47 protein-coding genes and 2 pseudogenes (1 of these 49 running past the window's edge) are annotated in these 57,671 nt (G+C 64.9%); 28 read left to right on the top strand and 21 right to left on the bottom strand.

Features of this window, described 5'->3' with window-relative positions; translation table 11 throughout:
• From QTH97_RS31185 to QTH97_RS31145, 10 genes and pseudogenes are all read right to left on the bottom strand, one after another.
• Positions 1 to 34, bottom strand: partial view of a hypothetical protein gene (locus tag QTH97_RS31185; RefSeq protein ID WP_286572466.1) — the start only. It extends 299 nt beyond the left edge of the window; the window shows 34 of its 333 coding nt (coding positions 1-34); the start codon lies at positions 32 to 34; the stop codon falls past the left edge of the window.
• A 291-nt stretch (positions 35 to 325) separates the two neighbouring features.
• A pseudogene (locus QTH97_RS37175) lies at positions 326 to 456 on the bottom strand (AMP-binding enzyme); the annotation flags it as partial.
• Positions 457 to 1,216: 760 nt separating this feature from the next.
• Positions 1,217 to 1,879, bottom strand: coding sequence for an RICIN domain-containing protein (locus tag QTH97_RS31180; protein WP_286572465.1), 663 nt, complete (start codon positions 1,877 to 1,879; stop codon positions 1,217 to 1,219).
• A gap of 414 nt (positions 1,880 to 2,293) precedes the next feature.
• On the bottom strand, positions 2,294 to 4,096 hold the full coding sequence (locus QTH97_RS31175; RefSeq protein ID WP_286572464.1) for a sulfatase family protein: 1,803 nt from the start codon (positions 4,094 to 4,096) through the stop codon (positions 2,294 to 2,296).
• Between the two features lie 440 nt (positions 4,097 to 4,536).
• Positions 4,537 to 5,241, bottom strand: coding sequence for a nuclease-related domain-containing protein (locus tag QTH97_RS31170; protein ID WP_286572463.1), 705 nt, complete (start codon positions 5,239 to 5,241; stop codon positions 4,537 to 4,539).
• A 29-nt stretch (positions 5,242 to 5,270) separates the two neighbouring features.
• Complete coding sequence (locus tag QTH97_RS31165) at positions 5,271 to 5,933, bottom strand: DUF6988 family protein (RefSeq protein ID WP_286572462.1); 663 nt, start codon at positions 5,931 to 5,933, stop codon at positions 5,271 to 5,273.
• Positions 5,934 to 6,240: 307 nt separating this feature from the next.
• Positions 6,241 to 6,843, bottom strand: a complete 603-nt coding sequence (locus QTH97_RS31160) for a hypothetical protein (RefSeq protein WP_286572461.1) — start codon at positions 6,841 to 6,843, stop codon at positions 6,241 to 6,243.
• A gap of 806 nt (positions 6,844 to 7,649) precedes the next feature.
• A complete protein-coding gene (locus tag QTH97_RS31155) occupies positions 7,650 to 8,225 on the bottom strand; it encodes a hypothetical protein (RefSeq protein WP_286572460.1) in 576 nt (191 codons plus the stop codon).
• On the bottom strand, positions 8,222 to 8,710 hold the full coding sequence (locus QTH97_RS31150; protein ID WP_353655685.1) for a hypothetical protein: 489 nt from the start codon (positions 8,708 to 8,710) through the stop codon (positions 8,222 to 8,224). The genes QTH97_RS31155 and QTH97_RS31150 overlap by 4 nt, the downstream gene beginning before the upstream one ends.
• A gap of 676 nt (positions 8,711 to 9,386) precedes the next feature.
• Positions 9,387 to 10,088 carry an SOS response-associated peptidase gene (locus QTH97_RS31145; RefSeq protein ID WP_286572459.1) on the bottom strand — a complete coding sequence of 234 codons (702 nt, stop codon included), beginning with the start codon at positions 10,086 to 10,088 and terminating at the stop codon, positions 9,387 to 9,389.
• 500 nt (positions 10,089 to 10,588) lie between these two features.
• On the opposite strand from QTH97_RS31145, the pseudogene QTH97_RS31140 reads away from it, so the two are divergent.
• The 5 genes and pseudogenes from QTH97_RS31140 to QTH97_RS31120 form a co-directional block, all read left to right on the top strand.
• Positions 10,589 to 12,256, top strand: a pseudogene (locus QTH97_RS31140) (DNA internalization-related competence protein ComEC/Rec2); the annotation flags it as partial.
• A gap of 36 nt (positions 12,257 to 12,292) precedes the next feature.
• Positions 12,293 to 13,792 (top strand): circularly permuted type 2 ATP-grasp protein, encoded by a 1,500-nt coding sequence (locus tag QTH97_RS31135; RefSeq protein WP_286572458.1) that lies wholly within the window; start codon positions 12,293 to 12,295, stop codon positions 13,790 to 13,792.
• Positions 13,793 to 13,809: 17 nt separating this feature from the next.
• The gene (locus QTH97_RS31130; RefSeq protein WP_286572457.1) at positions 13,810 to 14,766 is read left to right on the top strand and encodes an alpha-E domain-containing protein; all 957 of its coding nucleotides are present in this window, start codon (positions 13,810 to 13,812) and stop codon (positions 14,764 to 14,766) included.
• 72 nt (positions 14,767 to 14,838) lie between these two features.
• Complete coding sequence (locus QTH97_RS31125; RefSeq protein ID WP_286572456.1) at positions 14,839 to 16,125, top strand: glycosyltransferase family 4 protein; 1,287 nt, start codon at positions 14,839 to 14,841, stop codon at positions 16,123 to 16,125.
• 201 nt (positions 16,126 to 16,326) lie between these two features.
• Positions 16,327 to 19,722 (top strand): Ig-like domain-containing protein, encoded by a 3,396-nt coding sequence (locus QTH97_RS31120; RefSeq protein ID WP_286572455.1) that lies wholly within the window; start codon positions 16,327 to 16,329, stop codon positions 19,720 to 19,722.
• 111 nt (positions 19,723 to 19,833) lie between these two features.
• On the opposite strand, the gene glpK is transcribed toward QTH97_RS31120, so the two are convergent.
• Together glpK and QTH97_RS31110 are read right to left on the bottom strand one after the other, a co-directional pair.
• The gene (gene glpK / locus QTH97_RS31115; RefSeq protein ID WP_286572454.1) at positions 19,834 to 21,327 is read right to left on the bottom strand and encodes a glycerol kinase GlpK; all 1,494 of its coding nucleotides are present in this window, start codon (positions 21,325 to 21,327) and stop codon (positions 19,834 to 19,836) included.
• Positions 21,328 to 21,340: 13 nt separating this feature from the next.
• A complete protein-coding gene (locus tag QTH97_RS31110) occupies positions 21,341 to 22,111 on the bottom strand; it encodes a DeoR/GlpR family DNA-binding transcription regulator (protein WP_286572453.1) in 771 nt (256 codons plus the stop codon).
• A gap of 97 nt (positions 22,112 to 22,208) precedes the next feature.
• On the opposite strand from QTH97_RS31110, the gene glpD reads away from it, so the two are divergent.
• From glpD to QTH97_RS31075, 7 genes are all read left to right on the top strand, one after another.
• Positions 22,209 to 23,873, top strand: coding sequence for a glycerol-3-phosphate dehydrogenase (gene glpD, locus QTH97_RS31105; protein ID WP_444813499.1), 1,665 nt, complete (start codon positions 22,209 to 22,211; stop codon positions 23,871 to 23,873).
• On the top strand, positions 23,864 to 24,937 hold the full coding sequence (locus QTH97_RS31100) for an ABC transporter ATP-binding protein (protein ID WP_286572451.1): 1,074 nt from the start codon (positions 23,864 to 23,866) through the stop codon (positions 24,935 to 24,937). Before glpD ends, QTH97_RS31100 begins: the two co-directional genes overlap by 10 nt.
• A gap of 1 nt (position 24,938) precedes the next feature.
• Entirely contained in the window at positions 24,939 to 26,009 is a 1,071-nt protein-coding gene (locus QTH97_RS31095; RefSeq protein WP_286572450.1) for an ABC transporter ATP-binding protein, read from the top strand.
• A 55-nt stretch (positions 26,010 to 26,064) separates the two neighbouring features.
• Positions 26,065 to 26,958 (top strand): carbohydrate ABC transporter permease, encoded by an 894-nt coding sequence (locus QTH97_RS31090; RefSeq protein WP_286572449.1) that lies wholly within the window; start codon positions 26,065 to 26,067, stop codon positions 26,956 to 26,958.
• On the top strand, positions 26,955 to 27,767 hold the full coding sequence (locus tag QTH97_RS31085) for a carbohydrate ABC transporter permease (RefSeq protein WP_286572448.1): 813 nt from the start codon (positions 26,955 to 26,957) through the stop codon (positions 27,765 to 27,767). The genes QTH97_RS31090 and QTH97_RS31085 overlap by 4 nt, the downstream gene beginning before the upstream one ends.
• 129 nt (positions 27,768 to 27,896) lie before the next feature.
• Complete coding sequence (locus tag QTH97_RS31080; RefSeq protein ID WP_286572446.1) at positions 27,897 to 28,205, top strand: DUF2160 domain-containing protein; 309 nt, start codon at positions 27,897 to 27,899, stop codon at positions 28,203 to 28,205.
• 82 nt (positions 28,206 to 28,287) lie between these two features.
• Positions 28,288 to 30,018, top strand: coding sequence for an ABC transporter substrate-binding protein (locus tag QTH97_RS31075; protein ID WP_286572445.1), 1,731 nt, complete (start codon positions 28,288 to 28,290; stop codon positions 30,016 to 30,018).
• Positions 30,019 to 30,143: 125 nt separating this feature from the next.
• Here QTH97_RS31075 and gltS read toward each other — a convergent pair whose 3' ends face one another.
• The 5 genes from gltS to QTH97_RS31050 all read right to left on the bottom strand — a co-directional run bounded on the left by gltS (position 30,144) and on the right by QTH97_RS31050 (position 36,729).
• Positions 30,144 to 31,358: a sodium/glutamate symporter gene (gene gltS, locus QTH97_RS31070; protein WP_286572444.1), complete on the bottom strand. Its 1,215-nt coding sequence runs from the start codon at positions 31,356 to 31,358 to the stop codon at positions 30,144 to 30,146.
• Between the two features lie 325 nt (positions 31,359 to 31,683).
• On the bottom strand, positions 31,684 to 32,763 hold the full coding sequence (gene mltB, locus QTH97_RS31065) for a lytic murein transglycosylase B (RefSeq protein WP_444813498.1): 1,080 nt from the start codon (positions 32,761 to 32,763) through the stop codon (positions 31,684 to 31,686).
• A 53-nt stretch (positions 32,764 to 32,816) separates the two neighbouring features.
• Entirely contained in the window at positions 32,817 to 34,811 is a 1,995-nt protein-coding gene (locus QTH97_RS31060) for a transglutaminase TgpA family protein (RefSeq protein WP_286572443.1), read from the bottom strand.
• Positions 34,805 to 35,812, bottom strand: coding sequence for a DUF58 domain-containing protein (locus QTH97_RS31055; protein WP_286572442.1), 1,008 nt, complete (start codon positions 35,810 to 35,812; stop codon positions 34,805 to 34,807). The genes QTH97_RS31060 and QTH97_RS31055 overlap by 7 nt, the downstream gene beginning before the upstream one ends.
• Complete coding sequence (locus QTH97_RS31050) at positions 35,809 to 36,729, bottom strand: AAA family ATPase (RefSeq protein ID WP_286572441.1); 921 nt, start codon at positions 36,727 to 36,729, stop codon at positions 35,809 to 35,811. The genes QTH97_RS31055 and QTH97_RS31050 overlap by 4 nt, the downstream gene beginning before the upstream one ends.
• A gap of 75 nt (positions 36,730 to 36,804) precedes the next feature.
• On the opposite strand from QTH97_RS31050, the gene QTH97_RS31045 reads away from it, so the two are divergent.
• The 7 genes from QTH97_RS31045 (at position 36,805) to QTH97_RS31015 (ending at position 44,974) form a co-directional block, all read left to right on the top strand.
• Positions 36,805 to 37,758 carry a histone deacetylase family protein gene (locus QTH97_RS31045; RefSeq protein WP_286572440.1) on the top strand — a complete coding sequence of 318 codons (954 nt, stop codon included), beginning with the start codon at positions 36,805 to 36,807 and terminating at the stop codon, positions 37,756 to 37,758.
• Positions 37,759 to 37,767: 9 nt separating this feature from the next.
• A complete protein-coding gene (locus tag QTH97_RS31040; protein WP_286572439.1) occupies positions 37,768 to 39,048 on the top strand; it encodes a mechanosensitive ion channel family protein in 1,281 nt (426 codons plus the stop codon).
• Positions 39,049 to 39,186: 138 nt separating this feature from the next.
• Positions 39,187 to 39,936, top strand: coding sequence for an electron transfer flavoprotein subunit beta/FixA family protein (locus QTH97_RS31035; protein WP_286572438.1), 750 nt, complete (start codon positions 39,187 to 39,189; stop codon positions 39,934 to 39,936).
• A gap of 11 nt (positions 39,937 to 39,947) precedes the next feature.
• The gene (locus tag QTH97_RS31030; protein WP_286572437.1) at positions 39,948 to 40,883 is read left to right on the top strand and encodes an electron transfer flavoprotein subunit alpha/FixB family protein; all 936 of its coding nucleotides are present in this window, start codon (positions 39,948 to 39,950) and stop codon (positions 40,881 to 40,883) included.
• Positions 40,884 to 40,982: 99 nt separating this feature from the next.
• Positions 40,983 to 42,773 (top strand): acyl-CoA dehydrogenase, encoded by a 1,791-nt coding sequence (locus QTH97_RS31025; RefSeq protein WP_286572436.1) that lies wholly within the window; start codon positions 40,983 to 40,985, stop codon positions 42,771 to 42,773.
• 88 nt (positions 42,774 to 42,861) lie between these two features.
• A complete protein-coding gene (locus tag QTH97_RS31020) occupies positions 42,862 to 43,824 on the top strand; it encodes an NAD(P)H-dependent flavin oxidoreductase (protein WP_286572435.1) in 963 nt (320 codons plus the stop codon).
• 10 nt (positions 43,825 to 43,834) lie between these two features.
• Positions 43,835 to 44,974: an acyltransferase family protein gene (locus QTH97_RS31015; protein WP_286572434.1), complete on the top strand. Its 1,140-nt coding sequence runs from the start codon at positions 43,835 to 43,837 to the stop codon at positions 44,972 to 44,974.
• On the opposite strand, the gene QTH97_RS31010 is transcribed toward QTH97_RS31015, so the two are convergent.
• Positions 44,971 to 46,101: a glycosyltransferase family 4 protein gene (locus QTH97_RS31010; RefSeq protein WP_286572433.1), complete on the bottom strand. Its 1,131-nt coding sequence runs from the start codon at positions 46,099 to 46,101 to the stop codon at positions 44,971 to 44,973. The two genes, QTH97_RS31015 and QTH97_RS31010, sit on opposite strands and share 4 nt — an antisense overlap.
• Before the next feature lie 109 nt (positions 46,102 to 46,210).
• Here QTH97_RS31010 and cydD point away from each other — a divergent pair, with 109 nt between their 5' ends.
• From cydD to cydX, 5 genes are read left to right on the top strand one after another with little or no spacing between them, the layout of a single operon-like run.
• Positions 46,211 to 47,938 (top strand): thiol reductant ABC exporter subunit CydD, encoded by a 1,728-nt coding sequence (gene cydD / locus QTH97_RS31005; protein WP_444813497.1) that lies wholly within the window; start codon positions 46,211 to 46,213, stop codon positions 47,936 to 47,938.
• Complete coding sequence (locus tag QTH97_RS31000; RefSeq protein ID WP_286572431.1) at positions 47,935 to 49,626, top strand: amino acid ABC transporter ATP-binding/permease protein; 1,692 nt, start codon at positions 47,935 to 47,937, stop codon at positions 49,624 to 49,626. Before cydD ends, QTH97_RS31000 begins: the two co-directional genes overlap by 4 nt.
• 36 nt (positions 49,627 to 49,662) lie before the next feature.
• Positions 49,663 to 51,273, top strand: coding sequence for a cytochrome ubiquinol oxidase subunit I (locus QTH97_RS30995; protein ID WP_286572430.1), 1,611 nt, complete (start codon positions 49,663 to 49,665; stop codon positions 51,271 to 51,273).
• 16 nt (positions 51,274 to 51,289) lie between these two features.
• Complete coding sequence (gene cydB, locus QTH97_RS30990) at positions 51,290 to 52,444, top strand: cytochrome d ubiquinol oxidase subunit II (protein ID WP_286572429.1); 1,155 nt, start codon at positions 51,290 to 51,292, stop codon at positions 52,442 to 52,444.
• Positions 52,445 to 52,478: 34 nt separating this feature from the next.
• Entirely contained in the window at positions 52,479 to 52,601 is a 123-nt protein-coding gene (gene cydX / locus QTH97_RS30985) for a cytochrome bd-I oxidase subunit CydX (protein WP_286572428.1), read from the top strand.
• Positions 52,602 to 52,603: 2 nt separating this feature from the next.
• Here the strand turns inward: cydX and QTH97_RS30980 are convergent, their stop codons facing one another.
• Together QTH97_RS30980 and QTH97_RS30975 are read right to left on the bottom strand one after the other, a co-directional pair.
• A complete protein-coding gene (locus QTH97_RS30980; protein ID WP_286572427.1) occupies positions 52,604 to 53,176 on the bottom strand; it encodes a GbsR/MarR family transcriptional regulator in 573 nt (190 codons plus the stop codon).
• An 86-nt stretch (positions 53,177 to 53,262) separates the two neighbouring features.
• Positions 53,263 to 53,685: a cupin domain-containing protein gene (locus QTH97_RS30975; RefSeq protein WP_286572426.1), complete on the bottom strand. Its 423-nt coding sequence runs from the start codon at positions 53,683 to 53,685 to the stop codon at positions 53,263 to 53,265.
• A gap of 109 nt (positions 53,686 to 53,794) precedes the next feature.
• Between QTH97_RS30975 and QTH97_RS30970 the strand changes: the two genes are divergently transcribed.
• The 4 genes from QTH97_RS30970 to QTH97_RS30955 are packed head-to-tail and all read left to right on the top strand — an operon-like array spanning position 53,795 to position 56,944.
• Positions 53,795 to 54,244 carry an ArsR/SmtB family transcription factor gene (locus tag QTH97_RS30970; RefSeq protein WP_286572425.1) on the top strand — a complete coding sequence of 150 codons (450 nt, stop codon included), beginning with the start codon at positions 53,795 to 53,797 and terminating at the stop codon, positions 54,242 to 54,244.
• Positions 54,133 to 54,600, top strand: a complete 468-nt coding sequence (locus QTH97_RS30965; RefSeq protein WP_286572424.1) for an SRPBCC family protein — start codon at positions 54,133 to 54,135, stop codon at positions 54,598 to 54,600. Before QTH97_RS30970 ends, QTH97_RS30965 begins: the two co-directional genes overlap by 112 nt.
• Positions 54,601 to 54,653: 53 nt before the next feature.
• Positions 54,654 to 55,757 (top strand): chorismate synthase, encoded by a 1,104-nt coding sequence (aroC, locus tag QTH97_RS30960; protein ID WP_286572423.1) that lies wholly within the window; start codon positions 54,654 to 54,656, stop codon positions 55,755 to 55,757.
• On the top strand, positions 55,757 to 56,944 hold the full coding sequence (locus QTH97_RS30955; RefSeq protein ID WP_444813496.1) for an MFS transporter: 1,188 nt from the start codon (positions 55,757 to 55,759) through the stop codon (positions 56,942 to 56,944). Before aroC ends, QTH97_RS30955 begins: the two co-directional genes overlap by 1 nt.
• Positions 56,945 to 56,995: 51 nt before the next feature.
• On the opposite strand, the gene QTH97_RS30950 is transcribed toward QTH97_RS30955, so the two are convergent.
• Positions 56,996 to 57,671: PfkB family carbohydrate kinase (locus QTH97_RS30950; protein WP_286572422.1), on the bottom strand; the 676-nt coding region annotated here is incomplete at its 5' end.

Raw genomic sequence — 57,671 nt, 5'->3', positions numbered from 1 at the left:
CGATGGTCGTGGGGAGAGTGAAAGCGATGCGCATCGGAGCTCCTCCTGGCGTTGTTACAGCGGCATTGACGTGCTTCATAACATCATGGCAGTGCGCACGAACCTGCCGATTCTGCCCGCGCAGCCCGCTCGTCGGCGACGATGGGATCAACCGTATTCGCATCAGGCCCACGTGCCAATACGTGAAGCCACCCGTACCACTATGTATTCACTGCTAAGGAATTCCCGCGCTCCCTGGCATGGCCGTCGCCCTCACCCGGATCGGAGGTCGCCGCCGTGCGCCAGGGAGGCCTGAACCTCCGGCCCGGCAGCAGCGCGCCGTGCGTCAGGCCACCTCGCGCAGCTCCCGGCGCAGGATCTTGCCGACGGTGGACTTGGGCAACCATCGACGAAGCGCAGGATCTTGGGCACCTTGTAGCCGGTGAACTGCTTGCGGCAATGCGATGCTAGTTCCGCCGAGATCCGAAGCCAACTGCATCAGATCTGCGACACTGTACTGACCGGAAAGTCAGTCCCCTTCGTGTGACGCGTCACCACGGTGCATGCCCACAGATGCGGCCATTCAGCGTGGTCTATCTCATGCTGGTTTCGACTTTGCACTGAGCAAACAAATTCATTGCGAGCAATCAACAACTATTCGAAGGAAAGTGTCGAGTTCTAGGTTGTAGGTATCGATTTCTATTCGAACATCCCACGCGCGCTGGGGCCTTCGGGTCGAGGACATTGCCCTGCCCCAGAGCGCGCGCGGCTGGCCCCTGGACGACATCGCCATGCGCGAGTGCGTGACGATCGCCGCCTTCCCTAAAGATGGTCATCACGCGGATGCCGTCTTGCGCGTGTCCGTCGACTTGGTCGGCCTGGACCTGGACGAAGCACGTCGGGATCGAATTGCACGCCTGGCGGTGCTGCTCGCCCGCGAGACCGCCGGCGAGGACCTGATCCTTCACCCCCCGCCCGGGGTACGGAACTGCAGACCGCGTGCTGGACGCCGCGGGCGAGGCCATGCGCGCGGTGGACGCATACGTCGCGGCCCTGAACTCTGGAGCGGGTAGGCCACCCGAAGGCGCCATGCTATACCCGTCGAACAGATCCTCCGCCGCTCAGAAGAGCTCGACGACTCGATCGTCCGAATGCTCGACCCCGACACCTAGCCCGTGTTCGCTAGGCCGACTTCGACGGCCTGAGCGAGGGGACGCGAAGCAGGACTGACGCGACTTCACCTCGCGATGAAGGGAGCGTCCCATTCCTGCACGTCCACCAGTTCCCATTCCTGATGGGCTGGCGTAGTCGCGCTGAACCTCACAACGCAGTCCCGGGCGTGTAGCCCGGCGCCTTGCTCCGGCCCGGATGGAAGGAGGCCGTGGGCCGCATCCAGGCAGCGTCGCCCTCCCTCGTAGAAGTTCTCCAGCACCATGCGCCGTTGCATCAGGCACCAGCCCCGTGCCGGGCAGTCCGCTGCCGTCGTGGCAAGCGTCCGCAATCGCCACAGCTGGGAAGCGTCTCCGCTGCACGTCTCCTGGACGATCACCGCACCGGACTGGAAGCCGTGGGTCTTCAGGCATTTGCCTGAATGTCTGGCACTGAGCATGAACCACTGATCCTGCAAGGGCTCCGGATTGCCGGGCCGAGGCAGCCGATGGAGGCTGAACTGCTGGCTCGGTCCGCCGTAGTTGGGCCAGAGGACCACCGGCGCACCGTCATCGACGCGACGTCCGAGCACCTCGGCCATCATGCGGGTGCTCGCATTGACGATGTAGAAGTAGGGAACGTCGGCCAGGGCGGTCTGAGGCACCACAGCGAATGCGGCCGAGGCGACAAGGGCCAGGGTGGCGACGAGCCGGGCCCGGGACCCGTGGCGCGCGTTGCAATCAGCATGCATGACGACCTCCGTTCGACGCGCCCGCCACGACGCCCCAACCACTGCGACGCCGAAGACCCGCATCCGCAGCAAGACTGAACCTCCCGGATCGATGCGTCAAGATGCCGCGCCGCGGTGGCCTCGACCACCGGCATCACCGGCACCCGCGCCGCGGCCCGCACACTCTGTAATCCCCTTTGGAACCGGTCATGGATTCAGAGATCATCGCGGCGCCTGAATGACCGGCCTCGGCGTCACAGTGTGAGTTCGCCGAGCGGCAAGGAACGGCAACAAGCGCTGCGCACCTGCCGTACGACTGGCGCCGACGACCGGCAGGGTAGGGCCCGTCGCCGTCCTTCGAGTTCTCACTCCGAATGTCAGCAATGCACGCGGGAGCGGTCGTGGGCCGGATCGAATCATCGTGGCGCGAGAGGCTCAAGCGCCCGACATTGTTTCTGCCGTAACCTCCCAACCGGCGTCGATGCCGCCGGGAAGCATCTGCCCGCGATCTTCGCCGACTTCGGCGTCTATCAGTCGATTGAGCTTTTCGCTCATGGCAAGGACAAGCTCCCGGTTTCGCCCGCCTTGCAGTGCGAGATTGTTCATCTCGTTCGGATCGGCCCGCACATCGTACAGCTCGACATCGTTCAAGCGATAAAGCTCCTCCACCGTCGTGGGTCGGTTGTGCTGCTTCGGCGAAAAATAGCGCGCGAACGCGTACTGGCCATCGAACACCGACCGCACCGCGCCGCGCTTCATCATGTCCGGACGGATGCCCGCGCTCTGTAGCTCGCTCGATTTACCGCCCTTTTGCATATAGTCGACGGCCTTGTTCAGGAAGTCGCCGTCGATGTAGGCAAACATGTTGTAGTTGAAGAGCGCCCCGTCACGGACGGCCGCGAAATCGGCGCGCTCGGGAGCCGCGAGGAGTCCGGAAACATCCTTGCCAGGAAGTCCTTTGGCGATGATGGCCCGTTTGTCCGGGGCTACTCCTGTGAGTCCTATCAATGTCGGCGCAATGTCGACGTGTGAGGTGACGGCCTTGCACTGCTTGCCGCCCGCGTAGGCCGGATGGGAAACCATGAAGGGCACGTTGTTCTGCTCGCGATACGCGACAGCACCCTTGGCGTGCAGTTGGTGCGCGCCGTCCATGTCGCCATGATCGGCGGTCAGGATCACGATCGTCTTGTCGGCCAGCCCCGAGGCGTCTAGCTCGGCAAGAAGCGTCGCAATGTTTCGATCCACATCGCGCATGCAATTCAAGTAGTAGTTGTGCCGCCGGCGCCAGCGGGCCTCCTCATTCGGGATGGTGCCGACCAACGCGTCATGAGCGTGCAGAAAATCCCGGTGTGCGGGTGGACGCCCCGGCGCATCGAGCGCCTGCCCGTGACTCGCCGGAGGCCGGTACTCCCACTGCTTCGCGTAAAGCGGGTCGACCGGATCGCGCTCGACACGCTTGATGCCACGTTTCGCTTGAACCACCGTGCCCGGTGCATCCGTGTTGTAGTACATCACATCGTGCGGGTTGACGAGGTTCACTGCGAGGAACCAGGGTTTCTGTTCCGCCGCCAGTTCGCGTCCCTTGCCGCGGAGCCAGTTCACGCCCATCGCAGAGATGATGCCGTCGTGAAGGTAGCCCCCCCTTGTATGCGCGATGATGTCGCCGACGCCGAAGTAATCGGAGAAGCCGTAGGCTTCCATCTCCTGCGTGAAGATCTTCGTCAAGTTGCCGTGCTCGTTGACCGTCTCGAACTCCCTTGTCAGGTGCCACTTGCCCTTGTACGCCGTGTAGTAGCCGGCGTTCCGAAGCAGGTCACCCAGCGTGGGAATCTCAGTGGACATGCTCTCGATCCAGGGGAAGTTCGTGTTGTCGAACATCTTCGTCTGCTGGATGTGCTGCCCGGTATAAATCACCGAGCGGGAGGGCGTACACACGCAGGAGCCGATCCGGTGGTTGACGAACGTAGTGCCTTGCTTCTTCAACCGCTCATGGGCCGGCAGTCGATAGCCGGCCGGAAGCTCGCCCGGGCGGAAATGGCGCTCCTGATCGACCAGAATGAACAAGATGTTGTAGGGGCCGCTTGCTGCGCCCGCTGAGGTGCTTCGAGCGGTAGTGGCGGGTTGGCCGCGTGCCTCCTCATGTGCGCCAAGGCCCAGCGCCATCACTCCCAGTCCAGCAGCACCACCCAGGAACTCCCGCCGCGATGCGGCAGGGTCGATCGGCTTGTTGTGATCCATGCCCGCTCCTCGTTGAAGCCAACGGGACGCTGGTGCTCCGGATGATTGCAATGGTGCACTCATGAGAGGGCCCCGTGACCGAATGAGGAAGCTTATTCCTTATCACGGCGCAACGCCATTGCACCGAAGGGTGCAGCCTCCAAGGGAGACCGAAGCCTGGAAGGCGAAGAAAGAAGAGAGTTGGGTGGACGGTGACCCCTCAAAGGCAGCATTCAAGCAGACCCGTCGTAGCCGGCGCGCCAGCGAGCGGCCTCTCCTGGCCCGACAGTTCCAGTTTGCGGTCGAAGCTCGGAGGTCGCGAGAGGGCACCGACCTGACTTCATCAGTTGGACCGTCTACGTCGGCAGCGCAGCGTAAGCGGTCCTCCAATGCGAACCACGTCGACGTCCGCAATCTTCCGACCTCCTGACATGCCTGCTGATCCCGTGCAGACGTACTGCTCAAAGCCAAGGATCTCTTCCGGGCTTGCCGGACCGCATCCTGCCGACGGAGCGGATTGGCGGTGGGCCGTGCTTTCTATGCAGGTTCTCGACATGCTCAATGTCAGTCTCCTTGCTAATGGCGAGTCGAGCTGTCTCCAGCCGCCCAACGCAGAACTGCACGCGGTTAACGGAGATTGCCTCAGTGGCGTGCCCCCTGATGTGCTCGACAAACTTCGGCAAGGTGAATACGCCAGGCGGAACTTCGGTCTTGAACTCCGCGTCTCCAGTGAATACCACGACCGACTTGACGAGATCAGCTGGTAGGAAGTCGAGCAACTCCTGAACGGCGCGAACGTGCCGGAAGTTCTGAAAGATGGGGTTTTGGAACTGCGATTTCTTCTGGAACATAACTTGAGTCCAGGTCGCTTGCTTGGCATTGGCGAAGATCCAGCCGTTCAAGTGCTTCGTTTCTATGACGAAAACACCAAACCTTGAGACGAGGATGTGGTCGACCTGAGTCGTGCCTTCTTGCATCTGTAAGGTGATGTGATTCATCAAGTGATAGTCCGGCGCAGCAAAGTGCGCCCGGGCCTCATGGACAAGGCGTGCCTCACCTTGGTTTTGGAATGAAGGTGACGCTGATTGGCTGCGGCCCATCGCGAATCCGATGACCAGGCCGACGAGCCCGACGAACCCAAGGAGAACAATGGTGGAGGTATTCATGCTCCAGCTCCCAGTGGAGAGGTGGGTTATTACACCGCCATCTCTTTCCTGGTGGGTGGCATGCAGCCAGCATGCTTCTCCCGCAAGAGGCGCATGCGCGGTAGCAGGAGCCCGTCCCCGGCAGCCACGACAGCGGTGTTCGCCGTGTAGAGGTGCAGCAGGTTGCGATTCCACAGTGCGCCCATCAGTGTGTAGATGGGGTACACCGGCATCAACGCATGCACCACCGCTTGAGCCCCGCTGTGCACGAATGAGTGCATCGCCGGGATGGTGGTGTTGAGCAGTGCGTACTCCTCTCCCACATGCTTCACCGTGGAGGTGATGTGCTTGATCATCTTGCTGATCGATACCGGATTGGCAGGCTCTACATGCTCCGGCCCCTCGACAGGCGTCGTGAACTTTTCGAGCCACTCGTCATACGCACATTCGGCCGTCCAGGTGGCGCGTACCACTGCCTCGAAGTGGAGGCGGCAGAGGGACAAAGCAGTGCCAGACAAGCCAATTTCCAACAGGACGCGTTGACTAAATCCATGCTCGAAAGCCGCAGAGCACAGCGCCGAAGCTATGAGTCCGCGCTTGGTTCGCGCCTCGCACTTCGCCAACAGCTTCCCGACGTCTTCGTCGAAGGCCTCACTGGCCTCCAAAAGATCCGCCAGTCGGTCGGCGTCGTCGTACTCTGCTTGCTCATGCATCCTCATCACCGCCACCGATGGCAGCCTCTCGTGTGTTGTCGTTGAGAGGATGCCACACTGGAATCGGCGGCACTGGCCTGCGTGCCTTCACTGCAGCGTTTGCCGTCGTTCGCCATGACGAGCCTGAATGACTGCAGTCCGACGGTCTCCGACTATGCCCAAGGTCCTGCCCTCTTGCCGGCGAACGAAGTCGAGTAAGGGCCCGGGGGCAATCGCAGGCACGCCACAGCCGCGCTATGGGGAGCGCGCTGGGGCGGTTCAGTCGCTAGCGTGGGGGTGCCGAGGGTGATCGGGTCATTGAGCCAGCTCAACTGGCGAACTCCCGCGACTCCACTTCATCCTTCGCGGCTTCCAGCACACGTGCAGGGTCGGATAGGAGAAGCTCGCGCGGACGCTTTCCGCCAAGAAAGCCGTTCGTGCTCTCGAACCAGGTCGCCAGCCACTCGCCGCTGCGCTTGTCCAGCACCCGCAGGAGGTCCTTCATTGCAGGCAGCGGATGAAAGTCGATGCCCAGTGCGTAGCGCGGGTACAGGTCTCGGTTACCTTGTCGAAGTGCAAAGACACGGCCCTGGGCCTTCCAGCGGCTGACGCTTCCTATTGGATTGCCGGGGCCCAGCTTCGCAAACTCCGCCACTTGCTGCGCCGTGTACCAGTCCGTGCCTTCCTGGATGGCGCTACGGGCGCGTCCTTCCATCCGAGCTTGCGCTGAGTCGGCTGGCGTGATCTCTGCTCGTCCGGCAAACAGCTCTACGAGCGTCTCGAGTGCAGCTAGGCGGCGCTCGTATCGAACGGCCAGTACTGCGGTGAGCAAGTCAGGCAGCACCTCCTGAACTTCTTGAATGTCCTTCTCCGTCAGCTCATGGGATATTTGGCGAGGGTCCAGATCAACGTGAAAGCTCAGGTTCTTCATGGCGGCGCCCTTGCGAAGAGTGCGAGTTGTGCGAGTTGTGCGAGTCAGCATAGTCAACTCGCACAACTCACACAAGCCCGGACATTTTTGCTGGACCCGGGAAGGCACCCGGGGCGCGAGCAGCGAAGACAAGGCGGCCCTTGGCCATCCGAGCTGACACCGCTTTCATGTCGCGGCCGATGCCGCCCTAGGCACGCGGTCAGGTGACGTTCGCTGGCTCGGCAAGGAGCGCACGTGGCCGGGTTGAGCCGCGGGATTGCAGCAATAGCGGTCTTCAAGGTAGGCAGACACGGTCGACTGCAAGCCGGCGGTCTTCGGTCATTCATCGCGCCCTACTCGGTGTCCGGACAGGTCCGGACAGGTCCGGACGGGTCCGGACGGTTGGGAGCCTGTCCGAGCCTATCCGGCATTCCTGCATTCCTTCGGGGGCGGCGGACCCAATGTGGCGGCGCCTCGTCGATGAGGCCATCGACCGCATAGGCTTGCCGCTTCGGGCCCCCCAGCAGTGCCCCCGCGGTCCAAGAGATACGACGTCAGGAGGCCGTAACCGTCGACGACGCCGACACCTGGCACCACAACACCACAACGACCAACATCGCCATTGGATGGCGGATGGCGGATGGCGGATGGCGGATGGAGGATGGCGGAGGCCGTGGGCCTGCGGTGCCAGGGAAGCCGAGCGCCTCAAGGCTCAGCGCAGGGCTCGAGCAGACAGGATGAACGCCACGCTGAAGGCTCGGAGGGTCGCAAAGGTCCCAGCGAGCCCACCGGTCGCAGAGCCATAGAGGGGGATGTCGGAATATGGTCTATCGGTTTCCAGGCGGGCGACCCGCTTCGTATCGAACGTGTGTACCGCGCGGCGGGTTTGGTGGCGTGGCCTGCACGGCTCGCCACATGTCATTGGCTGACATCTGAGTGTCGGTCTCACGGGCGTAGTGGATATGCGGACCTCCGGCCGTCCAGTGGTTTCCGCGCTCGGACGTATCTCGCTGGTCGAAATAGAACAGGTGCCAACGAGACCAGTCAGGGGCGTACAGCAGATGCGCGGCGAATAGACGCCGGTCAATCATCATCTGTGACACCTTGCGGAACCCCTTGGCAGCTTCGGGCTTCAGTGGACCGACGCCATTCGACCCCATCGACTTCAAGTCGGCTTCACTGGGGCGCAGCGACTCCGGTTGGACTTCCTGAAAGTGACTGGTGTAGATGTACGGTGCCATCGTTCCGACCTGGGCAGCGAGCAGGAAGCTAGCGAAGCCACCCGAAGTGATCACCAGGTCCCGAGTGATCTTCTGGGCCTCGCGCTTGGACCCCGCGTTCAGCAATTCGAGCAGACCCACGACTGTGGCGCTGTCTGCGGGAAAGGGAGTCGCCGGGTTCATTGGCCCGCCCGTGCAAGCATCTTGCCAAGCAAACCCGGCACCGGTGGTCGGGGGTTTTGCGCTGCTGGGAAGTCTCGGAAAAGCTCATGCATCTCTGCTGTCGAGTCGACAAGCAGCTGGGCGCAGAGGTTCAGGCACATCGCTGTGTACGACTCTTCGACAAAGCAATGGACACCCGCGCCGCGCTTGTCTGCGGCCATGCGGTGGTAGCTCATAGGGAGACCGTGTGCCTGGGTCGACCAGATCAAGTAGAACATCCTGAACACCGGCACGGGAATCCCGCAGCGAGACCCGATGTCCTCCAGTGAATGGAGATGGGCTTTTGACCCATTCAGATACCGATTGCGGTCGCCCGGGGGAAGGGCGGTGAAGAACGGACGCCGCTGAAGTCGCTCTTGAACCTCGACAAGTTGCTTCCCGAATTCGGCGATCTCGTCCACTTGTCCCGTGCCGTCGTGATCCCCTATGGCCTTGAAGAGCTTCATCCGACTTGTGCAATCGTGAATGCTGAGGATGTCTACGCGGGTACACCATTCATCCTCGGAACAAGCCTCAGTCAGATAGAAAAACGTCAAGCGAACTTCGAGGATCGCTCGAGCACATGCCGCGACCGTCGCAAAGTCCCAGTGCCCCTCTCGGCGCTCTGCCGCTGTCGCTGGAACGATCCGTAGGAGTGTGAACGCGCGAGTGGTCAGGGAGGTAAAAAGCATTGCCCCCTGAGTGCGCCGCCCAGGTCGCGTACGGATACCCGAGTAGGCTCGTGACGCTGCAATAGCCGCGTCGAGAGCCGTTCGCATCTGCGAAAGGTTGAGCGAGTAGTCGAGATCAGAGGGGCCATCAACGTTGGGCATGGCGCAGTGTAGGGCGCCTCGACGAAGACATCGCCGTCAGCCGCGGAGCATAGATGGCAACGTTCTGTTGATTTATAAAGAGTACAGGCCGGCGAGAGTCTCGTCACCCCCTCCGTCCGAAGCAAACGCGGAGGCCGCCCCGACAGCGGCCGCTAGCAGGTCTGCAATCAGCGCATTGCTGCCGAACGGTCCAGCGCTCGTGAAGGACTGCAACCAGTCTTGAACGGTGGCGGCAGGAATCAATTCGCAGCGATTGCCCGCCGGCAAGAACTAGGCGCTTGTTCGATTGCAAGCCGCCGCTAGCCGGTCTCTAGAACAGTCTTGGCTCGGATGGCGGCTGTATCACCTTCCCGCTGTACGTGCGAGGAGCGCGGGGCGGAAGCGGAGCCTCATAGGACTCGAGCGGTCCCATCCACTGGTTGAAGAATTTCGGTGCTTGGGCGAGAGGGCAAGTTAGCCAAGCGTCGTAGTCGGCCGGGTCGAGAATCACCACCATCCTCTTCTCGTCCTCGGCCTTGTGGAAGCGCTGCATGACCGGGTGGCCGGCCGCGCTGACCGTCAGCATTGCGAAGCTGTAGAGCTCATGTCCGGTCTCCGGGTCTCGCCACTTCGTGTAGATCCCAGCGATGCCCATCGGCACGTCCCCTGGTTGATAGATCCTCCAGCACACGGCCTTGCCCGTTTCATAGCTGGGCTCGAAGATGCTCTCGGCCGGGATGATGCAGCGCTGGCTGCGGCGCCAAGCGTCCTTGAAGCTCGGAAGCGTGGCTACAGTCTCTGTCCTCGCGTTGTAGGTGCGCCGACCATAGGCAAGCTCCTTAGCGAAATACGGAAGGAGGCCGAAGGCGCCGTCGTGGACTCTACGATTGCCGGATCCGTCCTCGGCGAGCCGAATGAACGGTGCCAGGCCGGTTGGGAAGACGGTGGCGGTCGGGTCATCACGATCTCGGACCACACCGAAAAAGCTCAGCAGTCGATCAGCACGAGAGACGGCTTCGTAGTTGGAGCACATGGCCGGAATGATGCCCTAGGCCTCGGCGGACGACCGAGTCTCGCAGTACCAAACTTGGTAGCACCAGCGCTTCTCTACCTTCTCGAAGCCGGCGAAGCTGATGGTGTCGTTTGCGCAGGCCGCAAGTTCGGGGCGCCATAGGATTCCCAGCGGTGGCGCCCTGTGGCCGGGGCCGTTCGCTTCGTACAGGCCAAGCTGCAGGCGCGCCTCCACGGTCTGCAGCCATAGCATTCCCCGCGCCCACGGCTGCGCGAAGAACTCTTCCTTGCCCAGGGCAACCCCGCCTCGATACCGACGGCGCATCCTGACTCTCATTTCTCATGCCTGATTTATGCTGTATGCGCATACAGTATCACGCCCATGCGTCGCACCCCGCGCTCTTCCCCCAGCGCGTCGCGATCGTGGGCAGCCACGGGTTGAGCTCCCTCGCTATTGGGCGAAGAACTTTCCGAGAATTTCGAGTAGCGAAGAACTTATTTCGCTAGCGAAGAACTCAGTTTCGGAAAATCATCGATCGCGTCGACTGGGACGTCTTCCGCGCGACAGGCGTCGCCCACTTGATGGCCATCTCGGGCCTTCACATCACCATGTTTGCGTGGCTCGCCGCCCTGGCGGTCGAAATCCTGTGGCGGCGCAGCGGCGGCTTGATGCTCCGATGGCCGGCGCAGCATGCGGGGCTGGTCGGCGGTGTGCTGCTCGCGACGCTGTACGCCGCATTCAGCGGGTGGGGCTTGCCCTCCCAGCGAACGGTCTGGATGCTGGCGGCTGTCGCCCTGCTGCGCCTGACAGGGCGGCGCTGGCCCTGGCCGTATGTCTGGCTCTGTGCCTGTGCCGTCGTGGTGGCGTTCGACCCTTGGGCATTGATGCAGCCGGGTTTCTGGCTGAGCTTCGTCGCGGTGGGCGTCCTCTTCGCCGCGGATGCCAACGAGCCTCATGGCCATCGTTTCGGCGTCGCCAGCCGGCTGGTTCGCCTGTGTCGCGAGCAATGGGTCGTCACGCTGGCGCTGACACCGCTCACGCTGCTGCTGTTCCAGCAGATTTCCGTGGTCGGCTTGCTGGCCAACGTGGTCGCGATCCCCTGGGTCACGGTTGTCGTGACGCCGTTGGCGATGCTTGGCGCCTTTTCGCCTCCGTTGTGGGATGTCGCGGCATGGGCGGTGCAAGTCTTGTCGCTGCTTTTGCAATGGCTCGCCCGTCTGCCGTTCGCTGCCTTGTCGATGCCCGCGCCCCCGCTGTGGATGGCAGTCGCTGGTGTGGCGGGCGGCATCCTGGCCGCCATGCGCCTGCCCTGGTCGATGCGCATGCTCGGCTTGCCGCTGGTGTTGCCAGCTTTGCTCTGGCAGGCGCCGCGCCCGCCCATGGGCGAATTCGAGCTCCTGGCGGCCGATATCGGGCAGGGCAATGCCGTGCTGGTGCGAACGGCCACGCACAGCCTGCTCTACGACGCCGGGCCGCGCTACAGCCTGGAGACCGATGCGGGCCAGCGCGTGATCGTGCCCCTTTTGCGGGCCTTCGGCGAACGGCTCGACACCGTCGTGCTCAGCCATCGCGACAGCGATCACACCGGCGGGGCGCCCGCGGTGTTGGCCATGCACCCGCAGGCCGGGCTGCTGAGTTCCATCGAGGCGGAGCATCCGCTGCAGGCGTTGCGTCCCGCCCGGCGCTGCGAGGCAGGCCAGCGCTGGACATGGGACGGCGTGGTCTTCGAGGTGCTTCAACCGGCGGCGTCCGACTACCGGAGCTTCGCCAAGCCCAATGCGATCTCCTGCGTGCTTCGCGTCGCCAATGGCAAGGCATCGGCCATCCTGGCCGGCGACATCGAGCGTTTGCAGGAGGCCGCGCTGGTTGCGCGCGCGCCCGATCTGCGCGCCGACCTGCTCCTCGTGCCTCACCACGGGAGCAAGACCTCGTCGAGCGATCTGCTTCTCGACGCCGTCCGCCCGCGCGTTGCGCTCGTCCAGGCCGGCTATCGCAACCGCTTCGGCCATCCGGCGCCGGAGGTGGTCGGGCGCTATGTCGAGCGCGGCATAGCGCTGTTCGACACCCCGCGTTGCGGCGCAGCATCGTGGTCGAGCAGGGCTCCGGGCACGGTCGAGTGCCTGCGGCAACAAGCACGCCGCTACTGGCACCATCAAATGCCGCAGCTTTCCGGCGGAGTTTGGCCTTGAACTTGCTAAGCTATGCGCAAGGAGATTGGTCGTCCCATGCACAAATTCGATGAGATGTATGAGCAGCTGCCCTACAACGGCGCAGCGGTCCGAAGCCACTACAAACGCTACGACCAATGGCTTGCGAAGCAACCTGGCGAGGTGATGCGATCGCGGCGCGAGGAGGCGGAAATGATCTTCCGCCGGGTCGGCATCACCTTTGCCGTCTATGGCGCGAAGGACGAGGACGGCTCGGGCACCGAGCGGCTGATTCCCTTCGACCTGCTGCCTCGGATCATCCCGGCGCACGAATGGGCCTCGATGGAGAAGGGCCTGGTGCAGCGCGTGACGGCGCTCAACCGCTTCATCCATGACGTCTACCACGGCCAGGAAATCATCAAGGCCGGCGTCATTCCGGCCGAGCAGATCCTGAACAACGCCCAATACCGGCCCGAGATGGTCGGCGTGAAGGTGCCCAACGACGTCTACTCGCACATCGCCGGCATCGACATCGTGCGGGCACCGGATGCCAGCGGCAACGGCGAGTACTACGTGCTGGAAGACAACCTGCGCGTGCCCAGCGGCGTGAGCTACATGCTGGAGAACCGCAAGATGATGATGCGGCTCTTTCCCGAGCTTTTCAGCCAGAACCGCATTGCCCCCGTCGCGCACTATCCCGACCTGCTGCTCGAAACCCTGCGCGCATCCGCGCCGCCGGCCACCGCCGAGCCCACCGTCGTGGTGCTCACCCCGGGCATGTACAACAGCGCCTACTTCGAGCACGCCTTCCTCGCGCAGCAGATGGGGGTGGAACTGGTCGAAGGGCAGGATCTCTTCGTCAAGGACGACTTCGTCTACATGCGCACCACGCGCGGTCCCAAGCGCGTGGATGTCATCTACCGCCGCGTCGACGACGACTTCCTCGACCCCGAGGTCTTCCGACCGACTTCCACGCTCGGCACCGCCGGCCTGATGCGCGCCTACCGCGAGGGCAACGTCGTCATCTGCAACGCCGTCGGCACTGGCGTCGCGGATGACAAGTCGATCTACCCCTACGTGCCGAAGATGATCGAGTTCTACCTCGGCGAAAAGCCCATCCTCAAGAACGTGCCCACCTACATGTGCCGCAACAAGGACGAGCTCGACTACACGCTCGCCAACATGAAGGACCTGGTCGTCAAGGAAGTGCACGGTGCCGGTGGCTACGGCATGCTCATCGGCCCGGCCGCCACCCAGGCCGAGATCGAGGACTTCAAGAAGGCCGTGCTTGCCAAGCCCGACGGCTACATCGCGCAGCCGACGCTCAGCCTTTCCACCTCGCCGACCTTCGTGGATGCCGGCATTGCGCCGCGCCACATCGACTTGCGCCCCTTCGTGCTGTCGGCCAAGGAAGTCCAGATGGTGCCCGGTGGACTCACCCGAGTCGCGCTCAAGGAGGGGTCGCTGGTCGTCAACTCGTCGCAGGGCGGCGGTACCAAGGACACCTGGATCCTCGAGGCGGACCGCAGCGCCAAGCCGCGGGACCCAGCGCAATCGCAAAGCCAGTCGTCGTCCTGATCAGGGGAGCCACAGATATGTTGTCACGCACCGCCGATCACCTCTACTGGATGTCTCGCTACACCGAGCGCGCGGAGAACACCGCGCGCATGCTCGACGTCAACTACCAGACCTCGCTGCTGCCGCAGTCCGCCGAAGTCGCCAAGTACGGCTGGCAGGGTCTGCTCTCCATCAGCGAACTGCTGACGATCTACAACGAGAAGCATGACCAGTTCAAGCCCGCCGAGGTGATGGAGTTCATGGTCAAGGACGAGTCGAATCCCTCGTCGATCATGTCCTGCCTGCGCGCCGCGCGCGAGAACGCTCGCGCGGTGCGAGGTGCGCTCACCACCGAAGCCTGGGAGACGCAGAACACCACCTGGCTCGAGGTCAACCGCATGCTGCGTGCCGGCGACTTCGAGCGCGACCCGGCCCAGTTCTTCGAATGGGTCAAGTTCCGCTCGCACCTCTCGCGCGGCGTGACGCTGGGCACCATGCTGCAGGACGAGGCCTTCTATTTCTCGCGCCTCGGCACCTTCCTCGAACGTGCGGACAACACGGCCCGGCTGGTCGACGTCAAGTTCCATGCGCTCAACAGCGAGTTCTTCGGCACTGCCACCGAGGAAGACCAGGAGTACGACTTCTATCACTGGAGCGCGATCCTGCGGAGCGTCTCTGCCTTCGAGGTTTACCGCAAGGTCTACCGCGACGTGATCAAGCCGGAGCGCGTGGCCGAGCTTCTGATCCTGCGCGCCGACATGCCGCGCTCGCTGCACGCGAGCCTGAACGAGGTCGTCAACAACCTCGACAAGGTGAAGAACGAGCAAAGCGCCGAGACCCAGCGCCGTGCCGGCAAGCTGTTGGCCGACCTGCAATACGCGCGTGTCGACGAGATCCTTGCGACCGGTCTGCACGCGTACCTGACGCAGTTCCTGGATCGGGTGAACGAACTGGGTTGGCGGATCAGCCAGGATTTCCTGGTGCCGGGTCACTGAGGGCATAGAGCACCGAGAGCCTGATGTATCGTCTCCCCCCTGGTGAGTCATACAGGTTCAAGGAGGCGGCCCATGAAGAAGGCTGTAGAGAAAGCGGGCGCGCAAGCGCCCGTTGTGTTGTCGAGCACTGGTCAGCCGGTCTATGCGAGCGGCAAGCGTGTTCTGGTCATGCACCAGAACTTCCCGGGACAGTTCGGTCATTTCGTGCGCGCCTGGGCGGCGCGACCCGGGTGGGATGTCCGGGGCCTTGGGCGCGACAGCGCTCCGGGCTTGCCTGGCTTCGACCAGTTGATGCGCTACCGCGTCGCGCGCGAGCCGCATGCCCATCAACACCCGTACCTCCGGCAGATGGAGGCCGCCACGTTGCACGGACAGGCCACCGCCCGCGCCATGCTCGAGATTCGCCGCAAAGGCTTCATCCCCGACGTGATCCTCGCGCACCCGGGTTGGGGAGAGGCCCTGTATGCGAAGGATGTCTTTCCTGACACCCGGCTCGTCCATCTCTGCGAGTGGTACTACAACGCGGACGGCGCCGACCTGGGCTTCGATCCGGAGCATCCCATCAGCTTTGACGATCGCGCACGCATCCGCACATGGAATGCGCAGCACACGCTGAATCTCGTCAACTGCGATGCGGCCGTGAGCCCGACCGAGTGGCAACGCAGCCGGCACCCCGAGATCCTGCAGCCGAAGATCGTGATGCAGCATGAGGGCATCGACACCGAAGGGCTGGGCCCGGATCCCGCGGCGACGGTCGTGACACCGGGTGGAACAGTGCTCAAGGTCGGCGATCCAGTCATCACCTACGTGGCGCGCAATCTGGAGCCGTATCGGGGCTTCCACATCTTCATGCGGGCACTGGAGAAGATCCAGAAAGCGCACCCGGGTTGCCATGCCGTCGTCGTGGGCGGCGACGAGGTCAGCTATGGATCGGCCCCCAGGGACGCCGCGAACTGGCGCGAGAAGATGTTGCGCGAAGTGGCGCTCGATCCGGCGAGGACGCACTTTCTGGGACGAGTCCCGAGGACACAGTATTTGCGCGTGCTTCAAGTGTCTGCAGCGCACGTCTACCTGACCTATCCGTTCGTGCTGAGCTGGTCGATGCTGGAGGCCATGGCCACGGCGGCACTCATCATTGGATCGAGCACTGCACCGGTACGTGAAGTACTTCACGACGGAGTGAATGGGCGCCTTGTCGAGTTCTTCGACGTGGACGCCATCGCGAGGACGGTGTTGGATGTCCTGGAGACACCTCAAGCTCAATGGCCGCTGCGCAGGCAGGCAAAGCGCGACGCCGAGAGGTACAGCCGTGAGGCAGGGTTGGCACGCTACGACCAGTTGATCGACGGCGGGACTTGAAGGCGCGGAATGGACGCGCCGCTTCAAGAAGAACTGCCGCGACGACTCGGCATCAGCCCCTGAATTTTCGCTTGGCAATTGAGAGTGCCTGGCCTGCCGTTTCTCGCTACCTGCGCTCTAGCATGCTATTTCGCCTGGGGATAGGCTTCAGGCGAAATGCCGAAGGAACGGCAGGAAAACAGGGAAGCAAGAAAGTACTGCATGGCAGACGAAAAAATCATCAAGACCGGTGGCAATAGCGAAGTCATCATCACCGGCGACGGCAACGACACCATCCAGACCGGCGTTGGCAACGACAGGATCGAAGCCGGCAACGGCGACAACACCGTCAAGGCCGGTCACGGCGCCAACACCGTCAGCGCTCTCTCCGGCAACGATACGATTCGCGCCTTGGCGGGCAACGACGTCATCTCCGCCGGCGACGGCAACAACAATGTCGACGTCGGCGCTGGCAAGAATGACGTCTTGTCCGGCAGCGGAGACGACTGCATCACCGTGTGCGACGGCAACGACACCATCGATGCGGGCAGCGGCAACAACACCATCTTCGGCGGCGAGGGCAACAACCGCATCAGCTCCGACAATGGCGTCGACTCCATCACCACGGGATGGGGCAATGACACTGTCGTGTCGGGCGAAGGCAAGAAGACGATCAACGTCTCCTACGGCAACAACGACGTGACGATCACCGGCTCCGGCGACAACCTGATCACAGCCTGCAGCGGTGATGACAAGGTCACGGTGGTCGGCAATGGCGCCAACACTGTCAAGGCCGGCGAAGGCGACAACGACGTCAAGACTGGCACGGGCAGCGACAAGATCCATGCCGGACTGGGCAATGACGTGATCGACGCCGGCGATGGCAACAACTACGTCGACGCGGGCTACGGCAACAACAAGGTCAAGGCCGGGGCCGGCAACGACTCCATCTGCGGCGGCCTCGGTCACGACACCGTCGATGCCGGCGCAGGCAGCAACTACGTCAGCGTGGGCAACGGCGACAACGACGTCACCACCGGCGCCGGCCACGACACGATCTACGCGGCGGGCTACCTCGGCAACTCCAACGTGATCCGCGCCGGGGGCGGCAAGGACACGATCGTGCTCGGCGACGCCAATGACGTCGTCTACATGGGCGACGGCGGCGTCGCGAGCAACAGCACGCTCAGCGCCGGCAATGGCAACGACAGCGCGATCCTCAGGTTCGGCGACAACCTGAGCACGCGCAACGTCCTGTCGGGGGGCGCCGGAACCGACACCATGGTTCTGAGCTTCACCGCGGCAGAAAGGGCGCGTGCCGACGTCGAGCTGGACATCGACACCTATCGTGCGCGACTGGCCGCGGGCAATACCTCGGCATACCAGTTCAAGTCGATCGACCTGAAGGTGGACGGCTGGGAAGCGCTGGAAGTGCTGGTCGACGACGCGGCCTACGTGCCCAAGGCAGAAGCAGGGCGCGTGGAGGTCAGCAAGGGCTCGACCAACGACTCGATCACCACCCACGCAGGCCACGACGTCATCAATGCCGGCGACGGCAACAACGTGATCAACGCTGGCCATGGCAACAACGTCATCACCGCGGGCAAGGATAACGACAACATCTATGCCTACTCCGGAGATGACGTCGTCAACGCCGGCGACGGCAAGAACTGCGTCGATGTCAACGAGGGCAACAACAACGTCACTACCGGCACGGGCAATGACACCATCAGTAGTGGCTACGGCAACGACACCATCGACGCTGGCGCCGGCAACAACCACGTCGACGCAGGCCATGGCAACAACACCATCATCAGCGGCGGTGCGTCCACCCTTGTCACGCAGTCGGGCAACGACAACGTGACAGCGTATGGGGCGGGCAAAAAGAACATCTCCGTAGGTGCCGGCAACAACCACGTCGACGCCGCCAGGAGCACGGGCAACGACACCATCACGGCGTGCGAAGGCGACGACACGATCCTGGGCGGCGAGGGCAACATCCATATCAAGGCCGGTGAAGGAAACAACACCGTCACGACCTTGAAGGGCAACGACACCATCTACGCCGGTGCCGGGGACGACAGGATCGACGCTGGCCAAGGTGACAACGTCATCTATGCCGGGCAGGGCAACAACGACGTCACCGCTGGCGACGGCAACGACAAGATCCATGCGGCTCATGCTGCCGACAGCAACAGCACCATCCATGCAGGCCACGGAAACAACTACATCGAGCTCGGAGGCGGCAACAACACCGTGACCACCGGCAACGGCAACGACACCATCTGTGCGTGGGGCCTGCCTGGCAATACCAGCGAGATCGTGACCGGCAACGGAAACGACTACCTCAAGCTGAGCGCATCCGACGACACGATCACCCTCGGGGTAGGCAGCAGCACTCTGTACGCGGACGGTGGCAACGACACGGGTTACTTCACCTTCGCAGGCAACAAGCTGAACAAGAACTTCCTCTGCGGCGGTGATGGCGGCAAGGACACGCTGGTGCTGAACCTCACCGAGGCAGAACTGGCGAACGCCGCCATCCAGGACGACCTGACCAGGTATCAGGCGCACCTGGCTGCAGGGAAGGCTAGAGATGCATTCCAGTTCCGGTCGATCGACCTGAAGGTCGTCAACTGGGAGCGAGTGCAGATCGGCAACCTCACGGCACAGCAGTTCGCTGGCATTGAAGACAACGTGCTGACGGTGAACGTGATCGACGGGGTCGATGCTGCCAATAAGTTCGGAATGCAGCTGGTCTCCGTGGAGGGCGCGAAAAACGGCTCGGTGGACATCAAGGCCGACGGTACCGTCATGTACACGCCCAACCCCGACTGGTCGGGCACCGAGACCGTGGCCTACACCATGGTCAACGCCGCCGGCGGCACGGCGACCGGCACCGCGACCTTTACGATCGCCGGCGTGGCCGATGCGCCCGACCTGGGCCTGAAGCGAGGGAGCTCGTCGACGGTCTTCGTGGATGCGGCCCCGAGCGACACGGACGGTTCCGAGACGCTGTCGCTCTCGATCGAACTGCCGCTGGGCGTCGGCCTCGCTCCCGCGGACGGTACGCAGGATCCCGCCACCGGACGCTGGTACTTCGGCCAGGACGTGCTGGACAACCCTCGCGAGGTGACCTTCACGTCGGTAGGTGGCGCAGAGGCCACGTCCGAGTTGGTCTTGACGGCGGTCGTGCGCGAATCCAATGGTGATGAGCGCACGACGACCTACCATCTCTGGCACAACGCCAGCACCAGGGTGGAGCTGGCCGCGCTGCCCGAGCCCGATCAGATCATTGACGGCTCAGGCGGCGACGACACCCTGGTGTTCAGCGGCGTGGCCGAACTCGACCTGACGGCACTGGAAACGAGGTCGCTGCGCAACTTCGAAAAGCTCGACATGGCCGATGGCGCCACCACGAAGCTCACGCTGTCGGGCGACGTGGTTTCGGGCATGTCGTCGACCCAGTCGTTGCAGGTCACCGGTGACGCGAACGACATCGTGACCCTCACCGACGACTGGACCGAGGTGGGGACCGAAGGCGGTTTCGACGTCTTTCAGAACAACCTTCTGACCGACGTGACGCTGTACGTGCAGAGCGGCCTGGCAGTGCTCTGACAGATCAGCAGGCCATCCGGCCCGTGATCTCCCCCGCGGTGATCAGGGCCGGATCGAGGCCTGTTGAACCGAACGGCAGCTCTGCTCTGATCTGCCGCAAATCCGTGGATGTCAGGAAAGCGTCGCTCTCCGCACGGCCATCTCCCACCGTTCCATCGCTTCGTCGGCCTTCGATCGGCTCAGGGTCGGCATGAAGCGACGCTCGACGCGCCACAGCTTCGACAACTGCCCCACATCGCTGTACACGCCCGTCGACAGGCCCGCGAGATAGGCAGCCCCCAGCGCCGTGGTCTCCGTCACTTCCGGCCGCACGACCGGTATTCCCAACAGGTCGGCCTGGAACTGCATCAGCAGGTCGTTCACGCACGCGCCGCCATCCACCCGCAGCTCCGCCACCGGCGTTCCGCCCGCCGCGACCGCATCGCGGCTCATCGCCTGCAGCAACGCAGCGCTCTGGTACGCGATGCTTTCCAGCGCGGCGCGTGCGATGTGCGCCACGGTGGTGCCGCGCGTGAGCCCCGTGATGATTCCGCGCGCGTCCGCGTCCCAGTAGGGCGCGCCGAGGCCGGTAAAGGCCGGCACCATCATCACGCCGCCCGCATCCGGCACGCTCTCGGCCAGTGCCTGCACCTGCGCGCTGCCCGGGATCGCCTTGAGCCCGTCGCGCAGCCACTGCACGACCGCGCCGCCGACGAACACGCTGCCTTCCATCGCGTATTGCGGCTGCTCGCCGGTCTGCGCGGCACTGGTGACGAGCAAGCCGTTGTGCGAGGGCTGGAAGGCGCCACCCGTATGCATCAGCAGGAAGCAGCCGGTGCCGTAGGTGTTCTTCGCCATGCCGGCCTCGAAACAGGCCTGGCCGAAGAGGGCGCTCTGCTGGTCGCCCGCGACGCCGCCGATGGGCAGGCTGCGCTCCAGAAGCGCCGCGTCGGTGTCGGCGAAGTGCGCGCTCGACGGCTTGACCTCCGGCATCAGCGACGCAGGGATGTCGAGCGCCTCCAGGAGCTCCCCGTCCCATTGGTTGCTGTGCACATTGAAGAGCATGGTGCGCGACGCGTTGCTCACGTCCGTAACGTGCACCTTGCCGCCGGTGAGCTGCCAGATGAGCCAGCTGTCGATGGTGCCGAAGGCCAGCTCGCCGCGCTCGGCCTGGTCGCGCACGCCGGGCACGATGTCGAGCAGCCAGCGCAGCTTGGTGCCGGAGAAATAGGCGTCGATCACCAGGCCGGTCTTCTCGCGGATGGTGCCGGTCATGCCGTCCTCGCGCAGCCTGGCGCACAGCGGCTCGGCGCGGCGGTCCTGCCAGACGATGGCGTGATGCACCGGCTGGCCGGTCTTGCGGTTCCACACCACCGTCGTTTCGCGCTGATTGGTGATGCCGACCGCGTGGATGTCGCTCGCCTTGAGCCTGGCCCTGGCGAGCACGTCCCGCGCGGTGGCGAGCTGGCTTGTCCAGATCTCCATCGGGTCGTGCTCGACCCAGCCGGGCTGGGGGTAGATCTGCGTCAGTTCCTGTTGGGCGATCGCGACGATGCGGCCTTCGCCATCGAAAACGATGCTGCGAGAGCTCGACGTGCCCTGGTCGAGGGCGAGCAGGTAAGTCATGGGAAAAGTTCCTTCAGTGTTCGCGCGCAATCTCGCAACGGACTTGCGCGCGCTCGATCAACTCGGGGAAGGGCGGTGGCGGTTCCGCGTCCGTGAAGAGGCAATCGATCTGGGAGAGCTTCGCGAGCTCGATCATCGCAGGGCGGTTGAACTTGCTGGCGTCCGCGGCGAGCCACACCTCGCGCGCCTGCGCGATGATGGTTTGCGCCACCTTCACCTCGCGCAGGTCGAAGTCGCGCAGCGTGCCGTCGGCCTCGATGCTCGACACGCCGATGAGAGCGATGTCGACCTTGAACTGGCGAATGAAATCGACTGTCGCCTCGCCGACGATGGCGCGGTCGCGCAGCCGCACCGAGCCGCCCGCCACGATCACCTCGCAGTTCGGGTTGTCGCTCAGGATGGTCGCGACGTTCAGGTTGTTGGTGATCACGCGCAGGCCTGTATGACGCAGCAGTGCCTTCGCGATGGCCTCTGTGGTGGTGCCGATATTGAGGATCAGCGAGCAGTCGTTCGGCACCCGCGCCGCCACCGCGCGCGCGATGCGGGCCTTGCCCTCGGCATGCAGCGTTTCGCGCTGCTGGTAGCCGATGTTCTCCGTGGTCGAGCTCGGCACCCGCACGCCGCCATGAAACCGCGTGAGATGCCCTTCGTCGGCCAATCGCTGTACGTCGCGGCGCACCGTCTGCAGGGTGACCCCAAGCATCTCGGCCAGTTGTTCGACCGTGACGGAGCCGCGCGAGCGCACGGTATTGAGCAGCTTGAGTTGACGCGGATTGGAGTTCACGGACAGGCGAATCAATGTGGCAAACGACTTTAGAACGAAAGGAAACGAATGGACTTAAGGGTTAACGCCGAAGAAAATCGCGCCGTAAGGAACCAGAATGAAAAAATTCGAAAGCGATCAGACTTCAAACCGTGCATTAAGTCACATTCGAACGGACCTATCCCTCGTGAGCGAACCACCCCCGTCATCGACCGCCTCCGCCGCTGATTGCGACGTGCTGATCGTCGGCGGCGGCATCAATGGCTGCGGCATCGCGCGCGACCTGGCCGGCAGGGGCTGGCGCGTCGTGCTGTGCGAGAAGGACGACCTTGCGGCGCACACCTCGTCGTCCTCCACCAAGCTCATCCATGGCGGTCTCCGCTACCTGGAGTACTACGAGTTCTCGCTCGTGCGCAAGGCGTTGCAGGAGCGCGAGGTGCTGCTCAAGAGCGCGCCGCACATCATGTGGCCGCTGCGTTTCGTGATGCCGCATGATCCGTCGATGCGGCCGGCCTGGATGATCCGCATCGGCCTTTTCATGTACGACCACCTAGCGCGTCGTGAAGTGCTGCCGGGGTCGCGCACCGTCGATCTCAAGCGGCACGAGGCCGGCGCGGCGCTCAAACCCGAGTTCAAGCGCGGCTTCGTGTATTCGGACGGCTGGGTCGACGACGCGCGGCTCGTGGTGCTGAACGCACTCGATGCTCGGGCGCGCGGAGCCGAGATCCTTACGCGCACCCGCTGCATCAGCGCGCGACGCAATGCCGAGGGCTGGACTGCCCTGCTCGAAGGCCCCGAAGGCCAGCGTAGCGTGCGCGCACGCGCCGTGGTCAACGCGGCAGGGCCATGGGCCGAAGCCTTTCTGCGCGGCGTGGCGCACTCGGCGCAGGGCGAGGCGCTGGCGACCCGGCATCTGCGACTCGTGAAGGGCAGCCACATCGTCGTGCCGCGCGTCTTCGGCCACGACCACGCCTATATCTTCCAGAACCCCGATAAGCGGATCATCTTCGCGATCCCGTACCAGGACGACTTCACGCTGATCGGCACGACCGACATCGAGTTGCAGGGCGACGACCCCGGCGCCGCGCGGATCAGCGATGACGAGGTCGACTACCTCTGCACGCAGGCGAGCCGGTATTTCAGGAAGCCTGTCACCCCGGCCGACGTGGTGTGGACCTATTCGGGCGTCCGGCCGCTGCTCGACGACGCCTCTGGCGACCCGTCGGCCGTGACGCGCGACTACATGCTCGAGTCCAACACCACTGCGGCGCCGCTGCTGTCGGTATGGGGCGGCAAGATCACCACTTTCCGGAAGCTGGCCGAAGACGCAGCCGACGAAGTAGGGCGGATGCTCGGCGAGACCCGCACCGCATGGACGGACGGCGCATTCATGGCCGGCGGCGACCTCTCCGCCTGGATCGGCGGCACCACCCGCACGTCACGACCCGACGACGACTTCGAGCGCTTCGTCGATGCGGTCCGTTCGAAATACCCTTGGCTCGAGTTCAACCTCGCCCGCCGCCTCGCACGAGCCTACGGCGCCCGCGTCGCGGAGGTCATCGGCGACGCCCGATCGATGGACGACATGGGGGAGGCCGTCGCGCCCGGGCTCCACGAGCGCGAGCTGCGCTACCTGCGCGACGAGGAATGGGCCTGCAGCGGCGACGACGTGCTCTGGCGCCGCTCCAAGCTCGGGCTCCACTTCACGCCGGCGGAGCGCGATCAGGTCAACACCTGGATGCGGGACCATGCACGCCTGAAAGAGGACGCTCCATGCAGCTGACACTCGAACGCGTCACCAAGAAGGTGGGCGCGCAGACCTGGCTCTACCCACAGAGCATCGCTCCCAAGAGCGGCGCGGTGACTGTGCTGCTGGGCGCCACGCAGGCCGGCAAGACCAGCCTGATGCGGCTCATGGCCGGGCTCGATGCGCCGACCGAAGGCAAGGTCTTCGTCGACGGCAAGGACGTGACCGGCGTGCCGGTGCGCGAGCGGAACGTTGCGATGGTCTATCAGCAGTTCATCAACTACCCCTCGCTCAAGGTCGCCGAGAACATCGGTTCGCCGCTCAAGCTGCGCGGCGAAAAGAACGTCGACGCGCGTGTGCGCGAGTTGGCGGACAAGCTGCACATCGGCATGTTCCTCGACCGCTATCCGGCCGAGCTGTCCGGCGGCCAGCAGCAGCGCGTGGCGCTGGCGCGCGCCCTCGCCAAGGGGGCGCCCCTGATGCTGCTCGACGAGCCCCTGGTAAACCTCGACTACAAGCTGCGCGAAGGATTGCGCGAAGAACTCACGCAGCTCTTCGCAACCGGCGATTCGACCGTGATCTATGCCACCACCGAGCCCGGGGAGGCCCTGCTGCTCGGAGGCTACACGGCGGTGATGGATTCCGGCGAACTGCTTCAATACGGCCCGACCGCCGAGGTCTTCCACGCCCCGCAATCCCTGCGCGTGGCGCGCGCCTTCAGCGATCCGCCGATGAACCTGATGGTGGGCCACGTGGTGACGGGCGGCGTGCAGATGGAAGGCGGCCCCATGCTGCCGATCACTCTGCCGGCCGCCATCGATGGCGCGGTCACGATCGGCCTGCGTTCGAGCGCCCTCAATGTCGGCGCGAGCGACGGCGACATCGCTTTGCCCGGCAAGGTCGAGCTTGCGGAAATCTCGGGCTCCGACACCTTCGTCCACGTCGAGACGCTGGTCGGCGAACTGGTCGCGCAACTCACCGGCGTGCATCGCTTCGATCTCGGTGCGGCGATCACGCTGTATTTCAGCGCGTCGCAAGCCTATGTGTTCGACAGCGGCGAGCGGCTGGCCGTCGCACCCGCCTGGCGCAAGGGAGGCTGACATGGCCCGCATCGACCTGGACCTGGCTCACGCCTATCGCCCGAACCCGACGCAGGACAGCGACTATGCGCTGCTGCCGCTCAAGATGAGCTTCCGCGACGGCGGCGCCTACGCCTTGCTCGGCCCCTCGGGCTGCGGCAAGACCACGATGCTCAACATCATCTCGGGCCTCCTGGCGCCGTCCAAGGGCAGCGTCAAGTTCAATGGCCGCGACGTGACGCTGGAGACACCGCAGCAGCGCAACATCGCGCAGGTGTTCCAGTTCCCCGTGATCTACGACACCATGACAGTGGCGCAGAACCTCGCGTTTCCCCTGCGCAACCGCAACATGCCCGCCGAGCAGATCCGCAGGCGTGTCGGCGAGATCGCCGAGATGCTCGACATGAGCGGCCAGCTCAACCAGCGTGCGGCCGGCCTTGCAGCCGACGCCAAGCAGAAGATCTCGCTCGGCCGCGGCCTGGTTCGCAGCGATGTGTCGGCCGTCCTCTTCGACGAGCCGTTGACCGTGATCGACCCGCACCTCAAATGGCAGTTGCGGCGCAAGCTGAAGCAGATCCACCGCGAGCTGAAGCTCACCCTGATCTACGTTACGCACGACCAGGTTGAGGCCCTGACCTTCGCCGAGGAAGTGGTCGTGATGACGCGCGGCAAGGCCGTGCAGATCGGCAGCGCCGAGGCGTTGTTCGAGCGGCCGGCCCACACCTTCGTCGGTCACTTCATCGGCTCGCCGGGGATGAACTTCCTGCCGGCGCAGAGCGCGGGCGGCATGCTCGATATCGCGGGGACGCGGCTGCCTTCAACGCGTGAGTTGCCCGAAGGCGCGCTCAAGCTCGGCATCCGGCCGGAGTACGTCGCGCTGGTCGAACCGAATGCGCCGGGCGCGGTGCCCGCCACGCTGACCCAATTGCAGGACGTCGGCACGCACCTGATGCTGAGCGCCAAGCTCGACGGCAGCGCACTCAAGGCGCGACTGGCGTCCGACGCCGTCGTTCCGCCCGTCGGCAGCACTGTCTGGCTGCAGGTGCTCGGGCGCAAGAGCTGCTTCTATCGCGACGAGGAGTTGGTGGCATGAGCCGGGCGGCCGCTCCGAAGGCGAATACCGCAGCGCGAAGCACGGAGGTTGCACCATGAACGGAACCAACAAGCCCATCAACCAGCGTGCGTGGTGGCTCGTGCTGCCCGTGCTGATCTGCGTCGCCTTCTCCGCCATCGTGCCGCTGATGACCGTCGTCAACTACTCGGTGCAGGACATCATCTCTCCCGAGCGCCGTGTATTCGTCGGCACCGAATGGTTCGCCGCGGTGATGCGCGACAGTGAACTACACGCAGCGCTGTGGCGGCAACTCGGCTTTTCGATCGCGGTGCTGCTGGTCGAGATCCCCCTGGGCATCGTGCTCGCGCTCTCGATGCCATCGACCGGCTGGAAGGCGTCCGCCGTGCTGGTGGTGGTCGCACTCTCGCTTCTGATCCCGTGGAACGTGGTCGGCACCATCTGGCAGATCTTTGGCCGCGCCGACATCGGGCTCTTCGGCTATGCGCTCCAGAAGCTGGGCATCGACTACAGCTACACCGGCAACGCGCGGGATGCCTGGCTCACGGTGCTGCTGATGGACGTCTGGCACTGGACGCCGCTGGTCGCGCTGCTGTGCTTTGCCGGCCTGCGCTCCATTCCCGACGCCTACTACCAGGCCGCGCGCATCGACGGCGCCAGCAAGTTCGCGGTGTTCCGCTACATCCAGCTGCCCAAGATGCGTGGCGTCCTGGTCATCGCTGTGCTGCTTCGCTTCATGGACAGCTTCATGATCTACACCGAGCCCTTCGTGCTGACGGGCGGCGGGCCCGGGAATGCGACCACCTTCCTGAGCCAGTACCTCACGCAGAAGGCGGTCGGGCAATTCGACCTCGGCCCGGCGGCGGCGTTCTCGCTGATCTACTTCCTCATCATCCTGCTCCTGTGCTTCGTGCTCTACAACTGGATGCTGAGAGTCGGCACGCAGGACGTGGCGGAGGAAACCAAATGAACGAAGACCGCTTCCGCAAGCGCAGCGTGTTCCTGGTGTTCTACATCGTGTTCGCGCTGTTGCCCATCTATTGGATGGTCAACATGAGTTTCAAGACGAACGAGGAGATCCTGTCGAGCTTCTCGTTCTTTCCGCAGACCTTCACGTGGGAAAACTACCGGCGGATCTTCACCGATGAGTCCTGGTACTCGGGCTACATCAACAGCCTGATCTACGTTGGCATCAACACGGTCATCTCGCTCACGGTGGCGCTGCCGGCGGCTTACGCGTTCTCGCGTTATTCGTTCCTCGGCGACAAGCACGTCTTCTTCTGGCTGCTGACCAACCGCATGACGCCGCCGGCCGTATTCCTGCTGCCCTTCTTCCAGCTCTACTCGACCGTGGGCCTGATGGATACGCACCTCGGCGTGGCACTGGCGCACCTGCTCTTCAACGTGCCGCTGGCGGTGTGGATTCTGGAAGGCTTCATGAGCGGCATACCGCGCGAGATCGACGAGACGGCCTACATCGACGGCTATTCGTTCCCACGCTTCTTCCTCACCATCTTCCTGCCGCTCATCAAGGCAGGCGTCGGCGTCGCGGCCTTCTTCTGCTTCATGTTCAGCTGGGTCGAGCTGCTGCTGGCGCGCACGCTGACGAGCGTGAACGCCAAGCCGATCGTCGCGACGATGACGCGCACGGTGAGCGCATCCGGCATGGATTGGGCCACGCTGGCCGCCGCCGGCGTGCTGACCATCGTGCCCGGCGCCATCGTCATCTGGTTCGTCCGCCACTACATCGCAAAAGGCTTCGCGATGGGGAGAGTTTGATGAAAGCCACAACGATTGCAGCCCGCTTTCAGGAACACCGCGGACCCGGCTTTGCCGGGCCGCAGGTGTTGCCCCCTGCAAGGGGGTTGGCGAAGCGACACGAAGTGCGCGAAGACGGGGGGTGTGCTCATGTTTGAGTGGATGGTCTGGACCACGCCGGTGGCGGTGTTCTTCACCTGCATCGCGTTGATGCTCGTCGGCATGACCGTGTGGGAGATCAAGTCGCCCACCACCTTGCGCCGCGGCTGGCTGCCGCTGGATACCACCCGGGGCGATCGGCTTTTCATCGGGCTGCTCATCGCCGCATACATCAATCTGATCTTCATCGGCATAGCGGGCAAGCTGCAGGAGTGGATGAGCCTGGAAGCCGAGCCGTCGATCTGGATCAGCTTCGTCATTTCGATGCTCGTTCTCGCGCTGATCATGCGCAAGGGCTGAGCTTCGATTTCCAACGGACCGGCTCTCCGCTTTCCCGGAGCCGCCTCCGCAAGAACCGGGAAGCGCCATCGAGGAGACGACCATGAAGATTCGCTACACAGCATTGGCACTGGCCGCGGCGACTTTCGCCTTGCAGAGCGCCTGGGCCGGGGAGGCGGAGGCCAAGAAATGGATCGACAGCGAGTTCCAGCCATCGAGCCTGAGCAAGGAGCAGCAGACCGCGGAAATGAAGTGGTTCATCGACGCCGCCAAGAAGCTGCAGGACAAGGGCGTGAAGGAAGTGTCGGTGGTGTCGGAGACCATCACCACGCACGAGTACGAATCGAAGACGCTTGCCAAGGCCTTCGAGGAAATCACCGGCATCAAGGTCAAGCACGACCTGATCCAGGAAGGCGACGTGGTCGAGAAGCTGCAGACCTCCATGCAGTCGGGAAAGTCGATCTATGACGGCTGGATCTCGGACTCCGACCTCATCGGCACGCATTACCGCTACGGCAAGATCATGTCGCTCACCGAGTACATGGGTGGTGCGGGCAAGGAATGGACGAACCCCGGCCTGGACGTGAAGGACTTCATCGGCACCAGCTTCACCACCGCGCCGGACGGCCAGCTCTACCAGTTGCCAGACCAGCAGTTCGCGAATCTCTACTGGTTCCGCGCCGACCTCTTCGCGCGCAAGGACCTGCAGGACAAGTTCAAGGCCAAGTACGGCTATGAGCTCGGCGTGCCGCTCAATTGGAGCGCCTACGAGGACATCGCCGAGTTCTTCACCAACGATGTCAAGACCATTGACGGCAAGCCCATCTACGGCCACATGGACTACGGCAAGAAGGACCCCTCGCTCGGCTGGCGCTTCACCGATGCGTGGCTCTCCATGGCCGGCACGGCAGACAAGGGCATCCCGAACGGCATGCCGGTGGACGAATGGGGCATCAAGGTCGCGGCCGACAAGTGCACGCCCGTCGGTGCCAGCGTGGCACGCGGCGGTGCGACCAACTCGCCGGCCGCCGTCTACGCGCTGACCAAGTACGTCGACTGGATGAAGAAATACGCGCCCAAGGAAGCCACCGGCATGACCTTCGGCGAGGCCGGCCCCGTGCCCGCGCAAGGGCAGATCGCGCAGCAGATCTTCTGGTACACGGCCTTCACCGCCGACATGACCAAGGCGGGCCTGCCCGTCGTCAATCCCGACGGCTCGCCCAAGTGGCGCATGGCCCCGGGCCCCAATGGCCCGTACTGGAAGCAGGGCATGCAGAACGGCTACCAGGACGTCGGCTCGTGGACCTTCTTCAAGGGCCATGACGCCAACAAGACGGCCGCCGCGTGGCTCTATGCGCAGTTCGTGACCTCGAAGACCGTCTCGACCAAGAAGAGCGTGGTCGGCCTGACCTTCATTCGCGAGAGCGATATCCGCCACGAGTTCTTCACCAAGAACGCGGACAAGTACGGCGGCCTCATCGAGTTCTACCGCAGCCCGGCGCGCGTCGCGTGGACGCCGACCGGCACCAACGTGCCCGACTATCCGAAGCTCGCGCAACTCTGGTGGAAGAACGTCGCCGAGGCCGTGACCGGCGAGAAGACGCCTCAGAAGGCGATGGACAACCTGGCCGAGGAAATGGACAACGTGATGGGCCGCCTGGAACGCGCCGGCATGGCCAAGTGCGCGCCCAAGCTCGCACCGAAGGGCGACCCGGCCAAGATGCTGAGCACCGAGCACGCGCCGTGGAAGAAGCTCGACAACGAGAAGCCGAAGGGCGAGACGATCGACTACACGAAGCTGCTGACCGCCTGGCGCGAAGGCAAGGTGCGCTAACAGGGGAAACGGGTCACGCGCGAGAGCAGACGTTGTCTCGCGCGTGTGTCCCGGCTGCTGGCCGAAGTCAATCAATCGACCGGACCGGGCGCGGCGCCCATGCTGAGGCCTGCGTGGACCGCCAATCAGCGCGCCATGAACCCGATGACGAACGCGTTGACCAAGTCGATAAAGAATCCGCACACCAACGGCACCACGATGAATGCGCGCGGCGCCGCTCCATGGTCACGCGTCACGGCACTCATGTTGGCAATGGCCGTCGCCGTCGAGCCCAACGCGATTCCCCCGAAGCCAGCGCAGATCACGGCCGCCTCGTAGTCGCGTCCCATGAACCGATAGACGACGAATACAGTGAAGGCGATCGCCAAGATCACCTGCAGTACCAGCGCGGTCAGCACAAAGACCGCGACATCGCGCATTTCCCACAACTGCAGACCCATGAGCGCCATGGTCAGGAAGACGCCGAGGCAGATGTCCGAAATCAGGGACACACCGGCCCGCATGCGGTCCCAATGCCACAGCTGGCCCTTCTGTTTGGTGAACAGCGCGGTAAGGTTGCGCACTAGGATGCCGGCGATGAGAGTGCCGACAAAGGCGGGCAATCTCAGCCCCGTGAGCGCGATGAGGTCGCTGATGCCGCGGCCCAGGATCAATGCCACGTTGAGCCAGAGCAGGGCCATCAGCACGCTGTTGTAGTCGAGACGGGCCTGGTTCTCGTCCTGGTAGTGGGCACCAGGCTGCAGCGCGGCCTCGGCCGACGAAACGAGTTGGTGCCGGCGCATCAGGTAGGCGGCGATGGGGCCGCCGATCGCGCATGCCGCGATCAGCCCCGCCATGTTGCTGGAAAGGCCGATGACCTCGGCATTGGCGATGCCGAGGTCGCGGACGAAATGCGGCACCCAGGCCAAGGTGGTGCCGACGCCGCCAGTGAGAGAGATCGAGCCCGTCAGCAGCCCCGCGCGGCGATCCATCCCGAAGCCGGTTGCCACCGCCATGCCGACCAGGTTCTGCGCCACGATGAAGATGGCGGAGAGTGCCAGCAGCACCGCCAGCGGGCGTCCGCCCTGGCTCAGGGTCCGCACGTCCGAGCCCAGCCCGATGGCCGCGAAGAAATACAGCAGCAGGATGTCCCGCACGCCGAGCTGGAAGTCGATCTTCAGGCCGATCGCCACATACAGCGCGCTGACCACCACGATGCACACCAGCCCGCCCAGCACTGGCTCCGGAATGCTGTAGCGCCGCAACAGCTCGAAGCGGCGCGTGCAGGCCTTGCCGACGAAGAGCAGCAGGACCGCGAGGGTGAAGCTGACGTAGGCGTCGAGGTGGAGATCTTGTGGCAAGTGCTTGCTCCGATAAGGGGCGGGTGTCCGGCCGGACGGGCGAGGCGCTCATGATGGCAGAAGGAGCCGCTTTTGCCGGCTGACTGTCAGGCTTGACGGGAACGACTCCAAGGACCGTGTTTGCGGCCAGCCTGAACGGACAAGCCGATGCGTTCTCGGCGGGTGATCGCCTGGCTCAGGTTTGCGCGGGCGGCTTCTTCGAGCTTGGAGCGCATCGGGGCGGTGAAATGCAGCGGCTGGCGCGCAAGAAACGCGCTGAGGACTCCGCGCCGCCGTGCCTCCAAGGTCCCGGTAGGCACATGCGCGCGCAGCGCCTCGGCACCCCTCACTGCTCCATCGCAGCCCGCACTTCACGCCCCAACTCGATCACCGACATGGCGTAGTAGCTGCTCCAGTTGTAGCGGGTGATCACGTAGAAGTTCTGGGTGCCCGCGACGTAGGTGGCGGTCTCGCCGCCGTTCTGCAGTTCGACGAGCGCGAGCAGGCCGGTGTGCTTGAGCGCATCGCCGCGCAGCACGGCGCCACCGGCGACAAAGGCGTCGGTGCTGAAGGTCGGCACGATGTCGGGCGCCAGCAGCACGGATTTCTTGAGCCGCGATTCGTCCAGGCTTACCGGATAGATCGCCGGCATGCCGGGCTTCCAGCCGAAGGCCTTGAAGTAGTTGGCCACGGACCCGATCACGTCGGCCGTGTTGTTGACCAGGTCGATGCGGCCGTCGCCGTCGAAATCGACCGCGTACTTGGCGATGCTGCTCGGCATGAACTGGGGCATGCCCATGGCGCCAGCGTAGCTGCCGAGGGGGATCATCGGGTTTTCGGCGGTGCGGGCTTCGGTGCTGAGGAAGCTTTCGAGCTCGCCGCGGAAGAAGGCACGTCGTTCGGCTGCGCGGGGATGGGCGTCGGGGAAGTCGAAGGACAGGGTGGCGAGCGCGTCGATGACGCGGAAGTTGCCCATGTTCCGGCCGTAGATGGTCTCGACGCCGATGATCCCGACGATGATTTCGGCGGGCACGCCGGTCTTCGCCTCGGCCCGTGCGAGGGTGTTCGCATTGTTGCGCCAGAAGCGCACGCCGGCCTGGATGCGCACGGGGTCGATGAAGCGGCTGCGGTAGACGTACCAGTTCTTGGGCGTGCCGGTCGGCGCTGGGAGCATCAGGCGCGGCACGTTGGGCAGTTGTCGTGCATTGCCGATGGTTGCCCGCACCCACGCGCGATCGAGGTGGCCGCGCGCGGCGATCTCGTCCGCGAACTGCATTGCATCTTCGCGTGTGGCATAGGCGATGCCGCCACGCACCGGGCCGTTGCGCTTTTCGGCGACAGTCTGGGCTGGGGCGGACGCCGGCTGCAGGAACATGGTCGCCACGACGAGAGCCGTCGCGAGGGCGTGGGGAAGATGGCGTCGCATCGTGTTGATTGTGCCGCCCGCGCGGACGGCGTCTCCTGTGGACACAAGTGGTTTCAGCGGGGCCATGAGAGGCGTCGGAATTCGGCGCGCAGGGCTGACAGGGCATCGCCCGGCGACTTCGCGTAGCGCTGGGCCTCGAGCCTGATCAGCCAGTCGCGCGCGGCTTGCGCGCCCGAGCCGAAGCGCTCGTCCAGCCGCGCTGCCATCTGGCGCGGGGGCGTTGCCTCGGGCACGTCGATGCCCGCCTGCTTCAGCCGCGCCCGAGCCTGACCGAGGAGGCGCAGCCAGGGGTCGTGCTGGCTTCGCTCCCACAGCGTCCAGGCGGCGCCGAGGAGGCTGGCGGCCACCATCAGCGCGAGCAGCACGACCACGAGATCCTGCAGGCTGGGCGCCTCGAAGCCGATGTTCTTGAGCAGGTCCAATTGCCGGCTCTGCGTGTAGTTGAGGATCCACTGGTTCCAGCCGTTGTTGACAGCCTCCCAGGTGGCGCGCAGGGTCTGCGACAGCGTCGGGTTCATTGCCTCCATGGCGCCGGCGAGAAGGCCAGGCTGTGGCGCGAGCCGACGAAACTGGCCGACGCGATCGGGCGAGATGGCGCCGGTCGGATCGACGCGCACCCAGCCCGCTCCTTCCTGCCAGACCTCGGCCCATGCATGAGCGTCACTGTTGCGCAGCACCCAGTAGTTGTCGACGTTGTTGACTTCCCCGCCCTGGTAGCCGGTGACGATGCGCGCCGGAATGTCGAGCGCGCGCATCAGCACCACGAAGGCCGAGGCGATGTGCTCGCAGAACCCGGCCTTGATGTCGAACCAGAACTGGTCGGCGGTGTCGTCGCCATAGAGCCCGGGTTCGAGCGTGTAGGAATAGCCGCCCGTGCGAAGCCGTTGAAGTGCGGCCTGGACGAAAGCCTGGCTGGATGCGCCCGCCAGCGCCGGGTCGCGGCGCATCTGCGCCGCGAGCGCGACGGTGCGCGGGTTCGAGCCTGGAGGCAACTCGACATAGGGCTGCAGCCCGGCCGTACGGCGCAGGGGACCGCTCTGGAACTGGGTGAAGCTCTTGGCGCGGTAGCGGACGAGATCGCTGATGGGGCGCGTCGCGATCCATTGCAACTCGGGCGTGCCGAAGATCTCATAGCCGGAGAGATTGGGCTTGTCCGCAGTGGCGTCGAGGGTCAGCAGCCAGGCGCGGTTGGTGGGTTCCAGGGTGACTTCGTAGCTGCTCACCTCGCCGCGCACGCGGAGGCTTGGCGGAATGGAGCCACGCGAGAACGGAGGCAGGGCGGTCCATTCGCGGCCGTCGAAGCGCGACAACACGGGTCCGCGGAAGTACAAGGCTGCCCGCGGCGGGACGCGATCGCCATCGAACCGGATGCGCGCGGCGATGCCTTCGTCGAGCGCGAGTTCCGCAATGGTGCCCACGCGCATCGTGTTCGACAGGCCGGTGCGCCCGGCCATGGCGTCACTGGGCGTGCCCCACAGTGGTGCCATGCGGGGGAAGAGCATGAACAACACCAGCATGATCGGCGCGCCGAGCAGTGCCATCCATCCCGCGGTGCGCGCGGCTTGGGCCAGCGGCGGCTTGCCGACGGGCATATGGGCGTTGACCAGCGCGGTCAGAAGGCCCAGCAAGGCGAGCAACATCGCGAATGCCGTCATCAGCGATTGCGAATAGAAGAAGTTCGTGAGCATCGTGAAGAAGCCCAGGAAGAAGACCACGAACGCGTCGCGTCGTGCGCGCAGTTCCAGCGTCTTGAGCGCAAGCAGGATCACGATCAGCGTGACGCCGGCATCGCGGCCGAGCAGCGTGCGGTGGGTCGAATATGTGGCGACCAGCGTGATGGCGAGGAGGGCGGCGCGCCACCATTTGCCGGGCAAGGGCTTGGCCTGCACGGCCAAGGTGCCGCGCCACAGCAGGACGATGGCCGCGAGCATGCTGCACCACCAAGGCAGGTTGGGCACCTGCGGCAGCAGGATGAGGCCGATGACCGCCAAGAGGAAGAGGGTGTCCCGGGCGTCCCTGGGCAAGTTCTGGAGCCGGGGAATCAACATACCGCCAGAACCTCCAGGCACCGCCGCTTGTGCGCTTCGCCTTGCGACGGCGCGACCGTGCGCCCGGCGACGCGCAATCCGTAGTCGACGCCCAGGCGGTCGGCCATGAGCACCCAGGCGCAGAGGCGGCACAGGCGCGCCTCGGTGCCTGGCAGGCCCGTGCCTTGCGCATCCAGCCAGAGCTCCTGGCGCTGCGCCTGTTGCGTGTCCCTGCTGACCAGGTCCTCGGAGCCCGTGGCCTGGGCTTGTGCGGCGCGCTTCCAGACGACGAGTTTCAGCGGATCGCCGCGCCGGTAGGCGCGAACGCCGTCGTATTCGCCCGCCATGTGGGTGCGCGTCGGGGCCGACGCGGCCTGCCCGGCCAGCGGCTCGCCTGGGGGCAACGGCGGTGGATTCATTTCCGGGGCCGGATACACCAGCATCTGCGACGCCGGGCGCCAGACCGTCCACACCCGGAAGGTCCCCAGTGGAAACCTGGTTTCCGCCGTGAGTGTCGGCACGGGATGGAGACCACGCCGTTCGGGCCTGAAAGCCACCTCGACCGTTTCGCTCCCTTGGGCGGGCACGTCGCTCCACGACCATTGCCCGCTCCGGTGGACGGCCAGCCCGACGCCGTAGCGTGTCGCGCGCCGTGTGTTGGTCAGCACCACGCGAAAGACGGCGGCGGCGCCCGCAAACTGGGCCTCGGGCGGCATCAGGCGCAGCGCAAGGCCGCGCAGCGTCCCATGGCACACGTGCATGCCGACAGCGACGCTGCCCGCCAGGAGGAAGGTCAGCAAATAGCCGAGGTTGAGCTGGTAGTTGATCGACGCGACCAGCAGCAGGAGCAGGGTGGCGGCCAGCATCCAGCCCGCCTTGGTCGGCAGGATGTAGACGTTGCGCTGGGTGAGTTCGAGCGTGTCGGACGGCGGCCGGCGCGACAGGAACCAACGGTCGATACGCGAACGCAGCGGCGCAAGGGGGCGCGCGATCCGCGCGCGGGCCAGCGCCGGCGCTTTCACGGCAGCGGCACCGCCGCGGTCATGGCGCGCACTTGCTCGACCGCGCCGCGGCCGGCATCTCCGACGGGCGTCAGGCGGTGCGCGATGGTTTGCGGCAGCACCGCCTGGACATCGTCGGGCGCCACGTAGTCGCGATTGGCGAGCAACGCCTGCGCCTTGGCGGCGCGCAGCACCGCGATTCCGGCGCGCGGCGAGAGGCCCTGAAGAAACCACCGACCGGAACGGGTGGCGGCAATCAGGTCCTGCACATAGTTCAGAAGAGGCTCGGCGGCATGCACCTGCAGCACGCGTTGCTGGAGCGCGGTGAGTTCGCCTGCCGTCAGCAAGGCGGGCAGCGATGCCAGCATCTCGCGGCGATCGGCGCCGGCGAGCAGCTCGCGTTCGGCCGCACGGTCCGGGTAGCCGAGCGAGATCCGCATCAGGAAGCGGTCGAGCTGCGACTCCGGCAGCGCGAAGGTGCCCAACTGGTCGTGCGGATTCTGCGTGGCGATCACGAAGAAGGGCGTGGGGAGCGGGCGCGTCTCGCCTTCGACGGTGACCTGCTTTTCCTCCATCGCCTCGAGCAGGGCGCTCTGGGTCTTGGGGCTCGCGCGGTTGATTTCGTCCGCCAGCAGCACCTGGGCAAAGATCGGTCCGGGGTGGAAAACGAATGCCTGCTGGCCCCGGTCGTAGATCGCCACGCCCGAAAGATCGCCCGGCATCAGGTCGGCCGTGAACTGCACCCGTGAGAACTGCAGCCCGAAAGTGTGCGAGAGGGCATGCGCCAGGGTGGTCTTGCCGACGCCCGGAACGTCCTCGATCAGCAGGTGGCCGCCCGCCAGCAAACAGGCCACGCAATCGCGTACCTGGGCCTCTTTGCCCACGATCACCGTGTTAAGCTGCCCGAGCAAACTGGCGAGCTTCGCGGCGACGTCCATTTTTGTATCCATATGCAAACAATACCGTAAGCCTTGCGGCCCCATGCCGCGTGAGGCTACGACGCGAGTCGATCCATGGGTAAAACCGGCTATTTCACACACCGCGATTGCTGGAAGCACGACATGGGGCCCGGCCATCCGGAGTGCCCCGCGAGGCTCGACGCGATCGAAGACAGATTGCTCGTCACCGGGGTCGGCGACGCGCTGGAGCGCGGTGAAGTGCCGCTTGCCACGCTGCCGCAAATCACGCGCGCACACAGCGTTGCGCACATGGAGCATCTTGAAACGCTGAGCCAGCGCCTGATCGAGGATGCACCGGCCGGCGGCCCGGACCATGCGCAGATCGACCCCGACACCGCGTTGACCCGCTTCACCGTCCTGGCGGCGCGCCGCGCCGCCGGCGCCGCGATTGCGGCGACCGACGCCGTGATTTCGGGAGCGATCGACAACGCCTTCTGCGCCGTGCGCCCGCCCGGCCACCATGCCTGCCGCGACAAGGCAATGGGCTTCTGCTTCTACAACAACGTCGCGATCGCCGCGCGCCATGCCATCGAAGAGCACGGGCTGAAGCGCGTTGCCATCGTCGACTTCGACGTGCACCACGGCAACGGCACCGAAGACATCCTGAGCAACGACCCGCGCGTGCTGATGGTCGGCATCTTCCAGCACCCGTTCTATCCATACAGCGGTACGGAGCATCCGGCGCCGAACATGCTCAACCTTCCGGTGCCGGCCTACACGCGTGGCATGGACGTGCGCGAGTTGATCGAGGCTTGCTGGATGCCGCGGCTGGAGGAATTCAAGCCGGAGATGATCTTCGTGAGTGCCGGATTCGATGCGCACCGGGACGACGACCTGGGCCAGCTCAGGCTCAACGAGCAAGACTTCGGCTGGATCACGAGCCGCATCGTCGATGTGGCGCGACGGCACTCCCATGGGCGCATCGTGTCGATGCTCGAAGGCGGCTACAACCTTGACGCCCTGGCCCGCAGCGTCGAAGAGCATCTGCGGGTGCTGGCGGATCTCTAGCCCCAACCGATGGATTTCAGCGTCTTTACACAAAGATTCAGTGAAATCCATGCGCAGAGCGTGTGGATTGAGGTCGTCGTGTTGGTCGCTTGCGTCGGGGCGGCGTGGGCCGCATGCCGCTGGTTCGGGCGGGATCAGCCGAAGGATTCGATCTGGTTCGGCGCGCGGACCTTCGATGGCGTGCTCTTCCCGTTGCTGGCGCTGGTGCTCACCGATCTTGCGCGACGCGGGACCTTGACGTTCCAGCCGGTGTTCGTGCTGCGCATCGCGGTGCCGGTGTTCCTCTCGCTCGCGGTGATTCGTTTCTTTGCGCTCGTATTGCGCGCCGTTTTTCCGGCTTCCGCCCTGGCGCGGCTGGTCGAGCGGACCATCTGGTGGTTCGCGTGGATCGGTGCCGTGCTCTGGATCATCGGGCTGCTGCCGCCGGTGCTGGCTGAACTCGATGAGATCACGCTGGGCTTTGGCCGGACGCGGGTGAGCTTGCGCACCATCTTCAGCGGCGTCCTGTCGGCCGGGCTCGTTCTCGTGATTGCACTGTGGATCTCGTCGACCATCGAGAAGCGCATCCTGCAAGAAGCGGTGCATGACCTGTCAATGCGCAAGGTGGCGTCGAATGCGGTCCGTGCCTTGCTGCTGCTGATCGGCATGCTGTTCGCCTTGTCGGCCGTGGGGGTCGACCTGACGGCGCTCTCGGTGTTGGGCGGTGCGCTGGGCGTCGGTCTGGGCTTCGGCTTGCAGAAGCTCGCGGCCAACTACGTCAGCGGGTTCGTGATCCTGCTCGAGCGGTCGATCCGTATCGGTGACAACGTGCGTGTCGATGGATTCGAGGGCCGCATCACCGACATCAAGACGCGCTACACGCTGGTGCGCGCGGGCAACGGGCGCGAGTCGATCGTGCCCAATGAATCGCTCATCACGAGTCGGGTCGAGAACCTCTCGCTGGCCGATCTCAAGTTCAACATCACGACCAACATCGTGGTGGGGTATGACAGCGATGTCGCGAAAGTGCAGGAGATCCTGTGTGCAGCCGCGGTCGCGCAACCGCGCGTGATGACCGACCCGGCGCCGGTGGCCTTCCTGCTCAACTTCGTGCCGGACGGATTGGAGTTCAGCCTCAACCTCTGGGTGTCCGATCCGGACAAGGGCAGGGACAACTTGCGGTCGGCCATCAACACAGCGATTCTCCAAGGCCTGCGCGACGCCGGAATCGTCATCGCCGGCCCTCGGCGCGTGGTGCACGTCGAATCGTTACCACCTGTTGTGATTCCAGCGGACCCGCCTCGCCTATAATTGCAAAAAAGCACGATCGTTCGTTTTTCCGCGGTGACGGTCTGCCTGATTGAAATGGACAGTTCGCGCAGAGGCCGGCGCCTAAAATCTCTGGCTGCCCTGCACCCCCCGGTTTCGCAATTCAATGGAGTCAAACCAATGAAGATCCTGGTCCCCGTCAAGCGGGTCGTCGACTACAACGTGAAGGTGCGCGTCAAGAGCGACGGCACCGGTGTGGACATCGCCAACGTCAAGATGAGCATGAACCCCTTCGACGAGATCGCCGTCGAAGAGGCGGTGCGCCTGAAGGAGAAGGGCGTCGCCACCGAAATCATCGCCGTGTCCTGCGGCGATGCGAAGTGCCAGGAAACCCTGCGCACTGCCATGGCCATCGGTGCGGATCGCGGCATCCTGGTCGAGACCACCGAAGAGCTGCAACCCCTCGCAGTGGCCAAGCTGCTCAAGGCGCTGGTCGACAAGGAACAGCCCCAGTTGGTCATCCTGGGCAAGCAGGCCATCGACGACGACGCCAACCAGACCGGCCAGATGCTGGCGGCACTGGCTGACTTGCCGCAAGCGACTTTCGCCAGCAAGGTCGAAGTCTCCGGCGACAAGGTCAGCGTGACCCGTGAAGTCGACGGCGGCCTGGAAACCATCTCCCTTTCGCTGCCCGCGGTCATCACCACCGACCTGCGCCTGAACGAGCCGCGCTACGTGACCTTGCCCAACATCATGAAGGCCAAGAAGAAGCAGCTCGACACGGTGAAGCCCGAGGACCTCGGCGTGGACGTCAAGCCGCGCCTGAAGACGCTCAAGGTCTCCGAGCCCCCGAAGCGCGGCGCCGGCATCAAGGTGCCCGATGTCGCCACGCTGGTGGACAAGCTGAAGAACGAAGCCAAGGTGATCTGAGGAAGAACGACATGACCGTACTTGTTATTGCCGAACACGACCACGCCACGCTCAAGCCGGCGACCCTGAACACCGTGACCGCAGGGATTGCCTGTGCCAGCGGCGATGTCCACGTGCTGGTGGCCGGTGCCAACGCCGCCGAAGCCGGCAAGGCCGCTGCCCAGGTGGCCGGCGTTGCCAAGGTGATCGTGGCCGACAGCCCGAGCCTGGCCGAGAACCTCGCGGAGAACGTTGCAGCGCAAGTTCTCGCCATTGCCAAGAACTACAGCCACATCCTGTTCCCGGCCACGGCCAACGGCAAGAACGTGGCGCCACGGGTTGCCGCCAAGCTGGACGTCGCCCAGATCAGCGACATCACCAAGGTGGACAGCCCGGACACCTTCGAGCGCCCGATCTATGCCGGCAACGCCATTGCCATCGTGCAAAGTTCCGACTCCATCAAGGTCGCCACCGTGCGCACGACGGGCTTCGATGCGGCAGCCGCCACCGGCGGCAGCGCAGCCATCGAGACCGTGGACGGCGTGGCCGACAGCGGCAAGTCGAGCTTCGTGGGCCGCGAGGTGACCAAGAGCGAACGCCCCGAGCTGACGGCGGCCAAGATCATCGTCTCGGGCGGCCGGGCGCTGGGCAGCGCGGAGAAGTTCACCGAGGTGATGGCGCCTCTCGCGGACAAGCTCAACGCGGGCCTGGGCGCGAGCCGCGCCGCCGTGGACGCGGGCTACGCCCCGAACGACTGGCAGGTGGGGCAGACGGGCAAGATCGTCGCGCCGCAGCTCTACATCGCAGCGGGCATCTCGGGCGCGATCCAGCACCTGGCCGGCATGAAGGACTCCAAGGTGATCGTGGCGATCAACAAGGACGAAGAGGCCCCGATCTTCAGCGTGGCCGACTACGGCCTCGTGGCTGACCTGTTCACGGCCGTGCCGGAACTGGTCAAGGCACTTTGAGATAGACCCCCACTCGATGTTCGAGCCAAAGGGCATCGTTCGCGATGCCTTTTTTTTCGCATCGGTTCGCATTCGGCCGCAGGGCCATAGGAGACAAACATGAGCTACATCGCTCCACTCAAGGACATGCTGTTCGACATCGAGCACCTCGCGAACATCGCGCAGGTCTCGCAGATGCCGGGCCTCGAAGAAGCCGGCCTCGAAACCGCACAGGCCGTGCTCGAGGAATGCGCACGCTTCAACCAGGATGTGGTCGCACCGCTGAACGTGGCGGGCGATCGGGAACCATCCTCGTTCAAGGACGGCAAGGTCACGACGACCCCTGGCTTCAAGGAAGCTTTTGCGCAGTACGTCGCGGGCGGCTGGCAGGGCTTGCAGCACCCGGCAGATTTCGGTGGACAGGGCCTGCCCAAGACGATCGGCGCGGCGTGTGGCGAGATGCTGAACTCGGCCAACATGAGCTTCGCGTTGTGCCCCCTCCTGACTGACGGCGCGACCGAGGCGTTGCTCACGGCCGGCTCGGACGAACTCAAGGCGACTTACCTCGAGAAGCTCGTGAGCGGCCAGTGGACGGGCACGATGAACCTGACGGAGCCGCAGGCAGGCAGCGACCTCGCGATGGTGCGCAGCCGTGCCGAGCCGCAGCCCGATGGCACCTACAAGGTGTTCGGCACCAAGATCTTCATCACCTACGGCGAGCACGACATGGCCGAGAACATCGTGCATCTCGTGCTGGCGCGCGTGACCGGAGCGCCCGAGGGCGTCAAGGGCATCAGTCTGTTCGTGGTGCCCAAGTTCCTCGTGAACCAGGACGGCTCGCTGGGTGCGCGCAACGACGTGCATTGCGTGAGCATCGAGCACAAGCTGGGCATCAAGGCGTCTCCAACCGCCGTTCTGCAATATGGCGACCACGGCGGTGCGGTAGGCTACCTGGTCGGCCAGGAAAACCGCGGCCTGGAATACATGTTCATCATGATGAACTCGGCCCGCTATGCGGTGGGAATGCAGGGCATCGCCATTGCAGAACGCGCCTACCAGCATGCAGTGGGCTATGCCAAGGATCGCGTGCAGAGTCGCCCGGTCGATGGCTCGCTCAACGCCAGCGCGCCGATCATTCATCACCCCGACGTGAAGCGCATGCTGATGACGATGCGTGCCTACACCGAGGGTTGCCGCGCGATGGCCACCGTGGCGGCTGCTGCCTACGACGCGGCGCACCATCACTCCGATGCCGACACGCGCAAGCAGAACCAGGCCTTCTATGAATACCTGGTGCCGCTGGTCAAGGGCTATAGCACCGAGATGAGCCTGGAAGTGGCCTCGCTTGGCGTGCAGGTGCACGGCGGCATGGGCTTCATCGAGGAGACCGGTGCGGCGCAGTACCTGCGCGACGCCAAGATCCTGACGATCTACGAGGGCACGACCGCGATCCAGGCCAACGATCTCGTGGGCCGCAAGACCGCGCGTGACGGCGGCCAGACCGCGAAGGCGATCGCCGCGCAGATCGAGAAGACCGAAGCCGAACTCGCGAAGCGCGACACGCCCGATGCATTGGCAATGGCAAGACGCCTGAAGGCCGCCCGCGAAGCGTTCGTCGACGTGGTCGAGTTCGTGGCCGGCCAGACCAAGGCATCGCCGAACGCCGTGTTCGCGGGCAGCGTGCCGTACCTGATGCTCGCGGGCAATGTGGTCGTGGGCTGGCAACTCGCGCGCTCCCTGCTGATCGCAGAAGACCTGGCGAAGGCCGGGACTGACGTGGCCTTCATGAAGGCCAAGATCGCCACTGCGCGCTTCTATGCCGAGCACATCCTGAACAAGGCGCCGGGCCTTCGCGACAGCATCGTCGATGGAGCCGACAGCGTCACCGCGCTCGCTCTCGAATCCTTCTGAACGCGTACGCCGCGCCTGTCACTCAGCGGACGGGCGCGGCCTGCGCATGACCCTATAAAGCTTCATCCAACATTTCCTCGGAGACCTCATGTCCAAGTTGCCGCCCGTGCTCGCCAATCTGCCGTTGCCCATCATCGGCTCGCCGTTGTTCATCATCAGCAACCCCAAGCTGGTGATCGCGCAGTGCAAGGCGGGCGTGGTGGGCTCGATGCCGGCGCTCAACGCGCGACCCGCGTCGCAGCTCGAAGACTGGCTCGCGGAAATCACCGAGGAGCTCGCGGCTCACAACAAGGCGAATCCGGACAAGCCGGCAGCCCCGTTCGCCATCAACCAGATCGTGCACAAGAGCAATGACCGGCTCGAGCACGACATGGAAATGGTCGTCAAGTACAAGGTGCCGATCGTGATCACCTCGCTCGGCGCGCGCACCGATGTCAACGACGCGGTCCACAGCTATGGCGGCGTAACGCTGCACGACATCATCAACAACAACTTCGCGAGGAAGGCAATCGAGAAGGGCGCCGACGGCATCATCGCCGTGGCTGCCGGTGCCGGCGGCCACGCGGGCGTGAAAAGCCCCTTCGCGCTGGTGCAGGAAATCCGCCAGTGGTTCGACGGCCCTATCGCGCTCTCGGGCTCCATCGCCACCGGCGGTGCAGTGCTGGCGGCGCAGGCCATGGGCGCCGACTTCGCCTACATCGGAACGGCCTTCATTGCGACCGAAGAAGCGCGAGCGAGCGCTGAGTACAAGCAGGCCATCGTCGAAGGCACGTCCGACGACATCGTCTATTCGAACCTGTTCACCGGCGTGCACGGCAACTATCTGGCGCCGAGCATCGTGGCAGCGGGCATGGACCCGGCCAACCTGCCCGAGGGTGACCTGAAGACCATGAATTTCGGCGGCGGCGAAGGCAGCAAGGCCAAGGCGTGGAAGGACATCTGGGGTTCGGGCCAGGGCATCGGCGCTGTCACCGAGGTGGCGAGCGCTGCCGCTTTCATCGAGAAGCTCAAGCGCGAATACCAGGACGCGCGCCGCAGACTTGCGGTCTGAGCGCCTGACAATGGGCACTCCAGTGCCAACCGCCGTGGGACGCATGCCGCTGCTCGATGCGGTGAAGGGGATCGCTTGCGCGGTGATCGTGGGGCATCACCTCTCGCGCTACGGCCCGATGCCGGAAGGCGCCTCGTCGCTGGCGCCCGCGTTCTTCGGCTGGCTGGCGGAAGATGGACGCCTGGCGGTTCAGGTGTTTCTTGTGCTGGCCGGTTTTCTGGCGGCGGGAAGCCTCGCCCCCGATGGCATCCTGCGCGTCGATCGGCCGGTGGTGCGCGTCTTCCAGCGCTACGGGCGGCTGGTCATGCCGTATCTCGTGGCGCTGATCTTTTGTGTGCTGGTCGCCGCCCTGGTTCGTCCTTGGCTCGACGACGAGGCCGTGCCCGCACCGCCCGGCATGGCGCAACTGCTGGCGCATGGCCTGTTGCTGCAGGACTTGCTCGGCTACGACGCGTTGTCGACCGGCGTCTGGTACGTCGCCATCGATTTCCAACTCTTCGTTCTCGCGCTCGCTGCGATTGCCTTCTCCGAACTGATGCAGCGGCGATGGTCCGTGCGGCCCGACCGATCGCGCTGGGTCGCCGCCGGGCTCGTACTGGCACTGGTCATCGCTTCGCTCGCGATCTTCAATCGCCACGAGGAACTCGACTCCACCGCGCTGTATTTCTTCGGCTCCTACGGGCTGGGCATGCTGGTGTTCTGGATCGGCCGGGCGACGCGGACCAGCACCTGGGGCTTTGCCGTCGTGCTGCTCGCACTGCTCGGCGCAGCGGCGCTGGCGCTCGATTGGCGCAGCCGCATCGCGACGGCACTGGTCACTGCCCTGGGTGTCGCCATCGTCCAGCACTCGAATGGCCTGAAGCCTTCCGCCTGGCCTTCGATGGGCGAGCCGCTGGTGCAACTGGGGCGCATCTCGTATTCGCTGTTTCTCATCCATTTCCCCGTGCTGTTGCTGGTGAGCGCCGCGGTGAGTCATCTGATGCCTGCGACGCCATGGATCGACATGCTTGGCCTGCTGGCGACCTTTGCACTGTCGATCGCGGCGGCCTTGCTCCTGCATCGCTGGGTCGAATCGCGGCCGGCCACCTGGCGTGCGGTGCTGGGCCTGTTCGCAGGCCTGTTGGCCTGCGGACTGGTGGTCTCGAGCTAGCGGGCGCGCAAGGCGTCGGCTTGGCCCTGTCCGGAGACTGCTTTCGCGCAGTGTTCCGCGAAGCGCATGGCCACGGATTCCCAGTCGTAGCGTTTGGCCTTGCGCTGGGCGGCCAACGACATCGCCTCGCAGCGCGCGGGCTCCATGCCGGTGATCTCGCGCACGATGGCGAGATCCTGCGGGCCGTTGTCGAAGTCGAGGAAGAAGCCGGTCTCGGACTTGTCGACGAAGCCTTTGATCGGCTCGATGTCGCGGCAGACCACGATCTTGCCGGCCGCCATCGCCTCGACGATGCCGATGCCGAAGCCTTCGTACTCGGTGCCGGTGATGAACACGGTGCGCTGCTGCAGTTCCTGCATGAGCGCGGCGTCCTCGATGTAGGGATGCATGCGGACCGAGCCGCCCAGTTGGAGAGCGTCGATTCGCGCCTGCAATGATTCGCCGAGCTTGTCGAAGTCGGGCCCGGCGATCAGCAGGTCGATCGCGATGCCGTTGTCCCTCGCCATCGCGACCGTGTCGATGACCGCGTCGATGCGCTTGTTGCGCGACCAGCGGCCCCAGTAGATCCACCGGGTCGGGTCTGGCGCACCGGTGCTGCGGCCATTCTGGAACTTGGCGAAGCTGATGCCGGGTTCGCTCTTCTCGATGTTGTCCGAGAAGGCGCCGAAATACGCCATGTCGGAATCGCTTCCGGGCAGGATCTTGCGGTAGTGGCGCAGCATCCTGCGCATCAGGAAGCGTTCATGCAGTCGCTTGAACGCCTGATGCTGTCCGGTGTGATGAAACCCGCCATGCGGGCTCAGGATCGCGGGAATGTTCCGGCACTGGAGAAGAACATTGCCGGTCAGCATCATCAGTTGCGGATCGTGCACGTGCAGGAGGTCGTAGCCGGAAGCGAGGCGGCCCAGCCCTCGCGCATAGCCGACGAGCCGATTGCCCGTGACCGGCACCCTGAACACCTTGATCCCGTCCATCTCGCTCGCCGAGAAGACCGAATGGTTGGCCGAGACATGGGCCACGTCGACCTGCGTGCCGCCGCGCGACATGCACATCGCGAGTTCACGCACGACAGATTCGATACCCCCGATCTCCGGGAAGTAGGTCGGCGTGATGGAAAGGATCTTCAATTGGCGTTCTCCGTCGATCGACACCTGAGCTTAGCGGTTACGTCATGGGGATATGGCATTTTGTCGAGGGCTTTGCGGCGAAGATCGCCGACGCAGCGTGACATCTCTTATGATTGACGAGTTTTCAGTAAATACTGAAATTACACGAATTCAAAAAGTGAATCCACCCGCATCGACCTCTGGCCTTCGTTCCCTTGGCTCTCCCGGGTTGGCAAGTCTGGTCCAGGGTCTTGCCGCGCTGCTGTGGATCCCGCAAGCGGCATTGCTTGCGTGGGCGGTGCAGCGGCTGGGTGACGGCGAAGGCATCGCTGCGGTGTTGTGGCCTGCGGCAGGCATTCTGCTGCTGGGGTCGATGCGAGCGGCGTGGGAGGCCTGGGGCATGCGTCGCGTGTATGCGTCCGCTCGCTTGCAATTGTCCCGATTGCGCGAGGGCGTGGCTGCTGCGCTGGCAGCGCGTTCGCCGCTCGACAGTGCACGGCCCGCTTCGGGACTCGCCGCCAGCGTGATCGCCGAGCAGGCCGAGGCGGTGGTGCCCTGCCTGGTGCGCTATGGCCCAGCCCGCTGGCGCGCGATGCTGGTCCCGCTGGTGATCGTGGTGGCTGTGGCAAGCCTGTCGTGGGTGGCGGCGCTCGTGCTGTTGATCGCGGCGCCGCTGATCCCGATCTTCATGGCCATCATCGGCTGGCGTGCCAAGGCGGCCAGCGAGGCGCAGATGAACGAAGTCGGAGACATGAACGCCTTCCTGCTCGATCGTCTTCGGGGCTTGGCAACGCTGCGCGCCCTTGGCGCCGTCGATGCCACCGCCCGGCGGCTCGGTGAGGCAGCCCAGAGCCTGCGCGAGCGAACGATGTCGGTCCTTCGCATCGCTTTCCTTTCCTCTGCCGTACTGGAGTTGTTCTCGGCGCTGGGTGTCGCCATGGTGGCGGCGTATGTCGGCTTTCATCTGCTGGGCACTTTCGAATTCGGCACCTGGGGCGCGCGATTGAGCCTGGGGCAGGGCATGTTCATCCTGCTGCTGGCACCTGCATTTTTCGAGCCACTGCGCGAACTGTCGGCGGTGTGGCATGACCGCGCGGCCGGAGAAGCCGCGCTGGATTCGCTCGATCGACTGGCGCGTGACGGCGTGCCGCTGCCCGGCGCGCAGGCAAGTGCATCGCCCCAAGGCCTGTCCGTGGCCGGCGCGCCCTCCGTGCGTGTACATGGACTGCATTTCTCGCATCCCGGTGAGGCCGCTTTGTTCGCGGGCAGCGATTTGCGCGTGGCCCCTGGCGAACATGTCGCGCTGATGGGGCCGAGCGGCTCCGGCAAGACGGCGCTTCTCAGCCTGATCGCCGGCCTTGTGCCGGTGCAGCAGGGGGAGATCGTGATCGGCGGCGTGCCGCTGTCGGAGCGCACGGTCGTGGCGCTGCGCGGTCGCATGGCGTGGATGGGCCAGAAGCCGCACGTGTTTGCGGGTTCGGTGCAGGCCAATGTCGCAATGGGCCGTGCGCACGTCCGTGCGGCGCAGGTCGAAGCCGCGATGCAGTTCGCCGCCCTGGATGACGTTGCCCAGGCGCATCCGAGCAACACTTTGGGGGAGGGCGGCACCGGCCTCTCCGGCGGCGAGGCCGTGCGGCTGGCGCTTGCGCGCCTGGCCGCCAATCCCGGTGCCGATCTGCTGCTGGTCGACGAGCCGACCGCCCACCTCGACACCCAGACCGCGGAGCGTGTGGCCGACGCATTGCTTGAACTCGCGCGCGGCAGGACGTTGATCGTGGCAACTCACGATCCCGTGCTCGCCTCGCGAATGCATCGAGTGGTTCGTTTGCATGCCGTGCCCGAAGAGGAGGCCGCATGAAGCTCTGGCGAGACCTTCGCCCGGTCATCCTTCTGTTCCTGGCGGAGCCAGGCCGGCTCGTGCTCGGCGCGGCGATGGCCGCGCTCACCGTGCTCATGGGCATGGCGCTGCTGGGGCTTTCCGGATGGTTCATCACCGCGACCGCGCTCGCGGGCCTCAACGCCCTGACGGCGATTCGCTTCGACGTGTTCATGCCGTCCGCAGGCATCCGTCTGCTCGCGCTGTGCCGCACCGGGTCGCGATACGGCGAGCGGCTCGTCACGCACGATGCAACGTTTGCCGTGCTGGCCGCCCTGCGAGAGCGTCTCTTTCGCGGTTGGGCGCGCCCCGATGCCGCGCGCCAGTTGTTGGCGCGTCCTGCGCGCCTGCTGTTCCGCCTCACGGCCGACATCGATGCGCTCGAGTCGCTCTACCTGCGCATGCTCGTCCCGGCTGGCGCCGCGCTGGGCGCCGCGATGCTGGCGGGCATCGTCCTCGGCTTCATGCGTCCATGGATGGGCGTCGTGCTGGTGCTCTGGTTGATAGGTGCCGGCTGGGGCATCGCCGTGCTGGTCGCCGCTCATGCGAGGCCGGCGTCGATCCGGCGCGCGCAGGCGCTGGAAGCCTTGCGCGCCCGCGCGGTGGACTTGGTGGCAGGCCAGACGGAACTGGTCATGGCCGGCCGGATCGATGCCCAGCGGCACGCGCTCGCCGCGGCGGATCGTCATCTCGCCCAAGCCGACCTGAGGCTCAATCGTCTGGAGGCCGGCGCTGGCGTGGCCTACGGCATGGCCGGCACCTTGACTTTGACAGTGGTGCTGGTCGCAGTGGGCTGGCTTGTCGGCGAGGGCACCATTGGCGCGCCGGCGGCGGCACTCGCACTGCTGGTTGCGCTGACCGCCGTCGAGCCCTTCGCAGCCTTGCGTCGCGGTGCGCTCGAGGCGGGCCGTGCATGGCTGGCGGCGAGGCGGCTGGCTCCGCGCATGGCGCAACCTCTGTTGGCCGTGCCGACGGCGCCCGGCTTGCCCGGCGAGGGAAGAGCACTCCAACTGACCCGAGCCACCGTTGCGCATCCCGGCAGTCGGACAGCCGCATTGCATGAGGTCTCATTGACCCTGTCCTCCGGAGAGCGCGTGGCGGTCATTGGCCCCAGCGGCGCCGGCAAATCCACCTTGCTCGCAGCGCTGGCCGGCGAGTTGCCGCTGCAGCGCGGCGAAATGCTCGTGCAGCCGCACTGCCTCCTGACGCAACGCACGGAGCTTTTCCAGGACAGCCTCCGCGACAACCTCAAGCTGGGCAACGCTGAAGCGGACGACACCCGCATCTGGCGCGTGCTGCACGCAGCCGGTCTCGCGCATGAAGTGGGAGCGATGGCCTCGGGCCTCGATACCCCGCTCGGCGAGGGCGGACTGGGCCTTTCCGGCGGCCAGTCGCGCCGCTTGGCATTGGCACGGCTGCTGCTGCGAAACGTACCCTTTTGGCTGATGGACGAGCCCACCGAAGCATTGGACACTGCGACTGCGCACGATGTATTGCAGCGTCTCGAGGTCCAAGCCGCCGGTCGCACGCTCCTGATCGCGACCCACCTGCGGCGGGAGGCCGCGCTGGCGGACCGCCTGGTCTGCATGAAGGAAGGCCGCATCGTGGCCGACCTGAAGCGCGGTACGCCGGCCTTCGATGCGGCACTGAGCGCGCTGCGGCCGGACTGAGATACGAGCGATACGCAAGAACACGAAAGGAACCCCATGGACCTCGACATCGTCGCCCTCTCACGCTTGCAGTTCGCCCTCACGGCGCTGTACCACTTCCTGTTTGTCCCGCTGACCATTGGCCTGGCCGTGATCCTCGCGATCATGGAGACGGTCTACGTGATGACCGGCCGCACCATCTGGCGCGACATGACCAAGTTCTGGGGGGTGCTCTTCGGCATCAACTTTGCGATGGGCGTGGCAACCGGCATCGTCATGGAGTTCCAGTTCGGCATGAACTGGAGCTACTACAGCCACTACGTGGGCGACGTTTTCGGCGCACCGCTGGCCATCGAGGGGTTGATGGCCTTCTTCCTCGAAGCGAGCTTCGTCGGGCTCTTCTTCTTCGGCTGGGACAAGATGTCGAAGGTGGCCCACCTGATCGTCACCTGGCTGGTGGCCATCGGCTCCAACTTCTCGGCGCTGTGGATCCTCATTGCCAATGGCTGGATGCAGAACCCCGTGGGTGCGGCCTTCAATCCGCAGACCCTGCGCATGGAGGTGACGGACTTCTTCGCGGTGCTGGTCAATCCGGTAGCGCAGGCGAAGTTCGTGCACACCGTGTCGGCGGGCTATACGGTGGCCGCCATCTTCGTGCTAGGCGTGTCCGCCTGGTACGTGCTGAAGGGCCGCCATCTGCAGCTCGCGAAGCGCTCGATGACGGTAGCGGCTTCGTTCGGCCTGGCAGCCTCCCTCTCGGTGGTGCTGCTGGGCGACGAGAGCGGCTACCTTTCCACCGAACACCAGAAGATGAAGGTCGCCGCACTGGAAGCAATGTGGAAGACCGAACCGGCGCCGGCCGCATTCACTGCCTTCGGCTTCCCCGACCAGCGGACCCGCGAGACGCATTTTGCCGTTCACATCCCGATGCTGCTGGGGCTGATCGGCACGCGCTCGCTGACCACCGAGATCCCCGGCATCGACGACCTGGTGCATCGTGCCGAGCTGAACATCCGAGTCGGCATCTCGGCCTACGACGCCCTCCAGCAGATACGCGAAGCCGGCAGCACGGGCGCGGTGCCGGAATCGGCCCGCAACATCTTCGAGCAGAACGGCCACGCCCTGGGCTATGCGCTGCTTCTCAAGCGCTATGTCGACGATCCGCGCAAGGCGACGCCCGAGCAGATTGCGCAGGCCGCCCAAGACACGGTGCCGGCGGTGGCGGAGTTGTACTGGTCCTTCCGCATCATGGTGGGGCTCGGGATGTTCTTCATCGTGCTCACGGCCACCTTCTTCGTGCTCTCCGCGCGACGCAAGCTCGACGCTTACCCCTGGCTTCTCAGGGTGGCGGTCTTTGCCATTCCGTTGCCGTGGCTTGCCGCCGAGCTGGGCTGGATCGTGGCCGAGGTCGGGCGCCAGCCGTGGGTCATCGAAGGCGTGTTGCCTACGGCCGTGGCCGTGTCGAACCTGGGCGCCACCACCTTGCTCATCACGATCCTCGGCTTCGTGCTGATCTACACGATCCTTTTCGTGATCGAGATGAAGCTCATGCTCAAGGCGATCCGCAAGGGGCCCAAGGAACATCCCGTGCCCGCGCCCTCGGTGTACCGCGCCGAAGCAGACCCCGAGCTGGCCGCACTTCGGATCACGCCCCATTCCGCCGACTGAACCCGGAGCGACGACCATGATCCTGCACACACTGCTTTCCTACGAATTCCTGCGCGTCGTCTGGTGGCTGCTGCTCGGCGTGCTGCTGATCGGCTTTGCCGTGACCGATGGCTTCGACCTCGGCACCGGCATGCTCCTGCCCTTTGCCGGACGCAACGACCTCGAGCGTCGCGTGATCATCAACAGCGTCGGCCCCGTGTGGGAGGGCAACCAGGTCTGGCTGATCCTCGGTGGCGGCGCGATCTTCGCGGCGTGGCCACAGCTCTATGCCGTTTCGTTCTCCGGCTTCTACCTGGCAATGTTTGCGATCCTGGTCGCACTCATATTGCGCCCGGTGGCCTTCAAGTTCCGGGGCAAGCGCGAGGACGCGAGCTGGAAGGCGCGCTGGGACGTGGCCCTGTTCATCGGTGGTTTCGTCCCCTCGCTGATTTTCGGCGTGGCCATGGGCAACGTGCTCAGGGGCGTGCCGTTTCGCTTCGGGACGGACATGCACATCTTCTACGACGGCTCCTTCTTCGGCCTGCTGAATCCGTTTGCCTTGCTGTGCGGGCTGGTGTCCGTGGCCATGCTCGTGATGCACGGCAGCGCCTGGCTTCAATTGAAGACGCAGGGGCTTGTCTCCCAGCGCGCGCGTGCCTACGGAAGCGTTGCTGCAGTGGCTACGGTCGTCCTCTATGCGCTCGCCGGATTCATGTTGTGGTCGTTCGTGGACGGCTATCGCGTCACGAGCTCATTGCCGCCTGACGGTCCTTCGAATCCCATGCTGAAAACCGTCGAAGTGCACGCGAACGCCTGGTTCACCAACTACGCGGCGTATCCCTGGCTCTATGTTGTCCCCGCGCTGGGGCTGGGTGGCGCGCTCGTCGCGCTGCTCGGACTGCGCATGCGCGCCGAGATGCTGACCTTGATGGCCAGCGGGCTGAGCATCGCCGGCATCATCCTCAGCGTCGGTGTCTCGATGTTCCCGTTCATCCTGCCCTCGTCGATCGATCCGCGCGCCAGTCTCACCGTGTTCGACTCGTCGTCGAGCCACCTGACTCTGTTCATCATGCTGGTCGTGACAGCGATCTTCATTCCCATCATCCTGGCCTACACGAGCTGGGTCTACTACGTGCTCCGAGGCAAGGTGGACGCCGACGCGATCAGCGAAGACCGCGGCCACGCCTACTGATCCACTCTTCAAGATTCAACCAAGGATTTCACTCATGTGGTACTTCGCCTGGATCCTGGGACTGCCCCTTGCCGCGACCTTCGCCGTGCTCAATGCGATGTGGTACGAGCTGATGGACGACGAGGCCATTCGTCGAGACAAACTGAACAAGCCGTAGCGCTACGAGGCCGGCTTCTTTTCCTTGGCGCCGGTCAGCCGGTCCTTGAGCCCGAGCACCCGGGTCACGGTGGCGCCCATGCCCATGAGTTGCATGGCGGTCTCAGGGGCGAGGCGCTGCACGTCGTCGAACCACTTCATGAGCCGGTCGATGAGATCGTGCATTTCGCGCATGCGTTGCTGGGCATGGCGTTCCTCGTCGGACGAGGGTTCTTCGAGCAGCGCCATCCGCAGCATCGACAGCGTGGGCTCGATCTCGCGCCGGCGCCGTTCCTCGGCCAGTACGCGGAAAATCTCCCATACGTCGGAAGGTGCCTCGAAATACTCGCGCCGGTCGCCCGGGTGATGGCGCAGGCGCACCAGCCGCCACGCCTGCAGCTCCTTCAGGCCCATGCTCACGTTGGAGCGTGAGAACTCCAGCAACTCGGCAATCTCGTCCGCGTTGAGCGCCCGCTCCGAGATGAAGATCAGCGCATAGATCTGGCCCACGGTGCGGTTGATGCCCCACTTGCTGCCCATTTCTCCGAAATGGGCGACGAACTGGCGGTTGAGGGGAGGAAGCGACTGGGTAGGCATCACCGGATTTTCGGCCCGAATTGCCTGAAGCTTCAAGAAAGACTGAAGAGTGAGTCACCTCTCGCTGGAATTCGCGACCGAGTTGCCTACTTCCAAGGCGTGGGGGATGGCACCTCGCAGGCGGGCTCGACGTCGACGCTCTTGAAGTCCGCCGGCGACACGATCTCCAGGTACTCCATGTCGGGCGAGTAGTCGAAAAGGAAGTGCCGGATACCGGGACGCTGATGCACCACGTCGCCGGCTTCGACCAGTGTTTCCTTGTCTTCGTACATGAAGCGGGCCCAGCCCTTCACCATGATGACGATCTGAAAGTCTGCCTCGTGCCGGTGCCAGCCGGTGCCCGTTTCCGGTGCCATGTTGGCCTTGACGAGGTGCGCGATCACCTTGCCGTTCGTGGCCTCGGCGATGCCAAGGTCGCGGTAGAGGAAGAAGTCTCGCAACCCGCCCGAGACGTACTCGGTGTCGCCTTGCTTGACGTGGGAAAACTTCGTATCGGTTCGGTCCAGCATATGCACGCTCCTCGGTAGAGTTCGAAGGTGGGATGCTGCGCCGCAGCACGCATAAACCGTTCCCGGAATCGCCTTGACATTGGCTTGCCGCGCTTCGAAACTCAACCGTATGGTTCACTCTGACGACGGCACGCTCGATGCCATCTTCGCCGCGCTCTCGGATTCGACGCGCCGATCGGTGCTCGAGCGACTCGGGGAGGGGGGCGGGCTGACCGTGACCGAACTCGCACAGCCGCACGGCATGTCGCTCACCGGCTTCATGAAGCACTTGCGTGTGCTCGAGAACGCCGGCCTGGTGTCCCGCACGAAGGAGGGCCGCATCGTGCGATGCGAGTTGTCCCCCCAGCCGATGCAGGAGGCTGCCGTGTGGTTGTCGCGCTATGAAAGGTTCTGGGCCGGCCGCCTCGACGCGCTGGCCCGCTTCCTGTACCACCAAGAGGAGACCGCATGGCGAGCCCAGCCACCCGCGACGAAGAGCGCCCCTCGCTCACCCTCCGACGCCGCTTCGACGCTACCCCCGATAAAGTCTGGCGGGCGTGGACCGAGCCGCAAGCTTTGAAGCAGTGGTTCGGGCCCGAGGAGATCGTCTCGGTGCCGGTGGCCGAGGTCGATTTGCGCATTGGCGGCGGTTTTCGTGTCGTGATGGTCGCCGCCGACGGCGAGCGGCACGAGGTCAGCGGCCTCTACCGCGAGATCGTGCCCGACCGCAAGCTCGTGTTCAGTTGGTCGTGGGTTACCACGCCCGAGCGCGTGTCGAGGGTCACGGTATTGATCGAGCCCGCCGGCCGCGGCAGCGAACTGACGCTGAAGCACGAGGATTTCTTCGACGAGGCCGCTCGCGACGGGCACAACCACGGCTGGACCGGCTCGATGGTGAAGCTGCAAGGAATTCTCGGCGGCGCGAACGCCAACTGACGATCGCGCCGATCGCGCCAGGGGGAAGCGACTTTGTTGGGATAATCCCCCGCATGAGCGGCAACACCTTCGGCACCCTTTTCGCGGTCACCAACTTCGGCGAATCCCATGGCCCCGCGATCGGATGCGTCATCGACGGCTGCCCGCCCGGCATGGCGCTCAGCGAGGCTGACATCCAGGGCGACCTCGACCGCCGCCGCCCCGGTACCAGCCGCCACGTCACGCAGCGCAACGAACCCGATGCGGTGCAGATCCTCAGCGGCGTCTACGAAGGCAAGACCACCGGCACGCCGATCGCGTTGCTGATCCAGAACACCGACCAGCGCAGCAAGGACTATGGCCAGATCGCGCAGCAGTTTCGCCCCGGGCACGCCGACTTCACGTACTTCAAGAAGTACGGCATTCGCGATCCGCGCGGCGGTGGTCGGTCTTCGGCACGCCTGACGGCGCCGATGGTGGCTGCCGGCGCGGTCGCCAAGAAGTGGCTGTTCGAGAAGTACGGCACCGTCTTCCGCGGCTGCATGGCGCAGATCGGCGACATCGTGATCCCCTTCGAAAGCTGGGACCACGTGCCCAACAACCCCTTCTTCGCGCCCGTGGCCGACGTCGCCGAGCTCGAGGCCTACATGGACGCGCTGCGCAAGGCGGGCGATTCCTGTGGGGCACGCATCCGCGTGACCGCGTCCAAGGTGCCCGTCGGCCTTGGTGAGCCGCTCTTCGACAAGATGGATTCCGACATCGCCTGGGCCATGATGGGCATCAATGCCGTGAAGGGCGTCGAGATCGGCGCCGGCTTCGCGAGCGTCACGCAGCGCGGCACCACGCATGGCGACTCGATCACGCCCGAGGGCTTCGTGAGCAACAACGCGGGCGGCGTGCTCGGTGGCATCAGCACGGGGCAGGATCTCGAAGTGAGCATCGCGATCAAGCCGACCAGCTCGATCATCAGCCCGCGTCAGTCCATCGACGTCAACAACCAGCCGGTCGAAGTCGTGACCAAGGGCCGCCATGACCCCTGCGTCGGCATCCGTGCGACGCCAATCGCCGAGGCAATGCTGGCGCTGGTCGTGATGGAGCACGCGCTGCGCAATCGCGCGCAATGCGGTGACGTGAACGTGCCGCAAGATCCGTCGTCGCCCCAGGCGTCCTTCCTCTAGTGTCCGCCCCGCAAGTGGCAGGTGGCCGCGGCCACCTGCTGGCCTTTGCGGCGCTGTCGGCGAGCTACTTCGCCCATATCGGCTTCTTCAACCCATACCTTCCGCTGTGGCTGAAGGAACTGGGTTTGCCGATCTTCGTCATCAGCCTGCTGACGTCGGTGCAGTCGATCACGCGCGTCTTCGCGCCCTACGCGTGGGGCGCGCTGAGCGACCACACGGGCCAGCGCGTGAAGCTGCTGCGCTTCAGCGCGGCCGTGGCCCTCGTGTCGTCTTTCGGGCTGTGGTGGAACGGCGGCGCCTGGTGGCTCGGGCTGGTGCTGCTCGTGATGTTTACGCACACGAGCTCGATGATGTCGCTGACCGAAGCGGCGATGGCGCATCTGGTCGCCGGAGACTGGGGTCGCTATGGGCGCATCCGGCTGTGGGGCTCGGCCGGCTTTCTCGTCACCGTGTTCTTCGCCGGCGAATGGTTCGAGCGTTTCGGCATGCGGCACTTTCCGGCATGGGCCGGCGGCACGCTCGCCGTCGTGCTGATCGCGACACTGCGCTTGCCCGACGTGCGCGAGCCGGTGGCAGCCCACGCGCAGGCCCGGGAGCCGATCGGCCCGGTGCTGCGCGTGCCGGCGGTGCGCTGGTTCTTCGTCTCGCTGTTCTTTCATGTGATGGCGCATTTCGCGGTCTACGGATTCCTGTCGCTGTACCTCGATTCGCTCGGCTACGGCAAAGGCACGATCGGCTTGTTGTGGGCGCTGTCGGTGGTGGCCGAGATCGCGTGGTTCTTCCTCCAGGGGCGGTTGCTGGGGTTGATGGCGATGTCGCGATGGCTTCTGTTATGCGGCATTGCCGCGGTGTTGCGCATGGGCATCACGGCCGGGTGCGGGCAGTGGCTCTGGGCGCTCGTGGTGGCGCAGGCGCTGCACGCGCTGTCGTTCGCGGCGCACCACACGACCTGCATCGCGATGGTCTCGCGCCACTTCCCGGGTCGGCTGCGCGGGCGCGGGCAGGCGCTGTTCACGGTGATCGGCTATGGCTTCGGCGGCGTGCTCGGTGTGCTGGCGGGTGGGGCGATCGCCCAGCGATTCGGCTATGTGGCGATGTTCGGGGTGGCGACGGTGCTCGCTGCGGTCGGCAGTCTCTGTGCATGGCGAGCGCAGAGGGTGGAATCGCCCGAGTCGAGTTCGGCTTGATCGGGCGCAAGTCCTGGCGCTGCCTGATCCGCTGCCAGTCGTCCCGATCGATCACCCGAGTTCGGCCCGCCGAGGCATATCCGCACCCCGCCGCGAACACGTGATGGCCGCCGCTCGCGCTGCAAATCGGAGCAGGGCGCCCAGCGATGCGCTGTCCAGTGCCGACAACGCATCCGGCGTGAGCGCGTCGTGCTCGTCCAGCCAGGTCAGCAGCGCCGCCTGGAAGGTGTCGCCCGCGCCGACCGTGTCGACCACCTTGGTCTCGGGCGATGGCACATTTGCCTGCGCAGTCCGGGTCCACGCGCTCGCGCCGTGGCGCCCGCGCGTCACCGCCACCAGCGCGGCGCCTTGCGCGAGCCAGCGGGCAGCGACCTGCTCCGGCGTTTCCGACGGGTAGAGCAAGCCCAGGTCTTCGTCGCTCACCTTCACCAGGTGCGCGATCGACACCATCTGCTCGACCACCACGCGCCAGTGCGCCAGGTCAGGCTCGACGTTGAGGCGCACGTTGGGGTCGTAGGCGATCAGCCGCCGTTCGCGCTCGCGTGCGGCCAGGGCGCGCAGGGCACTCCCCACGGGCTCGACCGCCAGCGCATAGGACCCGAACTGCAGCACCCGAGTGGCCGGCGGCAAGGCGGGCAGCGTGTCGTGCGTGATCTGACGATCGGCCGCGCCGTTGCCGTGGAAGGCATAGCGCGGCACGCCGCTGGCATCCACGCTCACCACGCTC

The sequence above is a fragment of the Variovorax gracilis genome (assembly GCF_030317115.1).
In the GTDB taxonomy this organism is placed as follows: Bacteria; Pseudomonadota; Gammaproteobacteria; order Burkholderiales; family Burkholderiaceae_C; genus Variovorax; species Variovorax gracilis.
This window is presented reverse-complemented; position numbering and strand designations above follow the sequence as displayed.

Excerpts from the sequence above, each read along its gene's own strand:
- QTH97_RS31180 (WP_286572465.1), bottom strand. The coding sequence starts at position 1,879 with ATGCATGCTGATTGCAACGCGCGCCACGGGTCCCGGGCCCGGCTCGTC.
- QTH97_RS31175 (WP_286572464.1), bottom strand. The coding sequence starts at position 4,096 with ATGGATCACAACAAGCCGATCGACCCTGCCGCATCGCGGCGGGAGTTC.
- QTH97_RS31170 (WP_286572463.1), bottom strand. The coding sequence starts at position 5,241 with ATGAATACCTCCACCATTGTTCTCCTTGGGTTCGTCGGGCTCGTCGGC.
- QTH97_RS31165 (WP_286572462.1), bottom strand. The coding sequence starts at position 5,933 with ATGCATGAGCAAGCAGAGTACGACGACGCCGACCGACTGGCGGATCTT.
- QTH97_RS31160 (WP_286572461.1), bottom strand. The coding sequence starts at position 6,843 with ATGAAGAACCTGAGCTTTCACGTTGATCTGGACCCTCGCCAAATATCC.
- QTH97_RS31155 (WP_286572460.1), bottom strand. The coding sequence starts at position 8,225 with ATGAACCCGGCGACTCCCTTTCCCGCAGACAGCGCCACAGTCGTGGGT.
- QTH97_RS31150 (WP_353655685.1), bottom strand. The coding sequence starts at position 8,710 with ATGAAGCTCTTCAAGGCCATAGGGGATCACGACGGCACGGGACAAGTG.
- QTH97_RS31145 (WP_286572459.1), bottom strand. The coding sequence starts at position 10,088 with ATGTGCTCCAACTACGAAGCCGTCTCTCGTGCTGATCGACTGCTGAGC.
- QTH97_RS31135 (WP_286572458.1), top strand. The coding sequence starts at position 12,293 with ATGCACAAATTCGATGAGATGTATGAGCAGCTGCCCTACAACGGCGCA.
- QTH97_RS31130 (WP_286572457.1), top strand. The coding sequence starts at position 13,810 with ATGTTGTCACGCACCGCCGATCACCTCTACTGGATGTCTCGCTACACC.
- QTH97_RS31125 (WP_286572456.1), top strand. The coding sequence starts at position 14,839 with ATGAAGAAGGCTGTAGAGAAAGCGGGCGCGCAAGCGCCCGTTGTGTTG.
- QTH97_RS31120 (WP_286572455.1), top strand. The coding sequence starts at position 16,327 with ATGGCAGACGAAAAAATCATCAAGACCGGTGGCAATAGCGAAGTCATC.
- glpK (WP_286572454.1), bottom strand. The coding sequence starts at position 21,327 with ATGACTTACCTGCTCGCCCTCGACCAGGGCACGTCGAGCTCTCGCAGC.
- glpD (WP_444813499.1), top strand. The coding sequence starts at position 22,209 with ATGAAAAAATTCGAAAGCGATCAGACTTCAAACCGTGCATTAAGTCAC.
- QTH97_RS31100 (WP_286572451.1), top strand. The coding sequence starts at position 23,864 with ATGCAGCTGACACTCGAACGCGTCACCAAGAAGGTGGGCGCGCAGACC.
- QTH97_RS31095 (WP_286572450.1), top strand. The coding sequence starts at position 24,939 with ATGGCCCGCATCGACCTGGACCTGGCTCACGCCTATCGCCCGAACCCG.
- QTH97_RS31090 (WP_286572449.1), top strand. The coding sequence starts at position 26,065 with ATGAACGGAACCAACAAGCCCATCAACCAGCGTGCGTGGTGGCTCGTG.
- QTH97_RS31085 (WP_286572448.1), top strand. The coding sequence starts at position 26,955 with ATGAACGAAGACCGCTTCCGCAAGCGCAGCGTGTTCCTGGTGTTCTAC.
- QTH97_RS31080 (WP_286572446.1), top strand. The coding sequence starts at position 27,897 with ATGTTTGAGTGGATGGTCTGGACCACGCCGGTGGCGGTGTTCTTCACC.
- QTH97_RS31075 (WP_286572445.1), top strand. The coding sequence starts at position 28,288 with ATGAAGATTCGCTACACAGCATTGGCACTGGCCGCGGCGACTTTCGCC.
- mltB (WP_444813498.1), bottom strand. The coding sequence starts at position 32,763 with ATGCGACGCCATCTTCCCCACGCCCTCGCGACGGCTCTCGTCGTGGCG.
- QTH97_RS31060 (WP_286572443.1), bottom strand. The coding sequence starts at position 34,811 with ATGTTGATTCCCCGGCTCCAGAACTTGCCCAGGGACGCCCGGGACACC.
- QTH97_RS31050 (WP_286572441.1), bottom strand. The coding sequence starts at position 36,729 with ATGGACGTCGCCGCGAAGCTCGCCAGTTTGCTCGGGCAGCTTAACACG.
- QTH97_RS31045 (WP_286572440.1), top strand. The coding sequence starts at position 36,805 with ATGGGTAAAACCGGCTATTTCACACACCGCGATTGCTGGAAGCACGAC.
- QTH97_RS31040 (WP_286572439.1), top strand. The coding sequence starts at position 37,768 with ATGGATTTCAGCGTCTTTACACAAAGATTCAGTGAAATCCATGCGCAG.
- QTH97_RS31035 (WP_286572438.1), top strand. The coding sequence starts at position 39,187 with ATGAAGATCCTGGTCCCCGTCAAGCGGGTCGTCGACTACAACGTGAAG.
- QTH97_RS31030 (WP_286572437.1), top strand. The coding sequence starts at position 39,948 with ATGACCGTACTTGTTATTGCCGAACACGACCACGCCACGCTCAAGCCG.
- QTH97_RS31025 (WP_286572436.1), top strand. The coding sequence starts at position 40,983 with ATGAGCTACATCGCTCCACTCAAGGACATGCTGTTCGACATCGAGCAC.
- QTH97_RS31020 (WP_286572435.1), top strand. The coding sequence starts at position 42,862 with ATGTCCAAGTTGCCGCCCGTGCTCGCCAATCTGCCGTTGCCCATCATC.
- QTH97_RS31015 (WP_286572434.1), top strand. The coding sequence starts at position 43,835 with ATGGGCACTCCAGTGCCAACCGCCGTGGGACGCATGCCGCTGCTCGAT.
- cydD (WP_444813497.1), top strand. The coding sequence starts at position 46,211 with ATGATTGACGAGTTTTCAGTAAATACTGAAATTACACGAATTCAAAAA.
- QTH97_RS31000 (WP_286572431.1), top strand. The coding sequence starts at position 47,935 with ATGAAGCTCTGGCGAGACCTTCGCCCGGTCATCCTTCTGTTCCTGGCG.
- QTH97_RS30995 (WP_286572430.1), top strand. The coding sequence starts at position 49,663 with ATGGACCTCGACATCGTCGCCCTCTCACGCTTGCAGTTCGCCCTCACG.
- cydB (WP_286572429.1), top strand. The coding sequence starts at position 51,290 with ATGATCCTGCACACACTGCTTTCCTACGAATTCCTGCGCGTCGTCTGG.
- cydX (WP_286572428.1), top strand. The coding sequence starts at position 52,479 with ATGTGGTACTTCGCCTGGATCCTGGGACTGCCCCTTGCCGCGACCTTC.
- QTH97_RS30980 (WP_286572427.1), bottom strand. The coding sequence starts at position 53,176 with ATGCCTACCCAGTCGCTTCCTCCCCTCAACCGCCAGTTCGTCGCCCAT.
- QTH97_RS30975 (WP_286572426.1), bottom strand. The coding sequence starts at position 53,685 with ATGCTGGACCGAACCGATACGAAGTTTTCCCACGTCAAGCAAGGCGAC.
- QTH97_RS30970 (WP_286572425.1), top strand. The coding sequence starts at position 53,795 with ATGGTTCACTCTGACGACGGCACGCTCGATGCCATCTTCGCCGCGCTC.
- QTH97_RS30965 (WP_286572424.1), top strand. The coding sequence starts at position 54,133 with ATGGCGAGCCCAGCCACCCGCGACGAAGAGCGCCCCTCGCTCACCCTC.
- aroC (WP_286572423.1), top strand. The coding sequence starts at position 54,654 with ATGAGCGGCAACACCTTCGGCACCCTTTTCGCGGTCACCAACTTCGGC.